Annotated in this window: 48 protein-coding genes, 1 pseudogene and 1 riboswitch; of the genes and pseudogenes, 26 read left to right on the top strand and 23 right to left on the bottom strand. The window is 53.1% G+C overall.

The window, feature by feature from the left end; genetic code table 11:
- Positions 1-91: 91 nt before the first annotated feature.
- Positions 92-265 carry a hypothetical protein gene (locus Q31b_RS28665; protein WP_197172224.1) on the bottom strand — a complete coding sequence of 58 codons (174 nt, stop codon included), beginning with the start codon at positions 263-265 and terminating at the stop codon, positions 92-94.
- Between Q31b_RS28665 and Q31b_RS24120 the strand changes: the two genes are divergently transcribed.
- Complete coding sequence (locus Q31b_RS24120; protein ID WP_146602222.1) at positions 264-1,763, top strand: hypothetical protein; 1,500 nt, start codon at positions 264-266, stop codon at positions 1,761-1,763. The two genes, Q31b_RS28665 and Q31b_RS24120, sit on opposite strands and share 2 nt — an antisense overlap.
- A gap of 284 nt (positions 1,764-2,047) precedes the next feature.
- Entirely contained in the window at positions 2,048-3,340 is a 1,293-nt protein-coding gene (locus Q31b_RS24115) for a nucleotide sugar dehydrogenase (protein WP_146602221.1), read from the top strand.
- A 202-nt stretch (positions 3,341-3,542) separates the two neighbouring features.
- Here the strand turns inward: Q31b_RS24115 and Q31b_RS24110 are convergent, their stop codons facing one another.
- Complete coding sequence (locus tag Q31b_RS24110; protein WP_146602220.1) at positions 3,543-3,914, bottom strand: hypothetical protein; 372 nt, start codon at positions 3,912-3,914, stop codon at positions 3,543-3,545.
- Positions 3,915-4,034: 120 nt separating this feature from the next.
- Here Q31b_RS24110 and hpt point away from each other — a divergent pair, with 120 nt between their 5' ends.
- The 3 genes from hpt to Q31b_RS24095 are packed head-to-tail and all read left to right on the top strand — an operon-like array spanning position 4,035 to position 7,032.
- Positions 4,035-4,583, top strand: coding sequence for a hypoxanthine phosphoribosyltransferase (gene hpt, locus Q31b_RS24105; protein ID WP_146602219.1), 549 nt, complete (start codon positions 4,035-4,037; stop codon positions 4,581-4,583).
- The gene (locus tag Q31b_RS24100) at positions 4,580-5,923 is read left to right on the top strand and encodes a glycosyltransferase family 4 protein (RefSeq protein WP_146602218.1); all 1,344 of its coding nucleotides are present in this window, start codon (positions 4,580-4,582) and stop codon (positions 5,921-5,923) included. Before hpt ends, Q31b_RS24100 begins: the two co-directional genes overlap by 4 nt.
- Positions 5,920-7,032: a glycosyltransferase family 4 protein gene (locus tag Q31b_RS24095; protein WP_146602217.1), complete on the top strand. Its 1,113-nt coding sequence runs from the start codon at positions 5,920-5,922 to the stop codon at positions 7,030-7,032. The genes Q31b_RS24100 and Q31b_RS24095 overlap by 4 nt, the downstream gene beginning before the upstream one ends.
- Positions 7,033-7,047: 15 nt before the next feature.
- On the opposite strand, the gene thiO is transcribed toward Q31b_RS24095, so the two are convergent.
- Together thiO and Q31b_RS24085 are read right to left on the bottom strand one after the other, a co-directional pair.
- Entirely contained in the window at positions 7,048-8,211 is a 1,164-nt protein-coding gene (gene thiO / locus Q31b_RS24090) for a glycine oxidase ThiO (RefSeq protein WP_146602216.1), read from the bottom strand.
- Positions 8,212-8,269: 58 nt separating this feature from the next.
- Positions 8,270-8,998: a TIGR04282 family arsenosugar biosynthesis glycosyltransferase gene (locus Q31b_RS24085; protein ID WP_146602215.1), complete on the bottom strand. Its 729-nt coding sequence runs from the start codon at positions 8,996-8,998 to the stop codon at positions 8,270-8,272.
- Positions 8,999-9,172: 174 nt separating this feature from the next.
- On the opposite strand from Q31b_RS24085, the gene Q31b_RS24080 reads away from it, so the two are divergent.
- The 8 genes from Q31b_RS24080 (at position 9,173) to Q31b_RS24045 (ending at position 20,692) form a co-directional block, all read left to right on the top strand.
- On the top strand, positions 9,173-10,783 hold the full coding sequence (locus Q31b_RS24080; RefSeq protein ID WP_146602214.1) for a serine/threonine protein kinase: 1,611 nt from the start codon (positions 9,173-9,175) through the stop codon (positions 10,781-10,783).
- Between the two features lie 120 nt (positions 10,784-10,903).
- Positions 10,904-12,130: a 1-acyl-sn-glycerol-3-phosphate acyltransferase gene (locus Q31b_RS24075; RefSeq protein WP_146602213.1), complete on the top strand. Its 1,227-nt coding sequence runs from the start codon at positions 10,904-10,906 to the stop codon at positions 12,128-12,130.
- A gap of 120 nt (positions 12,131-12,250) precedes the next feature.
- The gene (locus Q31b_RS24070; RefSeq protein WP_231617817.1) at positions 12,251-13,249 is read left to right on the top strand and encodes a DUF1559 domain-containing protein; all 999 of its coding nucleotides are present in this window, start codon (positions 12,251-12,253) and stop codon (positions 13,247-13,249) included.
- A gap of 67 nt (positions 13,250-13,316) precedes the next feature.
- The gene (locus tag Q31b_RS24065) at positions 13,317-13,700 is read left to right on the top strand and encodes a BlaI/MecI/CopY family transcriptional regulator (RefSeq protein ID WP_146602212.1); all 384 of its coding nucleotides are present in this window, start codon (positions 13,317-13,319) and stop codon (positions 13,698-13,700) included.
- The gene (locus Q31b_RS24060) at positions 13,700-14,794 is read left to right on the top strand and encodes a M56 family metallopeptidase (protein WP_146602211.1); all 1,095 of its coding nucleotides are present in this window, start codon (positions 13,700-13,702) and stop codon (positions 14,792-14,794) included. Before Q31b_RS24065 ends, Q31b_RS24060 begins: the two co-directional genes overlap by 1 nt.
- A gap of 244 nt (positions 14,795-15,038) precedes the next feature.
- Positions 15,039-17,534 carry a glycosyltransferase gene (locus Q31b_RS24055; RefSeq protein ID WP_146602210.1) on the top strand — a complete coding sequence of 832 codons (2,496 nt, stop codon included), beginning with the start codon at positions 15,039-15,041 and terminating at the stop codon, positions 17,532-17,534.
- Positions 17,531-18,940, top strand: coding sequence for an LptF/LptG family permease (locus Q31b_RS24050; RefSeq protein ID WP_146602209.1), 1,410 nt, complete (start codon positions 17,531-17,533; stop codon positions 18,938-18,940). Before Q31b_RS24055 ends, Q31b_RS24050 begins: the two co-directional genes overlap by 4 nt.
- 6 nt (positions 18,941-18,946) lie before the next feature.
- On the top strand, positions 18,947-20,692 hold the full coding sequence (locus Q31b_RS24045; RefSeq protein WP_146602208.1) for an ArnT family glycosyltransferase: 1,746 nt from the start codon (positions 18,947-18,949) through the stop codon (positions 20,690-20,692).
- Between the two features lie 336 nt (positions 20,693-21,028).
- Here Q31b_RS24045 and Q31b_RS24040 read toward each other — a convergent pair whose 3' ends face one another.
- Entirely contained in the window at positions 21,029-21,265 is a 237-nt protein-coding gene (locus tag Q31b_RS24040; RefSeq protein ID WP_197172218.1) for a hypothetical protein, read from the bottom strand.
- 155 nt (positions 21,266-21,420) lie between these two features.
- Here Q31b_RS24040 and Q31b_RS24035 point away from each other — a divergent pair, with 155 nt between their 5' ends.
- Entirely contained in the window at positions 21,421-22,869 is a 1,449-nt protein-coding gene (locus tag Q31b_RS24035; RefSeq protein ID WP_146602206.1) for an IS1380 family transposase, read from the top strand.
- Between the two features lie 141 nt (positions 22,870-23,010).
- On the opposite strand, the gene tnpA is transcribed toward Q31b_RS24035, so the two are convergent.
- From tnpA to Q31b_RS24015, 5 genes and pseudogenes are all read right to left on the bottom strand, one after another.
- The gene (gene tnpA, locus Q31b_RS24030; protein WP_146602205.1) at positions 23,011-23,400 is read right to left on the bottom strand and encodes an IS66 family insertion sequence element accessory protein TnpA; all 390 of its coding nucleotides are present in this window, start codon (positions 23,398-23,400) and stop codon (positions 23,011-23,013) included.
- Positions 23,401-23,484: 84 nt separating this feature from the next.
- Complete coding sequence (locus Q31b_RS29175) at positions 23,485-24,075, bottom strand: RNase H family protein (protein ID WP_231617816.1); 591 nt, start codon at positions 24,073-24,075, stop codon at positions 23,485-23,487.
- Positions 24,076-24,411: 336 nt separating this feature from the next.
- Positions 24,412-25,098: pseudogene (locus tag Q31b_RS29750) on the bottom strand (reverse transcriptase domain-containing protein); the annotation flags it as partial.
- Between the two features lie 319 nt (positions 25,099-25,417).
- Positions 25,418-26,980, bottom strand: a complete 1,563-nt coding sequence (locus Q31b_RS24020; RefSeq protein WP_146602203.1) for a hypothetical protein — start codon at positions 26,978-26,980, stop codon at positions 25,418-25,420.
- 137 nt (positions 26,981-27,117) lie between these two features.
- Positions 27,118-27,966, bottom strand: coding sequence for a ParB/RepB/Spo0J family partition protein (locus Q31b_RS24015; RefSeq protein WP_146602202.1), 849 nt, complete (start codon positions 27,964-27,966; stop codon positions 27,118-27,120).
- Positions 27,967-28,046: 80 nt separating this feature from the next.
- On the opposite strand from Q31b_RS24015, the gene Q31b_RS24010 reads away from it, so the two are divergent.
- From Q31b_RS24010 to Q31b_RS23985, 6 genes are all read left to right on the top strand, one after another.
- Positions 28,047-28,673, top strand: a complete 627-nt coding sequence (locus tag Q31b_RS24010; protein WP_146602201.1) for a helix-turn-helix transcriptional regulator — start codon at positions 28,047-28,049, stop codon at positions 28,671-28,673.
- A gap of 205 nt (positions 28,674-28,878) precedes the next feature.
- The gene (locus Q31b_RS24005) at positions 28,879-29,148 is read left to right on the top strand and encodes a hypothetical protein (RefSeq protein ID WP_146602200.1); all 270 of its coding nucleotides are present in this window, start codon (positions 28,879-28,881) and stop codon (positions 29,146-29,148) included.
- Positions 29,149-29,219: 71 nt separating this feature from the next.
- Positions 29,220-29,840 (top strand): hypothetical protein, encoded by a 621-nt coding sequence (locus tag Q31b_RS24000; protein ID WP_146602199.1) that lies wholly within the window; start codon positions 29,220-29,222, stop codon positions 29,838-29,840.
- A 523-nt stretch (positions 29,841-30,363) separates the two neighbouring features.
- Positions 30,364-30,798, top strand: a complete 435-nt coding sequence (locus Q31b_RS23995; protein WP_146602198.1) for a hypothetical protein — start codon at positions 30,364-30,366, stop codon at positions 30,796-30,798.
- A gap of 366 nt (positions 30,799-31,164) precedes the next feature.
- Positions 31,165-31,293, top strand: a riboswitch (SAM-I-IV-variant riboswitch).
- A 40-nt stretch (positions 31,294-31,333) separates the two neighbouring features.
- Positions 31,334-31,945 (top strand): hypothetical protein, encoded by a 612-nt coding sequence (locus Q31b_RS23990; RefSeq protein WP_146602197.1) that lies wholly within the window; start codon positions 31,334-31,336, stop codon positions 31,943-31,945.
- A gap of 84 nt (positions 31,946-32,029) precedes the next feature.
- Positions 32,030-32,236, top strand: a complete 207-nt coding sequence (locus tag Q31b_RS23985; RefSeq protein ID WP_146602196.1) for a topoisomerase DNA-binding C4 zinc finger domain-containing protein — start codon at positions 32,030-32,032, stop codon at positions 32,234-32,236.
- A gap of 28 nt (positions 32,237-32,264) precedes the next feature.
- Here Q31b_RS23985 and Q31b_RS23980 read toward each other — a convergent pair whose 3' ends face one another.
- Genes Q31b_RS23980 through Q31b_RS23935 form a run of 10 tightly spaced genes read right to left on the bottom strand, consistent with a single transcriptional unit; the run spans position 32,265 to position 49,790 of the window.
- A complete protein-coding gene (locus Q31b_RS23980; RefSeq protein WP_231617814.1) occupies positions 32,265-34,340 on the bottom strand; it encodes a 3'-5' exonuclease in 2,076 nt (691 codons plus the stop codon).
- Positions 34,340-36,202: a hypothetical protein gene (locus Q31b_RS23975; protein ID WP_146602195.1), complete on the bottom strand. Its 1,863-nt coding sequence runs from the start codon at positions 36,200-36,202 to the stop codon at positions 34,340-34,342. Before Q31b_RS23975 ends, Q31b_RS23980 begins: the two co-directional genes overlap by 1 nt.
- The gene (locus Q31b_RS23970; RefSeq protein WP_146602194.1) at positions 36,195-36,707 is read right to left on the bottom strand and encodes an ABC-three component system middle component 2; all 513 of its coding nucleotides are present in this window, start codon (positions 36,705-36,707) and stop codon (positions 36,195-36,197) included. Before Q31b_RS23970 ends, Q31b_RS23975 begins: the two co-directional genes overlap by 8 nt.
- A complete protein-coding gene (locus Q31b_RS23965) occupies positions 36,704-37,795 on the bottom strand; it encodes an ABC-three component system protein (RefSeq protein ID WP_197172214.1) in 1,092 nt (363 codons plus the stop codon). The genes Q31b_RS23970 and Q31b_RS23965 overlap by 4 nt, the downstream gene beginning before the upstream one ends.
- Complete coding sequence (locus Q31b_RS29170) at positions 37,792-38,001, bottom strand: hypothetical protein (protein WP_146602193.1); 210 nt, start codon at positions 37,999-38,001, stop codon at positions 37,792-37,794. The genes Q31b_RS23965 and Q31b_RS29170 overlap by 4 nt, the downstream gene beginning before the upstream one ends.
- 18 nt (positions 38,002-38,019) lie before the next feature.
- Entirely contained in the window at positions 38,020-40,176 is a 2,157-nt protein-coding gene (locus Q31b_RS23955; RefSeq protein WP_146602192.1) for an ATP-binding protein, read from the bottom strand.
- Positions 40,173-41,633, bottom strand: a complete 1,461-nt coding sequence (locus Q31b_RS23950) for an SIR2 family protein (protein ID WP_146602191.1) — start codon at positions 41,631-41,633, stop codon at positions 40,173-40,175. The genes Q31b_RS23955 and Q31b_RS23950 overlap by 4 nt, the downstream gene beginning before the upstream one ends.
- The gene (locus Q31b_RS23945; RefSeq protein WP_146602190.1) at positions 41,630-44,707 is read right to left on the bottom strand and encodes a site-specific DNA-methyltransferase; all 3,078 of its coding nucleotides are present in this window, start codon (positions 44,705-44,707) and stop codon (positions 41,630-41,632) included. The genes Q31b_RS23950 and Q31b_RS23945 overlap by 4 nt, the downstream gene beginning before the upstream one ends.
- Before the next feature lie 33 nt (positions 44,708-44,740).
- On the bottom strand, positions 44,741-46,657 hold the full coding sequence (locus Q31b_RS23940) for a DUF262 domain-containing protein (protein WP_197172211.1): 1,917 nt from the start codon (positions 46,655-46,657) through the stop codon (positions 44,741-44,743).
- Positions 46,647-49,790, bottom strand: a complete 3,144-nt coding sequence (locus Q31b_RS23935) for a BPTD_3080 family restriction endonuclease (RefSeq protein ID WP_146602188.1) — start codon at positions 49,788-49,790, stop codon at positions 46,647-46,649. The genes Q31b_RS23940 and Q31b_RS23935 overlap by 11 nt, the downstream gene beginning before the upstream one ends.
- Positions 49,791-49,881: 91 nt before the next feature.
- On the opposite strand from Q31b_RS23935, the gene Q31b_RS23930 reads away from it, so the two are divergent.
- Positions 49,882-50,256, top strand: coding sequence for a helix-turn-helix domain-containing protein (locus Q31b_RS23930; RefSeq protein ID WP_231617813.1), 375 nt, complete (start codon positions 49,882-49,884; stop codon positions 50,254-50,256).
- An 89-nt stretch (positions 50,257-50,345) separates the two neighbouring features.
- Here Q31b_RS23930 and Q31b_RS23925 read toward each other — a convergent pair whose 3' ends face one another.
- Positions 50,346-50,657 carry a hypothetical protein gene (locus tag Q31b_RS23925; protein ID WP_146602187.1) on the bottom strand — a complete coding sequence of 104 codons (312 nt, stop codon included), beginning with the start codon at positions 50,655-50,657 and terminating at the stop codon, positions 50,346-50,348.
- Positions 50,658-50,799: 142 nt separating this feature from the next.
- Between Q31b_RS23925 and Q31b_RS29165 the strand changes: the two genes are divergently transcribed.
- Positions 50,800-52,017: a class I SAM-dependent methyltransferase gene (locus Q31b_RS29165; RefSeq protein ID WP_231617812.1), complete on the top strand. Its 1,218-nt coding sequence runs from the start codon at positions 50,800-50,802 to the stop codon at positions 52,015-52,017.
- 95 nt (positions 52,018-52,112) lie between these two features.
- Here Q31b_RS29165 and Q31b_RS23915 read toward each other — a convergent pair whose 3' ends face one another.
- Both Q31b_RS23915 and Q31b_RS23910 read right to left on the bottom strand, forming a co-directional pair.
- The gene (locus tag Q31b_RS23915) at positions 52,113-53,153 is read right to left on the bottom strand and encodes a tetratricopeptide repeat protein (RefSeq protein WP_146602186.1); all 1,041 of its coding nucleotides are present in this window, start codon (positions 53,151-53,153) and stop codon (positions 52,113-52,115) included.
- Positions 53,154-53,676: 523 nt separating this feature from the next.
- A complete protein-coding gene (locus Q31b_RS23910) occupies positions 53,677-54,246 on the bottom strand; it encodes a protein-tyrosine phosphatase family protein (protein WP_231617811.1) in 570 nt (189 codons plus the stop codon).
- A 384-nt stretch (positions 54,247-54,630) separates the two neighbouring features.
- On the opposite strand from Q31b_RS23910, the gene Q31b_RS23905 reads away from it, so the two are divergent.
- From Q31b_RS23905 to Q31b_RS23890, 4 genes are all read left to right on the top strand, one after another.
- Entirely contained in the window at positions 54,631-54,840 is a 210-nt protein-coding gene (locus Q31b_RS23905; RefSeq protein ID WP_146602185.1) for a hypothetical protein, read from the top strand.
- A 325-nt stretch (positions 54,841-55,165) separates the two neighbouring features.
- Positions 55,166-55,558: a hypothetical protein gene (locus Q31b_RS23900; RefSeq protein ID WP_146602184.1), complete on the top strand. Its 393-nt coding sequence runs from the start codon at positions 55,166-55,168 to the stop codon at positions 55,556-55,558.
- 202 nt (positions 55,559-55,760) lie between these two features.
- On the top strand, positions 55,761-56,435 hold the full coding sequence (locus tag Q31b_RS23895; protein WP_146602183.1) for a hypothetical protein: 675 nt from the start codon (positions 55,761-55,763) through the stop codon (positions 56,433-56,435).
- A 780-nt stretch (positions 56,436-57,215) separates the two neighbouring features.
- Entirely contained in the window at positions 57,216-57,437 is a 222-nt protein-coding gene (locus Q31b_RS23890) for a hypothetical protein (RefSeq protein WP_146602182.1), read from the top strand.
- Positions 57,438-57,671 lie beyond the last annotated feature (234 nt).

Raw genomic sequence — 57,671 nt, 5'->3', positions numbered from 1 at the left:
CCGCGTCTCGCCGAGACGCGATATGCTCAGTAGCCGCGTCTCGCCGAGACGCGATATGCTCAGTAGCCGCGTCTCTCCGAGACGCGATAGTTCAGTAGCCGCGTCTCGCCGAGACGCGATAGTTCAGTAGCCGCGTCTCGCCGAGACGCGATAGTTCAGTAGCCGCGTCTCGCCGAGACGCGATATGCTCAGTAGCCGCGTCTCTCCGAGACGCGATATTTTGTGGCTCGGAGAGACACGACGACTCCATCAACGAAATCAGCATGAATATTCAATCTTTTCTCGAACATCACGGCATCGTTCGCAACCCGTTTGCCGAAGAGGATGCTCAGACCGACCAGGTCTTCAAAGAGCATTGTATTCGCAATGCCTATCATCCGATTTGGGATAAAGTCTACGGCGATCCAACGGAACCATCGACCTCAATCATTTTTGGTCCGAAAGGCTCCGGTAAAACCGCGATGCGTTTGCAAATCGATCGTCATCTCACCAGGTACAACGACGAGAATCCAGGCAAACGGGTATTTGTCATTCGCTACGATGACTTCAATCCGTTCCTAGATCATTTTAGTGGACGGCTGAGTCGGCGAGTCGCCAAGAAACCGGAAAAAGTGCTCGATGCATGGCGATTGTGGGATCATGTCGACTCCATCTTGTGCATTGGCGTGACCGATTTGGTTGACCGGATTTTGAAGGGAAACTCGGATTCCAAGAAACAAACGCTTGACGACGCCTCGATCCGTACGCTCGATCGCACATCGTCGCGGGACCTACTTTTACTCGCCGCCTGTTACGATCAATCGACCGATTCGACTTTTCAAGATCGCTGGGACTCGCTACGTAAGCATTTGCAATACACGAACTGGCAGACCAAGATTCCGTTTTATGGCGCGATTGCTTGGTCGCTGTTAAGCGTGATTTTTGTCTTGTGGATGTTTACCCGGCCGGTCGCCGAAGGGGCCACCCGTTCACTAGCAACGCTTTGGCTACTACCGATCTTGCTTCTCATCGGTTGGGCTCCGCACTTGATCCGCATGTTCAAATGCCAAACCGCCGCGTTAGGGATTCATAAGCATATGCGAGTTGGTAAACGTGAAACCAACTCCGTACGGAAATTACTTGAAGCGATCCCACCCGGAGAGTTAGCGAGTCAACCATTGCCGCGATTCGATCGGACGGACGACCGATACGAATTGCTTAACAAATTTCAAGGCATCTTGAACCATCTTGGCTACACCGGGATCATCGTTTTGATGGACCGAGTGGATGAGCCGCATATGACGGGCGGCAAACCTGAGCGGATGCAAAAGTTCGTTTGGCCTCTGTTGGATAACAAACTACTCAAACATCCCGGCATGGGTTTCAAGATGATGCTGCCGCAGGAGCTACATCGAGAAGTGGAACGGGAAACGAGAGAGTTTCATGAGCGTGCGCGTTTGGACAAACAGAATGTCATTCCGGCGTTTCAGTGGACGGGAGAGGCGCTCTACGATGTGGCACGATCCCGTATGATTGCCTGTTCGCAAGAAGGCAAGTCGCCGGAGCCCAAAGACCTTTTTGAAGACGACTTGAGCTACCAACGAATGCTGGCAGCGTTTCAATCGCTGCGCGTCCCACGGCATCTATTTCGCTTCCTTTACCGAGTGTTGGTTGACCATTGCAATCGGCACACCGATTCGCAACCCGACTATCAGATCAAATCGGAAACGTTCGAAACGGTGTTAGCGGTCTACGGACGAGACAACGATCCAACGTTCCAATAGGTTTATCGATGCTGCATCGGTTTGTTGGTTAGCTTCATCGCGTGGGTCCCCCCCACGCGCTCTGCATTTGGCATCACGCCGTCTGACAGGGCGTGCGATTGAACGAGTTCGCCTGAAACCATATCCGGTTAATCAGCAGAATCGTTAGCTTCGTTTTCGTGGCTCATTGATTCGCCACCGATCGAACTTCGTCGTGTTGCAATGGAAGCGAGTGGAAATCAGACTACCCTTCAATCGCTATCCTGCATATTCCTCTTCATCCTATCGTCCGGTTTGGCTTTCTCATGACACAATCGCTGCTTGGCATCGTTGGCCTTGGCTACGTTGGTTTACCCCTTGGACTTCAATTCGCTCGCTGCGGAACGGATGTCCTAGGCTTAGACATCGATCCTGCGAAAACGGACGCAATCAACGCGGGTAAGTCGTATATCCATCACATCACGGCGGAGTCCATTGAGGAGCAGGTCTCGGCGGGTCGTTTGTCAGCTTCAACCGATTTTTCCCGTGTTGCCGAGTGTGGCGCGGTCCTGATCTGTGTGCCAAGCCCACTAGGCAAGAACCGCGAACCCGATATTTCTTACATTCTAGAGACTGGTAAAGCGATCGCGCCGTACCTAAAAACAGGTACCTTGGTCGTTCTGGAATCAACCACCTATCCCGGGACGACGGACGAAGACTTACGAGCGGTTCTCGAAAGCGGATCGGGCATGAAGGCGGGCAAGGATTTTCATCTGGCGTTTTCTCCTGAGCGTGAAGATCCCGGTAACCCCGATAGCCAAGTGGCGATTATCCCCAAAGTGGTTGGCGGGCTCACGCCGGCTTGCAGCGAAAAAGCGCAAGAGTGGTACGGCAGGGCGATCAAGAAAATTGTGCCTGTCAGTAGTTGTCGGGCGGCGGAAGCGACCAAGCTCCTCGAGAATATCTTTCGAAGCGTTAACATTGCGCTCGTCAATGAACTGAAGGTCGTTTACGACGCGATGGGAATTGACGTCTGGGAAGTCATCGAAGCGGCCAAAACGAAACCGTTCGGCTACATGGCGTTTTATCCTGGCCCTGGTCTCGGTGGTCATTGCATTCCAATCGACCCGTTCTATTTGACCTGGAAGGCACGTGAGTTTGGCCAAGCGACGCGGTTTATCGAATTGGCGGGCGAGATCAATACGTCGATGCCCCAGCACGTTGTGCGAAAAACAGGTGATGCACTCAATGGAGTGAAGAAGCCGATCAACGGTAGCAAAATCCTGCTTGTCGGTCTTGCTTACAAAGCCAACGTGGACGATGACCGCGAATCACCAACTTATGTTTTGATGGATGCGTTAAAGGCTGCCGGTGCTGACGTGGCTTATTACGACCCGTACGTCCCAGTGATTCGACCGAGCCGCGAACATGGCCATTGGGCTGGGAAAAAAAGTGTTGCATGGGACCAGGCTACCGTAGCCGGTTTCGATGCGGCGATCATCTCGACCGCTCACGCCAATGTTGACCATCAACAACTCGTCGATTGGTCACAACTTGTCATCGACACACGAAACGTGACCGCGAAGTTAGAACGTACCCAAAACGTAACCAAAGCCTAGGTGGATGTGTCGGACGCGAGTGCTCAAGATTCGGGTTTGGTACAGTAGCCATCCGAAACCTTTTTGTCCCACCGTTACCGATCGTCCGATTTAGAATTCATGCAACTTATCCGTTTCGCTGAAGAACCTAAGCAGCTCTCTGAAGCGAAGCTTAGGGAGGTCGAACGCCTCCACACCAAGCTTTTGGGCGCCCCCGCTTCGATTAAGCGGCTCGGCGGTGCGTTTGTTGTTGTTCTTCCTCGGGCTGTTGTTGAGGAATGGTCAAGATCCTTTCTCGCCCGGTTTCTGGTTTGACGACTTGGTTTTCTGCACTTGCCGTGATTTCTGTACCGCTAAAAACCCGCTGAAGTTTGCCATCGTCGGCGTAGATTTTCAGCTCATCTTCTTCCATAAACCACACAGCACGAAATCCATTGGCTTGGAAACAGCGACCGCAGAAGAAACCGTCGCGGATCAACATCGATTCAGACACTATTCCCGAATCGCCATTTTCCTGCAATGATCTACCGGAAACGCCTGCGATCCAGCGGCTGAGGTGGTTGCGAACGACTGCCAAACGTTGAGAATTTGTCATACGATAAAAAATTGGCAACAAGGGAAAGAATCGTGTCGTTCTTTCATCGGCATTTTATAATTCTGATAACCGCGATTTTCGAATCAGCTGGCAACCCAAACCTAAACCCCCTAGATTACAATGCGTGTTCTTCTTGATGAGACCGAGTTAAATGACGGCGTCCACCGTTTGGCGGATGAAATTGACCAGTTCTATGGTAGCCGTCATCCACTTACGGTAATCGCTGTGATGACAGGAAGCTTAGTGCTGTTTGCTGATTTGATCCGCCGTTTGTCGATGCCACAGCGAGTAGGAGTGGTTCAGGCATCGAGCTACCGGGGCGGCACGGTTTCGGGGGAATTACACGTTGATTCGCAAATGATGATTGACGTTGCTGGAAAAGATGTGTTACTAGTCGATGATATCTTCGATACTGGCAGGACACTCGACCGATTGAAAACGATGATGTTTGAGGAATGTGGTGCTTCAAGCATCAAGACGGCGGTCTTGCTTCACAAGCAGCGAGCTCATTGCGTCGAATTGCGACCCGATTTTGTCGCTTTTGAGATTCCCGATGAATTCGTCGTTGGTTACGGCTTGGACTATTTAGACATGTATCGGAATTTACCCTATTTGGCGGTCCTCGAACCCGATGAGATTGCAGCAACCGCAGCGGAACAACAACGGTGAATCATACGGGGCGAATTCTATTGGTCGGCCGTCACTTTTGGCCATTGGCATGTTTTGATTCCTCAGGCTTTTTGGTTCAATTGGCAACCGACTTGCATCGCGCAGAGGATCGGTCCGGACATCGTGTTGAAGTCCTTACGCCACGCTATTCGGCTTCGTGTCCTGAGCGATTTGTTTACCGCGAGATGGTGGTGCATCGACCGGCAATGGCTCCGCGAAGTGATTGGTCGATGGGCCGCTATGTCCGTCATCTGACAACCTGGCTAAAAACGAATATCCAATCGTTCGATATCGTGGTTTGCGATTCGATTCGTGAAGAGGCACTGGCCGTCGTCGAAGCGGCTGCTGGTTCCGCTGCGAAAATCGTCTTAATCAGCTCTCAATATGGGAGCCAAAGTGACCCTGCTTGGTGGCAGTCTTCACGACTGGCGCGGCGATGTGCGGGAGCGGCAAACCTGGCTCATTGTGTCGTCGTGAAGGACGCCCAAAGCGAACGGTTGCTGTTGGGCAAAGGGATCGCCGCCGAGAAAATCCAGCGAATTCCAATCGGATTCACTGGATCGATCGGGTTGCCCAATGAGTTGACTTTGGGGATTTTAGATGAGGCGGACGATCGGAAACCGAGCGGCGAGAAGACCATCGCCCGGCGGCGACTTGGAAATATCAACACTGATTTACGAACGATGCCTGACACGCCCGTCGTCGTATGTTGTGGTAGGTTTCAGCGAGATTCAGGAATGGATTTGCTCGCTCGTTCCGCACGGCTTTTGATTGCTCGATATCCCGATTTGAGGATTTGGTTTATTGGTGATGGCCCGAATCGCCATTCAATGCACGATTTTGTTCGAGGGGATGGGGTTCGTAACTCGATCTCGATGCCCGGATCGTTTAATGATTTATCGGACGTGTACACGGCGGCGGATGTGTACGTTCAAGCCGATGAGGATGGACTGGACTCGTTTCTTCCCACAGCGGTTTCGGCAGCGCTTCCGATCGTCGCAATCGACACACCAGCGGTGCGTTCGGTGTTGGGGATGAATCGATCCGCCATTGGAAACGCTTCGATCGGGAATGAAAAGATTGGGAATGGACCCAACCTTGCACGCCTGTTTTCTGGCGCGACGACGAAGTCGTTACGAGCGGGCCTTCGTGAAATTCTTGACGATTTACCAGCGGGGCGAGCGAAAGCGATCGAGCTAAAACGGCACTTGCTCCGTACTCGGCCTCAAAGTCAAGTTATCGAAAGCTACCTCGATTTGTTTCAGCGACTGAAACGTTCTTCGGATTCGCCAAAACGGTCAAATCGCTCTTCCAATTCCTCCATCGAGGCAGCTTCATGATGGTTCGAGTGGCTCTTGTCATACCAACGATGGATCGGGGTGGTGCGGAGAAACAACTATGCTTATTGGCAAACCATTTGCCGCGTGATTCGTTTGATGTCCACGTCGTCCTATTGACGCGTGACGGTCCGCGAAGCGAATGGCTGCGGGCTGCGGGAATTCCGGTGACGCTGATTGGTAAACGCTTCAAAGCCGACCCAAGTGCCCTGTTCCGGTTGCGCCGAAAACTCAAGTCGCTTCGCCCTGATATCGTTCATACCTGGTTGTTCGCCGCAAATAGTTTTGGCCGCGCGGCAGCACGGATGGCGAACGTACCAACCATTATCGGCAGCGAACGATGCGTTGACCCCTGGAAAACGGAGGCGCATTTTATGATTGATCGTCAGTTGGCCAAATGCTCCAGCGCGATAACAAGCAATAGCAACGGGGTGGTTGATTTTTATGCATCGCATGGAATTTCAAGGACTCTGTTTCATGTGATCCCAAATGGGATCATGCCACGTGGCGGCACCGACATTGATCGTGACGAAGCATGTCGCCGTTTGGGTGTCGACCCAAAACGCCGTTTGATCTTGGCGGTAGGCCGTTTGTGGCCGCAAAAACGCTATCGTGATTTGATTTGGGCTGCCGAATTATTGGCGACCGCTCGCGAGGATACGTCGCTAGTGATTGTGGGTGATGGGCCTCAGCGTGGTGAATTATTGCGTTTTCGTGATTCGGTGACGACTCCCGATCGAGTTCGATTCTGCGGTTTGCGCCACGATGTTGCCGAGCTATTGCCACACGCGGACGCATTTTGGATCGGGAGCGATTATGAAGGACAAAGCAATGCGGTAATCGAAGCGATGCAGGCCGGAGTTCCTGTGATTGCATCCGATATCCCTGGCAATCGCGATTTGGTTGTCCCAAATCAAACGGGTTGTTTTTTTGCGGTGGGGGATACAGCGGATTTAGCACGCCAGACAAACCAATTGTTTGACGATCCTTCCCGAAGGGCACAATTCAAAGAGAGTGCCATAAAACGCATTCGTGATCAATTTTCAGTGGAGTCAATGGTGCATCGTCACGCCGAGTTGTACGAACGGATGAAAGAGCGTAGCGGGTCTTGATAAGGCCCCTCGTCGTCAGGATGAACCAACACGGAAGGCATCTAGATTAAGTGGCGGCTTTTTGCCTAATACGATATCCGCCATACACACGGCCGTCGCGGGCGACAAATGAATTCCGCTACGGTAATGGCCGGCTGCGACGAAGAGGTTTGAGGCTTTGGGGTGTCGACCGATCATAGGGAACCCATCAAACGTAAGTGGTCGGAGCCCTGCACAATCTTCGACAATGGTTGCGGCTTCCAATTCTGGAATGATCGAGATCGCAAATTGCTTCAGCGATTCGATCATCGGTTTGGTCGTGCGACAATCGAAACCGGTTTCCTCTTCGCACGAACCGACCAACAAATGCCCATCGTCGCGGGAAAGCAGATAACGATTTCCGATGTTGACAATCGATCGAAGAAGCGGTTGATCGGTTTTGAATACCAAAATCTGGCCGCGGATCGGAATCAGCGCTTCGGAGAGTCCCAGCGATTCACAAACCAACCCTGTCCAACTTCCGCCGCACAAGACGACGGACGCGGATTCAATCCAGCCGGACTCGGTGCAAACGGCGGTCGAATCCGCACTGAATCGCAAGTCTGTCACGTTGGTTTGCTCGATGATCTCAACGCCAGTTTGCTGGCACGCTTGATGAAGAGCCTGGAGGTACGCGGGGGTACAAACCTGGTACTCATCGGGCACCCACCATGCCGAAACATTTGAGAGTTTTGAAAGCCACCGGGCGATTGCCGGTTCCGCAGCCACCAATTGGTCGATTGAAATGTGGTCGCATTCAATTTGCATGTCATTCCAAAAATGGACCATGCCCGCCATGACAGCCTTCTCGCCCGCCGTGTTGCCAAGGTAGAAACCGCCACAGCGACGTAGTCCGATATCCATTCCGGTCGTTTCGGACAATTCGTTCGCCCACTTTGGAAACAGCATATGACTGTATCCACGTAGTCGATCGATCGCATCCGTTGCCGTTTCTAAATTCGCGGGTGGCAAAATTCCGGCCGCAACGCGTGACGTTGAATCGCCAATGCGATTGCGTTCGATAAGTCGGACTTGCTTGCCACGACGTCTCAATTCCCAAGCGATTGACATACCGATCGCTCCACCACCGACGACGGTAACCAGAGGGCTGTCGGGGCTCATCGTCGAACGTTGGTTGGAATCAGTTTTTTTAGTAGACATAACAGATTTAATTTGGTGGAGTGAACATCGTCATCTTTCGCGACGCGAGCGGCCGAGATCATTCAATCAGTATGCGATCGATGGAATTAGCAAGCTTGGCAAGTCGATCGTTTGATTTTCGAGCGGATTTGAGATGAGACCGTAAACGATTCAGTTCAATTACCGTATCAACATCCTCTCGTTCACAAAGCAGATGGCAGGTCAAACGACCCGTCTGAATACGTTTTCGAGTCGTTTCGAGCACGTGGCTTGATCCCCAAGGCATCTCTCTAAATAGACGATCGTAGGAATCACGCCAAGGTGCCGCCAGACCGATTAGATAGTAACCACCGTCGACAGCCGGCCCCAGAACGACATCATGCTCGGCCAAACGATCGGTGGCTTCGCGAACGGTGGAAGGGTCAATCAGTGGACAATCGGCCCCGATCAGAACCAGCGGAGCGGAATCGGCGAGATTGGTGAATTGGGTTTGAAAAAGATTGGACATCCGTGAGCCTAAATCGCCAATGCCCTGATCGACTAAATGCCATTTATTGTTAGGGACGTGAGTTTTCAAGGCATTGGCAAAATGGGATTGCTGTGACAGCGGTGTGATCGCAAGCAGGTGACGGTCAGCGGCATCGTTTAGTGTTTGACAGAGAAAAAGCGTGAAAATTCGATGTAGATGAGCTGCCGCGGCCATCCCAATCGAACTTCCAAGTCGAGTTTTGACGTCCCCAGCATTCCAGTATTTCGCCATGATCGCGATTGTCGCATATCCGTTTTTTCGGTTCGAACGGTTTTGCATCTTTACATCCGATCAGCTAAAACTAGGCTCATGGTGTGCTAGACGTTAGCGTATGAAGAGTTTTTCGTTACGATACACACCGGCAAGCCGTTAATGGTATATGCTTTATGCAAATCGTCCATCCCGTTTTAGGCTGTCACACCCCCCCTGTGCCACGCTCTACCTACTTTCTAAATGCCTAAAATCACCTCGCAACGATTCCTCGAAATGGTCGAGAAAAGCGGTCTTGTGAGTAAAGCGAAATCCGATCGCTTGATCATGAAGGTCCGCGCGAAGCTAGACGGGGGGTTGCCCGAAGATGCTCGTAAGTTGGCAATGGTGTTCAAAAAGCAAGGCCTTTTGACGCAGTGGCATCTCGATAAGTTACTGGCTGGAAAATACAAAGGTTTTTTCCTTGGCCGCTACAAGTTGCTCGGGCACATCGGCACCGGCGGAATGAGCAGTGTCTACGTTGGCGAACACGTTGGATTGCACGACAAACGGGCTTTAAAAGTACTGCCCAAAAAACGAGTTCACGATTCGACTTATTTAGCCCGGTTCCAATTGGAAGCGCAGGCGATTGCTTCGCTGAATCATCCCAATATTGTCACGGCCTACGACATCGACAACGAAGGGGACGTTCACTTTATTGTCATGGAATATGTTGACGGCCTCGATTTACATCAACTCGTGAAACGTGATGGGCCGCTCGATTTTTCAACGGCTGCCGACCTGATTGCTCAAGCGGCACGAGGGCTTGAGCATGCTCATTCGCGTGGCGTGATCCACCGCGACGTCAAGCCAGCCAACCTATTGATTGATGAAAGCGGCCGGGTGCGGCTACTCGACATGGGATTGGCACTCGTTTTGGCTGGCGAAGAAGACTCACTAACGGTCGCCAACAACGAAAACGTGCTGGGCACCGCTGACTACCTAGCACCCGAACAGGCGCTCAACAGTCATACGGTCGATCATCGTGTCGACATCTACGGACTCGGATGCACGTTCTATTATCTGCTTACCGGGCGTCCGCCGTTTAGTGAGGGTACGTTGGCCCAAAGGATTGCGAAACATCAAACCGAAATGCCTACCTCGATTCGCACCTTGCGTCCTGATTGCGCAGGCGAGCTAGAAGGCATTTGCGTCAAGATGATACAAAAAGACCCTGTGTATCGTTATCAAACGGCAAAGGATATCGCGGAAGTCCTGGAGAGATTTGTTGCTCGGGTGCCACGTGGCGCGAACTTGGTCGCTGGTTTGGGAGAAACGCCCTCGTACGACGAATCGGCAAGTTCTTCGTCACTAGGCTTGGACGATAGTTCGAAATCCACGAACCCGGCAGGAGAATCTTCAGGTTCGATCTCGAGTGCTCGCTCCGCATTGCTCCACGGTGATGGGATCAGCAGCAGTGATAGTGGGCGAATGGTCAACGTGCGACCGCGTCCCGATTTATTGGATGGTAGCTTTATTGATATTCAAGCCGAGTCTGGGTATCGTCCAAGTTCAAGCATCCGATCCTCCTCATCCCGAGCGAGCGATGCATCGAAAGTAGATGAATCGTCCAAGTTCACACAATCGCCGTCTACCCTTGGCCGGTCCGGGCGTTCGGGCGTCCACCTCGGCGATGAATCAGACATCTATGGGCATCCCGACGAGCGAAGCGGTCGAGGCAGCAAATCGGGAAATCGGTCGGGCCGCTACCGAAAACAAAATGGGGTCGACCCCTTGCTACTCGGTGCGGTAGCATTTGCGCTGTTCATCATCGCCATCGCCATCGGTTTTTACTTGGCGCGTCTGACTTCCTAGGCTTTGTCCGAACCGGAGGGCTCCCCCTCCAAGTAAACCCCAAATGACCAAAACGAATGGCCTGCAAAGGGTCAGCCCCCTTTTGACAAAGCCTCGTCGCCACGAAGAGAGTTCCCAGCCTTGACTGTCATTCTTGATCGGCCCTACCAATTTATCCCGCCAAACCGCAACGACCTATGGCCAGCGTTCATCCAAAAATTTCGCATCTTCGATTATTATTTGCGAAAGAAAGAGGGGGTGGTCAGCTATGATTGCCGCAACATCGAGCGGTTGAAACAATCAATTGCATCGGGTGCTGGCGTCTTGTTGGCTCCAAATCATTGCCGTTATGCCGATCCATTGGTACTGGGGTGGTGCTCTCGACATTCCGGACGTCATGTTTACGCCATGGCGTCATGGCACCTGTTTAACAATGGGTGGTTTGATGCGTTTGCCATTAACCGAATGGGCGGTTTTAGCATTTTTCGTGAAGGCTCCGATCGACAAGCACTCGAAACGGCCATCGAAATACTTGTCGAAGCCCATCGGGCCTTGATCCTCTTTCCCGAAGGCACTACCAATCGAACCAACGATGCACTGAAGCCGCTGCTTGAAGGTGTCACCTTTATTGCTCGTACGGCATCGCGCCGCCGACACAAAAAAGATGGTGGCAAAACCGTCGTTCATCCGGTCGCAATCAAATACCTCAGCGTTGACAAAATTGATGATTGGGCCAATGCTCAGCTTAGCCAAATCGAATCGCAATTGGGCTGGCAGAAACCGGTGAGCCTACCACTGTTGGGGCGAACCCTTCGTGTTGTCGAAGCACTGCTAGCATTGCGAGAAGTCGAGTACTTCGGCAAGTCGCGCACCGGGCCTTTGCCGGCAAGACGAGACGAATTGATTGAACATTTGCTCTCAAGCACTGAACAGCGGATGAAGTTGGAGAATGCCGTATCGGACGCCAATGAATCAAACGTTCGCGCTCGAGTGCGAGTTATCCGAAGCGAAGTCCACACGCGATGGTTCTCGAGGAATCCAAACGACCAAGAGAAACGAGCGCTAAGAGGGGATTTGGCTGCCGCCGATTTGGCTCAGGAATTATTCTCGTACCCCGATAATTACTTGCAGGAGGAAACCGTTACCGACATGCGACTTGTCGAGACGATCCAGAGGATGCAGGAAACCCTGTTTGGAAAAGCGGATTCGAGTATCCCGCTGCATGCGGTGATCGAAGTCGATGAATCGATCAATGTTCCCGCTGAAAAAGCTCCGCGCGGAGTCGAAGACCCCATTTTGACATCGATCCGCGAATCGTTAACCGCTTTGTTGGAAAATCTCTCCGGCGAAGCCCGCCCGGTTGCCTAGCCCGGATGATTCATGGGCTTGCAAATTGTTTTGCCAACGTCTACGCCTTCAAGCGTTTACGTTCATTGCTCGAAAAACAGTCTGCGAATCATCCGGGCTAGGGGATAAGAAAACGGGGTTGTGAAACAACTAAAGGTTTCGTATTATTGTCTTTTCAACCCGCAAGGACGTGGACAATCGACGATGCACCAACCACCTACCCGCTGGCACCTCGACGCTTCCCCGTTTGCTCCGCAAGCTGGCTTCACCGTGCTTGAATTGTTGGTTACCGTATCGATAATTGGCGTGCTTGCCGGCCTTTTGCTTCCGGGGCTCGGGTCTGCACGCGAATCGGCTCGGCGAGTTCAATGCACCAGCCATCTGCGCGAGATTGGGCTGGCTTTACACAACCATCACGACGCCAACGGGACTTTGCCGGTCGGATGGAAGTTCGATCCCAGTATCCAGTCAGCATACGGTTGGGCCGTGCCATTGCTTCCGTATCTGGAGCAGCCCGCGTTGTTCAGCCGCATGGATTGTCAACAACGCGTTGGCGCTCCCGTTCACGACGCCGTCCGCGCGACTCCGTTGCCGATCATGCTTTGCCCGTCAGATATCACCGAGCCAACCTTCGTGTTATACGAAGAGGATGGGGATAAAGAGGATGACGAGAAAGAAGGCAATGACTTTTCGGCTGCCATGTTGCACGTGTTAGAGCCTTCGATAACGTCACCTTTGGTTCGCTTACCCACCGCCAACTACGTCGGGATGTTTGGAACGATGGAAGCCGACGATTCGGTTCCCGCCCCGCTCGGGGACGGTGCATTTCTTGAAAACAGGCCGGTTCGATTTCGCGATTTCGCTCGCGGACTTTCCAACACGATCATCGTTGGCGAACGCATGATGGCGCAAGTGCCCTCGACTTGGTTGGGTGTTGATTTGGCCGGTGAAGACGCTGCGGCGCGTTTGGTCGGATCGGCTCTCGAAGGTATCAACAACCCGCTGGCGGATGAGTGTGATTATTCGAGCCGTCATCCCAGTGGTGCGAACTTCTTGTGGGGTGATGGGCACGTATCGTTTGTCACCGAAGACGTTGACTTGCCTTTGTATCACCAATGGGCGAAGTTGCGTGACCGGTGATTTGCTCGCCCCTCTCTCGCAGCATTCCATTTCTAAATCCATAAATTCATTACGATATATTTCCAAAATGTCACGAACCGAAAAACTCGTTGAGTTGACCAAGTGTGAAGCGGAAGTCATGGACATTGTCTGGGACAAGGCCAGCGTGACCGTTAGTGATGTTGTCGAAGCAATCGACCGTGATCTGGCGTATACGACCGTGCTGACGACGATGAAAATCTTGGAAGACAAAAAGATCGTTCGCCGCGGGCCCAAGATCGGCCGAGCGTTCACTTACATAGCCATGGTGTCGCGAGAGCAGGTTCGCGAGGGCATGATCAAATCGTTGGCCAACCAATTGTTCGGTGGTTCGACGCGGTCGTTAGTGCTCAGCCTGCTGCAATCCAATTCGGTTTCTGCTGACGATATCGCTGCAGTGAAGCAAGCGGCTGACCAGTTGGGAGATTCGTAGTGGATTCCCGGCTTGTGTTTGAAGTTGGTTGCGCATTGTGCTTGCAAATCACGGTTGTGATCTTGGCCACGTTTCTGTTGCAGCGATGGGTCGCGGACGCCAGATCACAGTGCCGGTTGTGGACGATCTGTTTCGTTGGTGTGATTGTCCTGGTCGCCACCGCATTTCTATTGCCACATCGTCGACTGTTGCATTTCCCTGGTGGCTTTTCTCGCGAAACCATGTTAGGCGTCGTCGTTTGGCAAACCCGATTTTCGATTGTCCTGGCTAGCGTTTGGATGATTGGTGCCACTCGTTCGATTTTGCGTCGCGTGATTTTATGCTTCGAGGTGTTGCGGTTCTTGAAAATGCACTGTGAGCCCATTGATGCAGTGGAGTTGCTGGCACGAGCTAACGTAACGTCGCATGACGACGACAAACTTTCAATTCTAACGAGCGATAAAATCCAGGGGCCGTTCTGTTGGCAGTTGCACCAACCGGTGATCGTCTTGCCGAGTTTTCTGCTCAGCGATGATGAACTCACGTTGCGACACGTTCTGTTACACGAGATCGAGCACTTACGAACGCAGCACCCGATGCAACATTTCCTGCAGGGCGTTTGTTCGACGCTGTTCTGGTTTCATCCGTTGGTCTGGATGGCTGCTGATAGAGCCGAACTGACACGAGAGTACCTATGTGATGAGGTGGCAGCGAAGACCGCCGGTAAGTTCAGCGCCTATTTGCGGACGCTAGCCAAAGTTGCCGAGCGTTGCAGTGGCGTATCGTGTACCAACGCACCGGAGGGGACATTGGCATTCGGCAATCAGCCCAGTGCCTTGATCCGTCGCAGTAACCGATTGGTCAAATTGGCCGAGAGTGAAAAGCCACAATCGCGATGGCGACCGATCGCGGCAATGGCTGGCCTATTGCTTTGCACGGCGATCATGCAGCAAATTTGGTTGCCGACCAACGCAATGGCGTCACAGCGAAGTGATTGGTCGCCATGGCCGACATGGACAGCCGGGGTATTGCATCAAGCAAACCTGCATGTTCGCGATTTTGAAATGTTCGAAGACGGCGTGCACATGCATGAACTGCTGTACGAGGATATCTAAGCCGGACACGCTGTGAAGCTTTCTTCTTTCGTTCTACGGCGTGGCGATTGGGACCACGAGCGCAAACGGCCCACCGCGATGGGCCTCGCCCGCGCGGAAAAATGATAACCGGACCGATGAAGGCGAGCGGCAATTCGCATCGAATTACTAACTACTTAAAAGTTGGGGTTGCGGCAATGCCGTCACCCATCGTACTTTTCGCATCGGCTGAATTACTAAGACCATCGTAGAAAAGGGTGCAAGGATGCACGACAACGATCAAAACCAAAAGTCAATCTCACTGATCTTACCAGCTTGGAACGAAGCCGAGGTGATTGCCACGGCCGTCGCGGAAGCGGACGCTGCACTCTCACAACTCACCGTTGACTATGAAATTATCGTGGTCGACGATGGGAGCACGGATGACACAGGAAGTATTGTTCGCAAGTTGGCGATGGCGAATGATCACGTGCGGTTGGTAGAGCATTCGCCCAACCAGGGCTACGGCGCTGCAATCCGATCGGGATTTGCGTCGGCCGACAGCGACTTGGTCGTGTTTACAGATGCGGATTGCCAGTTCGATTTGACAGAACTCGATCGGTTCGTGCTGTTGTCGAATCGCTACGACATCGTTTGTGGTTATCGCATCGACCGCAAGGACACACCGCTACGTTGTTTGTACTCGAAGGTCTACAACTTACTGGTTCGGTTAACGCTAGGAACGGGTGTTCGCGACGTTGATTGCGCGTTGAAATTGTTTCACCGCGATGTGGCCAAGAGGATTCAGATTGCCGGCAATGGTTTTCTGGTAAGCTCCGAGATGTTGGTTCAGGCTCGGCGAATCGGTTGCAGTGTCTGTGAAGTCGGCGTGTCGCATCGACCGCGAATGTTGGGCGAGAGCACCGTGTCGGTACAGCACATCCCGAAGGTCCTCACGTCGCTGACTCGATATTGGTGGAACGAGATTCAGTTCCCAGCGGTTGTGGCGCCACGCCCCGTAGACAATTGGGTGAAGAGTGTCGCCATCTCGGCCGACGAGGCGGAGGATCGAAAGTCCTGGCGACTTCCTATGCTGCAAATTGGACTACTTCTGATTGCTGCGGTCTTCATGCTGACGAATCTCAGTTACCCTCTCATTGACCGCGACGAAACGCGGTACGCCGAAATCCCCAGAGAGATGATTGCAACGGGCAATTGGATTTTGCCTCAGTTGAATTTCCATACCTATTACGACAAGCCGCCGCTGGTGTATTGGTTGTGTGCGATCAGCTTTAAATTGTTCGGCATCAGTGAAGCATCGGCGAGATTGGTTCCGTCGCTAGCAGCACTGGCGACTCTCGCTTGCACAATGTTCTTTGGTTCACGGATATTTGGGCGGCGAGTTGGTCTGTTCGCCGGAGTGGTGTTGTTCTTGTCGGTCGGCTTTGCGTTTACGAGTCGGTACCTATTGCTCGACGGCGTTTTGACGCTGTTCGTTTCCCTGTCATTGTTCACTGCCTATGAAGCGATCCGCGTGAACCCTTCTTCTCGAAGCGTTCCGAGCGGCAGGGGGAAATTAGTGCTCGGCTGGTGGATCGCGTCGTCCGTTTTCATCGGTTTGGCGTTGCTAACGAAAGGTCCGATTGCAATCGCGCTTTGGCTGCCGCCGGTGTTTGCGTTTGCCTGGCTATCGGAAGCAGACGCGAAACCGCGGTGGTGGCACTATGGTTTACTCGGTGCTGTCGCGGCAATGATTGCCATGCCGTGGTTCATCCTCGCCCATCAGCAAGATCCGACTTTCTTATGCCAATTCTTCTACAAACATCATTTCGCACGTTTCGCCGGAGAGTTTCATCCAAAGCCGATCTGGTTCTTTGTTCCGGTCCTGCTGATTGCCGGCCATCCTTGGTCGTTCTTGACAATACCCTACGCCAAGTTTTTAGTTGGACGTGGTGAAACGACTCGAGCCAGACGTCCACCGGCGTTGGGATTTATGTTGCTGTACAGTCTTTGGTGCTTTGCGTTCTTTTCGATCTCCGCTTGCAAGTTGCCAACCTATTTGTTGCCTGCCGCACCACCTTTGGCGCTGATGCTCGGACACTACCTGAATGAAATTCTACAAGACTCGGGCAACCCGACCGAATTCTTCTTCGCTCGGTTGTGGTCTGCACGAACGGCGACCGCCACCACTTGTGTCGCAGGAGTCTCGTTCGTCTTGTTCGTCGTCGTTTGGACCGGAGATTCCAACTTTGCGTTGTTCGGGTGGGCAACCATTTGGGCGATGTGGTTGATGGTTTCATTGCTGCCAATGGCCGACCGTCATCAAGCCAAGATTGCATGGGCTTCTTCGACCGGAGCAGCTTTCCTTTTCACCGTGATGGTGATGCACCAAATGGTGCCTGCGTATAGTCGCTCGCAAACGCTGTTTGGCGAAACCTCGCCTTTGGGCGATCAGTTGGCGGTTGCGAAGTCTTTGCCGATTGCAACCATCGACCATGAATTTTCCGAAGTGCCATTCTATTTGGAAAGGCGAGATATCCCGAACTTTTTGAATGTGAATGACACGGGTGTAGCCGACTTCGTTTCGCAGGCAGGAATGTCGATCTTGATCGTCGATGACCTCATCGGGCCGAACGATCTAGCCGATCAGTTGCCTAAGACTGCAAAACTGACCAAAATTGGGCACCGCGGATCGGCGCTGATCTACCAAGCAACCAACACAGCAAGCCCGCCGCAAATGGCCTTGGTGCCCGATGGCCAAGCCCAAGGAGCCCAGCGATGATGTGGTTGATTCGATGGTTCTTTGCAGTGCGACCTTTGTTCCGCTGCTCGGATGAATGCAACCCTCGTGATTCGCTGCTCATTCAGCAGATGGCAGGACGATTGGAGGCAAGAGATAAGGTCCGTCGTCAAGCTTCAATCCAGTGTACAAACGCCCGTCGGGCGTGGCATAAGGATGGGAGAGTGGAGACGAAAGGGGTTGGCCAGATCAGCATATTGGGGACGATCCCGCTTCGGATCACTCGCGACCTCATCACCCTATTTTGTGTGTCGTTGTTTGTCATCACGACGTTGGTGATGTTCGTCGGTGTAGCACGTGAGGCGATCAATCAAGGACTCGGGCCAGTGGGCGTGATGCAGCTGATACCGTTTTCTCTTCCCAATGCTCTCTCGTTAGCGGTTCCCGGTACAGCTTTGTTCAGTGTTTGCAGCGTTTATGGTCGTATGTCAGCAGACAACGAATTGGTTGCGATGCAGTCGGTGGGGATCTCGTTGTTGCCGGCGATGGTTCCCGCCATCGTGTTGACCGCCATCATAAGCATCGCGACCGTGGGGCTGATTAACGTTGCGTTTACTTGGGGATTCCATGGGGTTCAGCGTGTTGCCTTATCATCGGTCGAGAAAATCGCTTACAACAAACTCCGCCGTGATCATAACTTTCAGCACGACTGCTTTTCCATCTCGGTTCGCGATGTCCAAGGACGTGATTTGGTTGAACCGAAAATCAAAATCCTGCGAACGGGGGCCGAACCAGTCCATATCACCGCCCGCACCGCACAACTGACCTATCGTCCTGACGACGAAAGCCTGCAAGTAAGTATTACCAGCGGGAAAGCAGACATCGGTGGTGTGGCGTCGTTCCATTTCCCAGACACGTTTGTGCAAACCATTCCACTGGGGTTGGAATCGAGTCACAACTTGCTGACCGCACATCCCTCTCATATGTCCATGCGAGATTTGCCAAAGGCGTCGCTGCGCCAATCCGACGACGTGCGGTGCCGAGAGAACGAAATCGCCGTCCGCGTTGGCTTCAGTCTGCTGTCCTCCCACCTCGACGAAATCAGCGATTCCGATGCGATTGCACGTGACGCTGGTGTCGAGCAAAGCCGAAAACGTGTGCATCGTCTCGATACGGAAATGAATCGGCGTTGGGCCAGCGGATTCACTTGTCTGGCAATGTCGATGATTGGCATTCCACTGGCGATCCGCATGAAAACGTCCGACACCATGACGACGTTTGGCCTCGTCTTTCTTCCAACGGTGCTGATCTATTACCCAATCTTCGCTTTGACGTTGGACATGGCGAAGGGCGGCCAATTGTTCCCACAAGGTGTTTGGATCGCCAATTTACTGTTTATCGTCGTCAGTATCATGATGATGCGCCGACTTGTTTATCAACCCGCGTGACTTCTTATGTATGTACCTTACAAATCGAAATTGCGGCGAGTATGGAGAGAGCACTTTCCCGCCCGAACTCAGCACGCAGCTTCCGTCGCTTCGAGCTGGTCCCGACAGCAACGGCTCGTTGCCTGGGCAACGTTGATACTAACTGCCTGCGTGGTGTTGATGCCAAACTTGGCATACCCGTTGATCGAACCTGATGAGACACGGTACGCACAGATTGCGATTGAGATGAATGAAGCTCGTGATTGGGTTACGCCGACGCTTGACGGGCGAGCATATCTGGATAAGCCTCCTTTGATGTATTGGTTGACGGCATTGTCGTTCCAGATGTTCGGTACGAACGAAACGGCAGCGAGACTGCCGTCGATGTTAGCGGCCCTCGCGACGATAAGCCTGACGTTCGGTTGGGGCAGTCGTATTGTCGGACGTCGTTCGGCTTGGCTGGGCGCAATGTCGTTATCGCTATGTGGCGGATTTATGCTAGCGGGTCGGTTTCTCATTTTGGATTCGCTGCTGGCGTTCCTTACGACCACTTGTTTGCTTTCCGGCTACATCGCCGTGCGAGGCAAAGACCATCGCCCGGGTTGGTGGATGGTCTCGGGGGTAGCTTGCGCTTTGGGGGTGCTAACCAAAGGCCCTTTGGCATTCGTGTTGTGTGCGCCGCCTTTCGTGGTGAGCGGTTGGCTGCGAGCCGATCACAGTCGCACTCGGGTCTTGCACTGGGTCGCGTTTGTCATGCCGATGGTCGCAGTGTGCGTTCCGTGGTACGTCGCAGTGGCGAAATTCAATCCCCAGTTCCTGGACTATTTCTTCTGGGAACATAACTACCAACGTTTCATGCAGGGATCAAACCACGAACAACCGTTTTGGTTCTATGTGCCAGTGGTATTCGCGGCGATGTTCCCAGCCTCGTTGTTGTTACCGTCGGTCGGCGTGTTTTTAGTCAGTTCGAGCAATCGGAAACGCTCGCTAAGGTCAAAGGATCTCGGCTTTCTCGTTTGCGCCGCGTTCTGGATGTTGGCCTTCTTTTCGGCAGCCCGTTGCAAATTGCCAACGTACATTTTGCCCGCATTACCATTTCTTTGTCTGACGATGGGCGTCATGCTAGATCAGACCGTATTTCGAGCCGGGTCCGTCGATCGGATCACGAACTATTTAAAGCCATTCCCGCAGCGAGCAACGCTGATTCTGTTGGCCTCTTGTGCGGCGGTAACGGGCGTCAATATCTTCCTCAACGACAGTGTTTTCCTTGTCGATGTGCTCGCGTCGATCGTTTGCGTTGCATCATGCATTTTTGTCGTCATCCATTGGAATCGCGACATCGCTTTCGGTCGCTTGGCTTGGGCCGGTACCACAGCGGTTGCGGTCGGAGTGTTGATGCTCGTGTCGACGGTTTTGCTACCAACGATTTCAAACGAACGATCGGTTTTTGTCGAAACACAGCGAGTAGCGGGCACCCATCCGAAGGCGGTGATTGTATTCTTTGGCGAAAACTCGCACGGCGCGAGGTTTCATTTGTCGACACAGCAAACGTTAGCCTTTCCGATCGAGTGCGAAGAAGAATTCGTTGGCTTCGCGGCAGAACAAGACGATTTTATTCTGGTCACTGACGACGCTCGGATCGAACGGACTCGCCAGAAGCTTGAAGCAACACATCGGTTGACCGCCTCGCCGCGACACCAACACGTCTATCAAGCGACACGAGTTATCCGAACCGCTGGATCGGTCGCTTGTGCGGAAAAGGTGAGTCGTTAACTCGTTTCATGCGGCTGGCGGAGCGAAGCGACACCAGTTTCAAACGGGTGCCGAGTACACACCGATCCCGAAGGCGACAAAATGGGGCGCTCCGTTTGCAGCTGTTAATCTGAACGTTCGCGAAGCCGTCGATTACGACGGTGCGACGACGGTGCAAGCGGGATGGTCTTTCCATCGTCCAAAGTCAGGACGACGCCTCCGATTCGGCGGTCACATCGGTAAGGACTCGTTACCTCGTCCACGCCCCAAAACGAGACCTTGACGCACCACGAATGGTTCGGTTGCCATCCATTCCGGTGACACGCGCCACCGGCAGCGGATGTTTCGGGCTCCGGGCTAGGGTGAAACTTGACTTACCAATTGATCTCGGCCAACGCTGGTCTTGCCGATCGCTGCCAGTCGTTTCATTGCAACGTCCCGCATTCCCCAGGAAGTATCGACGCTCGCAACACTGTCCGCATTGCCAACCGCATCGACCAACGCGACCAAGGAATGGCCGGTTCCAAATCCGATCTCCAAAACCGACTCGCCCTGATTCAATGCAAGTGATTCCGGATCACGCTCGCGAGCCACGCACTCTCTCCCGTCCGCGATCAGATCCCATGCATGACTGATTCGGTCATAAAACCCCTAGCCCGGATTATTCACGAGACACCAAACAAAAAGGGCCTTTCTTGCGTCTAAGTGTTTAACAACAAAGCACTTTCGACAAACAAGGAAGACCCTTCATGAGTTTACAGTCTGCGCAGCAATTTGTCTTGGGCTTTTGGGACAATAAACCGATCGAATTTGAGCAAGTCGAGGAGAATCTATCCTCCGATGGCGGACTGATCGCCTTCTATCAGCTCGATCAAAAACTCGGTTGGACAAAATCCCTGGCGAACCTCATCTCCGACCCGCGATCCGACCCCACTCACACCGCTCTGTCGATCGTTCGTCAACGCATCTTCGGGATCATCGCGGGATACGAAGATCAGAACGACCACGACTCCTTGCGAAGCGATCCTGTCTTCAAACTTATCGCCGAACAATCACCCGACGGCGACGACTTGGCCAGCCAACCGACGATCTCACGATTGGAAAACTCGGTCACTGCAGGCGATCTCCTCAAAATGGAAGACTGGTTCATCGATCGTTTTGTGGAGTCCTTCACCGAAGAGCCTAACGAGCTCACGCTGGATATCGATACGTTTGATGATCCTGCTCACGGTAATCAACAACTCGTCCTCTTTCACGGTTTCTACAACCAGTACCAGTATCAAGTCCGTGCGATCACGTGTGCCGAGAACGACATGATCGTGTTGCCAAGTTTGCTGTTCGGCTCGGCTCACGCCAGCTTGGGAGCTGCCGACGATCTGGCCCGAGTCATTGAAAAGATTCGCCAGCGATTCCCGCATGTGACCATTCACGTTCGTGCCGATTCAGGGTTCGCGGTCCCTGAAATGTATGACACATTGGAACGGCTCGATGGCGTTCTCTACAGCATCGGCTATCAGATGAATGCACGCGTCAAACGCGAAAGTAGCGAGCTTTTGCAGCAAAGTGTGGCCGCGTTCGAATCCTCCGGCGAGTCTCAACGGAACTTCCTCTTGCTTGATTACCGAGCGAAAGGTTGGCCGCGATCTCGCAGCATCGTGGTCAAGTGCGAGGTTCAATCCCAAGGGACTAACCGCCGCGCTGTGGTTACCAATCGCCCGGGTGTGAGTGTTTGTCCGGGCGGCGTTTATGACGAGTACGCCGATCGTGGCGAGAGCGAAAATCGTAACAAGGAACTCAAGTGTGAATTGTGTTGTGATCGCCTCAGTGACCATCGTTACATGGCCAATCTGTTCCGCGTGATGATGCACAGCGTTGCGGCGAACTTGCTGGTGCGAATTCGGCAGATTGTCGAGAGAGTGCCTGAGATTGATGAGTTCGCCAATGCTGAGATTCCTTTAGAAGCTCAGTCGCCTGGGGTCAAGCGTCGTCATCACACTCGCCGCCGTCGCCGCGACCCTTTGGGAGAGGGTCACGCTTGCACGTGGCGGACTCACGTGATCAAGGTCGCGTGCCGAGTGATCGTCCGCACGCGGCGAGTCCGCGTGCAATTCTCATCGAGTTGGCCGTGGGCCAATCATCTGGGGCGTGTTGCGGATCTGCTATCGGGCTACGCTCGGCCCGACCTCAACAGTGCCTAAATCTGCCAGAGGCGAGACGAAATTCTGAATGGGGGTAAGGGGGCGGTCCGCGCGGATCGAGCACCAAAGCACCTACCCCAGCGAATCTCACCCAAATTCTTTCAAACGTTCTCAAATCAGAACGCTCGTGAATAATCCGGGCTAGTCAGCCTGCATTGTCGATCTGGCGGCAAGCCTCTCACTCGTGTTGCTCGAAACGTTCCCCGACCAGAGACAGACAATGGAACTAACGGCGGAGGGCCAACATCGGATACGAATGCTACCGGGCAGATCCACAGCCATCTTCACAGCCATCGCCGATTGCGGCTTTGGCGGTTCAGGCACGGCCAAAGAAACCGGAATGCATCTTGCTAACGATTTGGGTTGGTGATGCTCGATGTCAGAGCGGCTGCCGCAACGCTTCGCGCGCCAGTAATAGAAAGATACCTGCGAGACACCTACGTTGAGGCAGAACTGACGAACAGTGATGTCGAGGCGATCGAATCGAGCGAGCCGATCGTCCCAAGCTTGGGCGGCATTGGTTTGAGACATAGGATCTCCCGTTTGAGAAACGTGGCGAAACCCATCACCTTAACACTCGCGTCTACAATGGTTCTGGTGGCACCAACGTCCGGATTATGTTTCATTCGCCACCGCAATTTGCTCAGTATGAGACGATGCCATCTTGGCCCTATCGCAAACCGACTGGACGCGTCGATTGCCATGCTCCGCTTTGACGAATTGTACCCGTAGATTGACACGACGGAGTTGCCCGCCGATGCGTGTCCAAAGCCTCGCATTGGCTCGATGCCGAATTGACCGCCACCCGTGTCGGAGCCAGTCGCGAAGGTGGCGTGCCATTATGTCCTCGACCAGTTGGTCCGTCACAACCAGGGTCACGATAGCGCCGCCGGAACAATGTCGTAGGCCGCGGTCAATTGCCATCAAGTGCATTCGCTGTAGAGACGCCCGAGGATGCGAATCCGCCGCCTCTTGTAAAACGCGACCAGCGGGGGTCTGGAGCGAAAACGCCCAGCCCCCGACTTGGCCGCGATTGGAACAGTGACCGCCGCAGAACAGTTCCAGCTCGCGGTGCTGGTGTTGCCCTGGGCGATTCTGCTCCGGCCTTACTGAATCTTCGATTGACTGCTGTCCAATCGGTAATTGCTCAAAAAAAACATGTGAATCGGCGAAGCCATTCGCAAAACACTGATGCTGTCCTATCACGCTCCTAGGTCGTGTAATAGCTACATACCGTCTCGTACGGATCCAATGGTGACTATGGGCTATACTCCACCATTTTTGGATAGTTTGGATATTAGGGGTTTCATCGAATCCCATCATCCTCGCCTCCAGAGTGATCCGGTCATATGTAGGATTAACGTCTAATTGCTGGTAAGCTGCCCCCATCTGCCTAATCCATCCCTCGATTACCTGATTAGCTCGGATAGACGGTAAGTCTTTTTCCCAGCACTGATACAGGTTAGCTCTTAGTTTGGACCACGCTTTGGCAGCTATCCGTACGCTTAACCGTCCTGACACTTTCCTCACACTATAACCGAGCCATTCGGCACTCTTCCCGTGCTGCATGTTAATAGCAGTTTTTCCCGGGTCTCCCTTTAGCTGAAGACCTATATCCAGGAGTCTGTTTCTTAATTGCTTACAAAGGGTTGTTGCCTCTTGTTTATTTGTGGTTAGGATCAGAAGATCATCCACAAAGCTCAGTATTGGGGTTTCGCCATGGTGTTTATTCCACCATCGGTAAAGTGTGTGATCTAGGAATAGGTTTAGCATTTCGCCTGAAAGTGGGCTGCCTTGTCTTATTCCTATTCTACTCAAGACATTACCACGGATAACAGTTTCCATCAGCCGGCAGAGGGCGTCACACGGGATGCGTTTCCGTATGACGTCCATCAACCGGCCAATGGGAACATGGTCAAATGCACCACGGATGTCCTCGCACAGCCAGACCCATCTGTTTTGGTCGTGGCTCAAATGTTCGGCTACCGCTAGTGCCTCTTCCCTTGATCGTCCTGGGTAGCGAGACCCAAAACATAGATCGGAGTAGGTCGGACTTAGGTACGGCCGTATAGCTTGTAAGATCGCTCGCTCTACCACGCGGTCCTCAATATTTTGGATCCGCAGTTCGCGGAAATCCGTTGGGGCGTGCCCCGGGGGCGTGGTATCGGTAGCAATCTTCGGGATGCGAACGCTGCGGGTCGGTCCGGGGCAGAAACTTTCAGACTTCATCGCGGCGGAGAGCACATTTGCAAGCTCCCACCGCGACTTGTCATCTAGGTCTTCACCCCTTACGCCGCTTGGTCCCGGAGCTTTGCCTGGGACGGCGCACTTATCGATTGCAATACGGATATTCTTAGCATCAACTGCCCGGGCCAGCAGTTTTTGAGCGAATGCGTTGCGTTCGCATTTGCTGCTCCGGGCGGCTTGGTTGGCTTCTACTTCATGACGGCGCAAGAAACCTTCGCGGTCCGTGTGACGGATCGCATAAGGATCATGGCGGGCATGAGCGCTGGCGGGGCTGATTGAGGCCGCCCGCCAGGCCGGCCGGTCATACATTGTTAGGTCTCCTTTGATTCGTTGATGCGGATTGCCGATTGCGTCGCGATCGCTTTCGGCGGGAATAAGATGAATTTGAGTTACGGATGCGAGCTCCTTGGGTGTCTTCCGTGTCTTGAGTACTCCATGCGTCGAGCGCCGTAAGCCGACTAAGGTTTGCCAACTCGAAACCGGCCTGCCTGTAACCCTCGAATCGCTGCCGACACTCGGCTGCGAGGATGTCGTTGCTTTCGTCCAAAAGGTCGATGATCGTGGTACGCGTTGCGCTGAACCGTGAGATTCGCAGTAAGGAAAGCGGTAGGCTGCCGCTTGCGACAATGATAAAATCAGCAGCGATTCGACCCTGGTGGGCTATCGCCGTGCTAGTTACGATGTCACGAGGGCTCAGCTCTGTATCAATGTCGTCGATTTCTTGATAAGCGTCAGAGATGGATCGAATCATCCATGCTGATGGTAGCATGCGTTTCAAGATCTCACCATGAGCCCTCGATTCCACCCAAATCTTGATCATCTGCCCTGCCACGCCTAGCGACGGGCCAAAATCCAAACCGTACTCGAGCAAACTCTCGGGATCACGTCGCGCAACGGCATCAGCCATCCTCGCAATCGCCAGGTTTCTATCCTCAAACCGATAGATTTCTTCCGTTCGTGTTCGGCGATTCTGCGAGATGATTCGCTGCGGCGCTCGATAAGACGCGGCATGCAGAATAGGCGGCAAGTTTTTCGCAGCAAGAGGTGGGTAGATGACCGGACCGGCAAGATGCTCGAAACGCATGAGGTTCGCTTTCGTTCTCGCTGTCTCGCCAGGGTTGGCGAACGCAAAAACCCGATGCCGATAGCAAACCGAAAGCTGCTCAAGGATCTCGTAGCGGTATGACTCAGCCGCATCCTCCAAAATGATAGCGTGCCAATCCTCCTGGTAGCAGTTTGCGAATGCACGGTGGGTGCCAACAACCACGCGAGTGGTGTCGCGCCATGCGGTTCCATGGACGGCCTTGGCTTGGCTACCAAACTCACTTATGCAATCCGCCCCCTCAGCCGCGTCTGCTTTCCTCGCCGTGATAACGAAGACCTTGGCACAACGAAAGAAACTACAAACCGCTGCAATCAGCTTCCAACGTCGGCGGCCACGCAGCACCTCAATAACCGATTCGGTGGGAAGACGGATTGCGTCCGCAAATCCGGAGGCAACGCCCTCTACGGTCTTTGCGTCCGATTCGGAAACCTTAAACCAACGCGGATCGAAATACCGTCGATCGACAATGCTCGCTGCGACGGCTCGATTTTGCAGTTCGCGATTCAGTCGCGGCACTAAGCCAGTAGGTATAAAAAACGTGCCGTGTTTTTGCCAACAAAGGCTGATTGGACGCATCTTAAACTGGATCGTGCCGACGTCAATTGCACTCGGCTCTATCGTTTCATAGACCAGCGTCTCGGAGGCGATAGCTTGTAACTGATCGCCGACCTTAGAAAAGGTTCCAAGGATCTCGATCGTATACGGAGCGGGCGAGGCCCCGTCGAAAAGCGCGAGGTAATGGCCTGATTGTGTCGACATAATATCTCGTGAGGACGGCAGTTAAAAACCGTCAGGGTTGTCGCTCGGACACCGTGTCCGGCTAAGTGTGGAAATGGTAAACAAAAACCGCCAAATTTGCTTTTGGCATTATCTGTTTTGAAACACAGTTTGCGGCGTTACGAACTCTCACATAGCGTCGCTTCGCCGTCGCGAACAGCAGTGCATGTTTGGATCATTCGATCAAGCGTTGCGACAATATCCAAATCCACGGCAGCTGTGCCTACGATTGAATCGATATCGTCGTCGAGCCAGTTCAGAAACCATGCCGCGGTGTCCAGAAATTCGTCGTACGGATTGACCTCGGTGTCCGTTTCGACGCCCACGGCGTGGCTTGTCGGTTTTTCATCGAGCGCGGATTTAATAAGTTTTTTCGGATGCACTCCAGTTAGTATTTTGGCCTCGATCGACTCTAAGGTTGCGCGATCTAATCGCTCGCATTTGAGGGCCAGGACCAAACCGACCTCGCCGCGGTCGACGCAGTCTTGCAACCAAGTCGGCAGCCTGAGCAGTTGGATATAGCGGTCGACGGTACGACCGCTCATTGAGCCACCGATCGATTTAGCAATGCGATCACGGAGTTGTGATGCCGTCGGACGACTGCGACAACCAAACATTTTCGCGCGTTCTATTTCTACAAGTTTTTGGATCGCTCGGGCTCGCGCGACGACACCCATCTGCCGTCGTTGGATATTGTTTAATAAGAATGCTTGATCACGTTCGTGCTCTGACGTGGGCTCAAAATAAACAGCATCGATCTCGTCGAATTTCAATTCGACACACGCCCGCAGCCGCTGATGTCCGTCGATCACCATAAAATCGCGAGTGACGAGGATGGGGGTTTGCAGTCCTCGCTGTTCAATATCATTTTTTAGCGAGGCGAATTCTTTCGGTTGCAAGTCTGATATAATACTGCCTTGCCACTGATGATGGGTAAGGTTCTCAATTCTTACTTTTTTCGATCGCATTTTTGGTTCCCGTTAATTTGTTTTTTCAAACCCTGTGCATGGGACATTGTTGACACCATGTCCCGAAAAGGCAAGCCCAGTTGTCCGAAAAAATTAGTACCGCTGATTTAGCTTCTGCAATTGGCGTCGATCGACGCACACTGACGCGATGGCGGCAGGCGGGGTTAATCCCGCCGCCGCAGCGTATCGCACTCGCAGGCAAGAAGGGACGCGTTGCTGTATGGGACCGGGCAATCGTCGCACTTTGCATTCGCTTGCAAGAGCTTTTCATGGACGGCAGGTCGGTCGCGGAAGTGAAGCAAAAGATCGACGCTGAGTTCACAAACAAGAAGCCAAAAAGCAAGTCGAAACCGGGATCCGATTCAAGCGGCGTAAAGCGTGAATTGCTTGCGGCGCGGAAGATCGTGCTTGCTGCCGTGCGAGCATTTCGGGATCGCAACGCGACGCCGACGGCATCTACACTGTTTCCAGAGGAGCTTGTGGATAAGGCTCACCGTCTGGCAGGCAACGGATATGATGTTGTTTTGGTATGGGACGGAACGAGTGCGACAGTGGCTTCCTCCACTGAGGTAACAGTCATGTTGACGCAGCAGAGCGGCGAAGCGAGTGCCGCCTTGCTCGTCGTCCCTTTGACCGATTGTTTTCCGAAGCACAACGTTCCATCGGGTCGAACGCGCGAACGAGGAACACGCCGTGTCGACATATGACGGGAAGATCAAATCGAATGCGCATTGTACTCGCGCGGTTATCTGGTTATACTTTTAGAGCCGATGTGAAGTCATCAGACATGTTTAGTATCCACGGTATTAATGATGGCGATGAGGTTGTAGTGAAGGCAGGCAGCACAGTGTAGCGTTAGCCGATATCCTCGGCTCTTATTGATTAAAACGCAGTGCTTTCAATGGATGCCTCATGATCGATTTTTTCAAAAAGACGTTCTGCTCACGCGAGTTGGTTAACATCGCGCGAGGTTCAACTGTAAGCCAAAACTCGCATGCGACTCCCGTGGGTCGCAATTCTTTAATCACGGCCAACCATTTGTTTGACGCATTGTCAATTGCGTCAATGGGGCCACCAATCGATCCCCTCGATGATTCGGTCGACGCTGACGCGATTGATGTTACGTTTTCTGTCATTCCTGGTTCGGATGTCGATGAATCACTCCCCATTATTTTTATTTGAATGCTTGCCGATCTCGAATATGTTATTCGAGCACCACTACTAAAATTACTTTTTTTAATTGGAGTTAGGTCATGGAAGACCATTACGTTGCGCCTCCTGCGGACCGCTCTACTGAGGTTAACGCACAAACGCACCTTAGCAGCGCGCAAGTGGGTGCGATTAGGGTCAAAGAGGGGGCTGGCGGCGCTTATCTTTATGCAATTGGCCGCGACATGTTTGGGGCAGCCGCAGACGCCCATAGTTTCGTTGCCATGCGAAATCAGTTACTCGCGGATGCGGGGCATCCCGAGGATCCGATGGCGGTGATGATGGTCGAGCAAGCAGCGATGGCTCACCATCGAGTTGGTCGTTTGTATGTCCTTGCAGCGACTGCGGATGTACCCGAAAAGATAGAAACTTATCAACGGATGATCGTAGCATTGCTTGGCGAGTTTCGGAGGCTTTGTTTGGCGATCAAAAAATATCGGGAACCAACTCCGGCGAAGCAGGTCACAGTCGTCGGCCAGCAAAATCTAGCAACCAATCAGCAGATCGCTTATGTCGAAGGCAGTGAGGGAACAGAAAAAAAGAACCATGACACCGAAGTAGGAAGTAAGCACCAGAAAGGAATCGGCTATGCCGAAGACAACTCAGCCTTTAACCAATCCGCGCCGAGTCGCAGCCGGGAAGCGCAACCGGTCGCTGCGCGGTGACTTAACCGACGAGGGCCGCGAACGGCTTCGTGCCGCAGCTCTGGCGAATCGCCCGTGGGAACAGTCAACAGGCCCGAGAACCGACCAGGGGAAGGCCGCCAGTGCGGCAAACGGCAAAATAAGGCAAAAGGGCTTAATGTCGGTGCGCGAGCGCAGGGCGGCGTTTGCGGACGTTGCAGACCTAATTGCCGCGATGCAAGAATCTCGCCGCCTCACCGAACCGTCGTCGAAGGTTCGCCCGAGTCCGTCTTGATCGGCTTGTGTAGGTTACTCGTATTCGGGCTATTAGCAAGTTCGGGGTATTAGCAGGACAGCGAAATATTTGACACTACTAACATTGCTCTCGATTCCGTGCGATTCCCGTCAGTGCCTACTATAGCAAGTTGTGTTTTTTGTTCACCGCAGCCTTTGCTGCAACGAATTTTTAATGCTCTATCGTTTACTCCCTGATTCGGCGTTCGGCGTCAAGCTAGTACGACGTTCAGGATTTAGATTGTTTTTTTCCGGTTTAGGAGTTTAGAAAATGTGGAATATCGAATTTTGTAGAGGTAGTTTCCAAATTACTAACGATCGAATTAGGTTCCCTCTTTCTGCTCTAGAGCTGCAGCAGCTTTTTTCTGCTCTCGGGTTATTGCTGGGAGAAATCAGTCCCAGGGACTACCTAAGGAGATTTTGCGAGTCGGAACCTGATACGGAGCCTGCGCAACAAGCAATGCTCGATATTCTTCACGAGTCTGAAGACACGCCCGGTGTTTTTATCCTACGCCTTTGGCGCAACGATCCAATGACTAAAAATCCGGTACGATTCGAGTATCGACTTTCCATGGACGACGCAAAAGACTTGCTAAGCATGCAAGATACGGTAATAGAAAAGTTTATAGAACGCGCGAACGACGACGATATGGACGATGACGATGAAGATGATGAGAATGATGCTTTTACAGACGATCAATTCTGAAGCTTCGATTATGTCACGACCGATCGAATAGGGTGGACGTAGCTCAGCTAAGGGTTTGCAAGCAGACTGGACGAGCAGCATCAGCTTTGCCGAAGAGGATGACGAGTCCGGCAAGGTACGACATTGCGTCGTTCCCGAAGCCTAATTTAGCAGCATGGAGCGACGCATTGTAGGTTCGCAGACGAATCTTCGAGCAACGTCGGACGTTATCCGCAACGTGATCCTTCCTGGCGACACAAACCAAAACACCCGCAGCAGAGCAATCAGTCGCGGGGATTTCTTTTATGAGATATCAATAAATATCGCGCCCTGAATTCTCATCGAATATCACTATCGTATAGGAGGAGAGTAGATGTCGCTCTCCGCTTATTTCATGAAGAGTAGGGCTGACGCCCTCGCCAACCTGCCCTGTCCGGGCAAGGTGGTCCCTGCGTCCAGGTCATTGCGATCTGCAACACAGGCATGTGGCCGAGCTTGGCAACAAAGCGGACCCACTTGCGTCAGTTCTTCTCACTAACTCTGTGGAGAGAATTTGATGACGAAGAAAACCCAAAAAGACAACACTGAGCACTGCTGTCCTCTCGGGGACCTGACCGCAGCGTTCGAGGAAGCTTCCAACTTCTACCGTCGACGAGAAGAAAATGACCCGACTTATCGTGAGACGACCGGCTGGGACGATCCGCAGGTATTGTCTTGCCGAAAGGTCATCAACACCGCTTGCAGTGACAAGCTAGTAAACGAGGTCTGCGTCAATGGCGTTTGTTGGCGGCGAGCTTCCGTGCCAAATCATAAATGGGTAGACGCTAACGCATCACCACCTCGGCACGGTGGTCAACGCTCGCACTACCACACGACGTTTGATCTTGATGGTCACTCGGTTCACGTCGATTACATCAAACAAAGCTCATCTGGCCCCGGTAGTGGCGTCCACGACACCCAGTTCTTTGTTGATGGTCAGTTCGTTTCGAGAGGCGGACACGCGTTTACCGTTCCTGCTCGTATTCCACGAGGCGAACCGGCCGCGATGCAATGGCGTGGCTACCTGTTGGTGTGTGAAAACAACATCGACCACTGGTCCACTCCACATCCGTCGTGGTTTACACTCTGGAAACAAGATAAGACCCAATATTCGGAGTCACGATCATGAACAAGAACAACGCGAACAAACCCACGCGATCCGAACTCGAAGCGAATTACGGTTTTGCCGACCAACTATCGAATTTATCCGACAATGCACTCATCGACCGATGCAACGCCGAAGTCGGCAATCGAGGTTGGCTATCCACGACCATTGCATGCTCGGTCAAACGAACCCGCTTGCCCCAAATGCAATCCCGCGAAAATCCAGCGAAAAGCAGCCAAAGGCAAACACTCCGACAAACGCTTCTGGGCCTGTAACAACTACCCCCAATGCCGCGAAATCATCGGCATCGACTGACGGAATCACGAGTTCGCTTCAGCCCATGTCAACAATTGAAGTCCTCAAGAAACTCCGATGCCGGATCGACGCCGGTAATCATCAGTTGATCGCGGGCTCGGGTGCAGGCGACGTAAAGCAAGTGGCGCTCGGTGTTGTAGATGTCTTCGAGGTCCGCATGATCACCGATTGCCCGAATACGTTCTTCCAGTGGGACGATGTCGTCATCGCAAGCCATCACGCAGACGCAGCGAAATTCGAGACCTTTCGCTCCGTGCATCGTCGCCAAACGAATGGCTCCCAAACCGTGACCGGAAATGTCCGATGCTTTTCGGACTGCGTCGCGAGCACGGGCCAATTGATCGATCGTGCGTCCAAAAATCGCGATTTCTGAAGGATCGACGTTCTCGTTGATCCGCGCGAGCAGCCAGTCTGCGACGTGATCGGATTCGGCGTTTTCATCATCGGCCATGTAAACCGATGGACGGGGGCCGTTGAACACGCTGATGGTCCCATCTCGATGTTCTTCGTTGCCATCAACATCCGTCAATGATCCGTCGAGCAACCTGTCTGCCATCCGCCGAATCTGGTGTGACGTTCGGTAGTTGATTCTTAGTGTCCGGCTTCGTCCGCGAACCTCGACGCCAAGAGAGGACCACGAGAACGGTGTACGAAATATTCGTTGTCCCAAATCGCCGGCAAAGAACAATTCACCAGAATGATTCTTAGTCAGGTTGGCCAGGAATCGCAATTGTGCCGGGCTAACGTCTTGGCACTCGTCGACGATCACGCTGTGAAACGGGCGATGCTCCGACTGACCCAAATCGGCGTACAACATTGCCGGCGTGCTTTGTCCCCTTGATCGAAGGGTGGCACGCAATTCTTCAAAGACGCCCCAAGCCTGCTCGCGTCCGGATTCACTTAAACGCGTTTTACGTCCTAGCCGCTTGAAATCCCGATAGTCCGACCACGATGCCAATTTCCAGCCGTCAACCACATCGTTCCATTCATCCAAGAGGAACCGCGGCGTAAGCGATACACCGTCGGATTTAGCGATGATCGCCTCAATCCGGTCAAGCAGTTTCTCGTCGTCAATGCAGTCGGCCGGCGTCCCATGTTGCATGGCGTGGAATTGTTTAGCGATTTCATCAAGCGAAGCCACCACCAGTTTCGGTTCGCCGTCCGGCTTTGGCAAAGTACGCGAGATCCGTTCGGAAGGTATCAGGTACCGCACCTTCTGCACCAAAGCCTTCGCCAAATCTTCGGAGAACGTTGTCAACAAAACGTGCATCGTCGCCGCTTTAAGGGGCGCCGACTTCAAGGCCGCCGCTGCGCGGTGAATCGCCACGATGGTCTTCCCTGTTCCGGCACTGCCTGACACGCGGGCCGGACCGTTGAAGCGTCGATCGACAAAGCCCTGTTGGGCCGGATGCAAAAAGACAATCCACTTTTCCCACGGGGCATCGAGCGCCGCCGCCAGTTCATCAGCATCGTCCAGAACGCGGAATCGCGTCAGTGCGTCCGGGTGGTTGAACGGATCATCATCGACATCGGCCACCGTCCGCGGTTCCGGTCGTCCCCCCGTCGCCAGAATCAACAACGCCTCGGCAGCTTCGCCGGGCAACCGGTCTGCGATTGTTAGCAAGCGGTCTTCGTCGGCGGCGAGGCAATCGTCGACCCATTGATCCGGTACACCATAAGTCAGCAAGTCCTCGCGGACCATACCTGCCAAGCATGGTGGTGATGGTTGCGGAGTCGCCTCCACGTATGTCGGCACCTCGATCTCGCGCACCGTCTCGCGAATCTCTACCAATTGCGCCGCGCCCGTTTTCGGATGTCGTTCCAGTTTCCGTTTTTCGGCCCACTGGTACGCCTTGTCATGGTGATCGACATAGCACAGCAGCAAGCTCGCGTCCGTCTTGTGAACAATCACACGGATATCACGGCCCGCACGGATTGACCAAAAATGATTGTCTTTGCAACGCTCGATGCGATGGAACTGCAATCCGGGATTGGCCGGATTCACCTGCAAGTCGAACGCGGTCGTCTTGACCGCTTTCTGTTCATCGCCGGTCAACCGCGTCAGGCTGTCGGTGAACGTGTCGGAGATTCGGAATTGCATCATTACTCCCCGCTATCTGCGGCATCGAGGTTTCTTGGAATGAAGCCGTACCGCCCATCCTCTGATTTTGTGAAGTGAATCATGTTGACAGTTTCTGATAGGTCGGTGGGTGGATCATCATTCTCGAATATGACGACTTGCCGATCGTCCGAACCGTTCGCTAGCTGGCTATAGAAGTTGGCTTTGACGTCAAGTGAGAATTCCAATTCCGTTTCATCGGGTTCACGGTAGACGACAAGCGGCGAGTCAAGGATGACGATCGAGGACGTGGGAAGCTTTCGATTAACGCAATAATTGTTCAGGGCGAACGAGAATGCTGCATGGGTAATGGCACGGATTCCCTTCCCGTCGACTCTTCGGGCACGGTCGCCAATGACGATATCTTGGCTGCTTTCACTGAACGCGACACGCCCGCGATCGGGAAGCTGCCACGCCTCCAGCAAACGTTCGACTTCCAAACAGAACGGAGCGGCGAGATCACTCGAAATTTTAGTGATGATTGGATCACCGCTAGTCTCTGCGGCCAGAATCGCCTTTGCTTCGAACTCGATCGCTTCAAGTTGCTCCAGACGATCGTAAAGACCAATCAATTCAGCAATACTTGTCTGTTGCTTGAGCAGTTGCTGGTACTGCTGAAGTGTATCCGCGACTTTCGGCTGATATTCACCGTGAAGCCGTTGCGTCACCTGCGTCAGCGACGTTTCAAGCAAGACTCGTTGAGACGCGAGATCGTCACTTTCGTTTCTCGTATCCCGAATGGTGTCTGTCAGATCCTTCTGTAGCCGATTTACCTTCGTGATTTCAGCAGCCGCAGCAACTGAAACCTCTTCCGGCGACACCGAGCCCTCTTTGTGATCTTCGCTATGGTATTCCGAGGGTGCTCCACAGATAGGACAACGCTCCTCACTCAATTCTTCGAGTCGATTGCCCACCTCGTTGATGGATTCAAGCCGCCTGCGATCCGATTCGTACTGCTCCGCAAGAAGCGAAAACCGAACCAAGAGTTGCTCGACGACCTCTTGCCGAGATTCGATTCGCTGCAATTCGGTCCAAGTCTGAAGACGTTCTGACTCAATGCCTGCCAAGTCTTGCTTCTGCGTCTCAAGGAACGCTGACAGCTCATTAATTGTTCTGGCCAAGCGATCTCGCTGCGAGCGAAGTTCGTCGGCGCTACCGCGACTATTGTACTGGGCAATTTGCACTTGAAGGTCAGATTTGATCTTCTCCAGGACTTCGCCTTTGCCACGATTCTCAGCACGGCTGACCTTCTCTTCTTTCTTTTCAATAACCGAGGAATCGTCGACGCCGGTTAGAAGAAGCCGGAAAATACTTTGACGAAGAGTGTGCTCTTGGTAATTTCCGGACCAAATCGGCGAATCGTTGCGAATGATTTGTTCTTCGCTGATGATCGTGAGATGGGAAATGTCCCGGAAACTGACGCTCCGTGTTTTGCCCTTACCATTGGTCGTTATTCGTTTGTTTCGCAGTCCGCACAGCTCGAGCAACAATGCTGAGATGTTGTCGTCGCGATCATCCGAGTGCGTGGCTTTGAGAACCCGTTCGTCTCCGATTTCCGACACTGTTCCCGTGTTGCCACACCGCAGGCTTCGTCGAATCGTCAGCGATTGGGGCTTCGACCTCGGTTGTATTCGAACGTGAAGTTCGTCATATCCGCGTGCTTCAGGGATTTCCTTGGGGGCATTCTTGCGGCCAAAGGCGTAGTCGATGCACTGGGAGATGTACGTCTTGCCGGTATTTGATGGGCCGGAAACGACGTTCAAGCCGTCTTGGAAATCGACCGCCGCTTCCGCTACGTCCGGACCGGTCAGCCAGACTCGTTCGATGTAGAAACCGTAGTCAGTCATCTGCAACCCCATTCCAAAGGACGGAGGCCATCTCAAACTCCGCGCCCCACTTGCCAAGGTTGGCGGCTACAAAGTCGTCAAGGTACTCGACAGACTTATCCCCGAACGTTTCGGCTACCCAGCTCGCTCGATTCCGCAGGGTGACTGAATAATCCGCTTCAATGACATCGAGAAACGATTCGGTGCGATCGCTCGCTGCGAAGAAAACACCGGTCTGACGATAGAGCTTTTCGATCAAGCCTCGGCTGTGGAAAAGCTGTATTCCAGCTTGCAAGGGCTCGCGGCGAACGAGCAACTCGCCGCTGCGGTACGGGGTCTGCGGATGCAGTCCTTCAGGGCCACCCGCAACGTCATCCGAGTGAACCATCAAATAGTCGAAGATAACGAGCTGCCGAAGCGAAAATTCATTCGGGAAAGCTTCGTTTAAAAAAACCAGTGTTCGAAAACCCAACTCGACAGGGCTATTGAATGGCGAAACGGTTGTTTCATTCGATCCGGTACTCACTTAACCCACCTCACCCGTTCGTCGTTCGCAAGTTGGTGGCAGATGCCTCCGCGATCACGTGTCTCCATCCGCGGAACCAGCGGATGCGACGTAATCTGAAGCACACGAGCCAACTTAATCACGGCTTTGACCCTAGCGAAACCATCACTGTGATCTGAATCAACCTCGTCCATAATCCCGTCAAAGTACTCCCGCTGAAGCTCTTCAAAAGAACCTGGCGGCAGCGTGTCACGTGAAAAACGCTTCAACGACTCAGCACTGTAAAACTCGTGACGCGAGCGATCGAAATGAGCCCGCAACTCCGCAAAGGATTTCAACTCATCAGCGTCATTCAGGACGCGAGACAGATTGCTTCCGTATGCATCGAGCAAGGCCCGCACGTACCTGACTTCGATGTCTGCGACCGCGGCGGGCGGAAGCATGTCAGTGGGGCGATTCGGCAAGCCACCGCCGAAACGGTAGACGTGGTACGGAGTCTTCCGATGCTGCTCGATGAGCCGCAACGGTGGAATCGCACTAAAAATGCCAAAATCAGCTTTGTCGAGAAACTTCAGCAATTGGCCTTTCAAAGGGATCGCCGTCGTCTCCGTGATTGCATTTTCGCAATAGGATGCCCAGTTCGCTTTCAGCTCATTCTTCAGCTTCTCTGGATCCTTCAGCAACTTCGCCAGTTTGTTGCCGGCTCCCTGTGATGCAACGAACACGTACTTTCGCGGATAAGTGAACTCACCGCGGCACGCGTAATAAATCAATTTTCCAAACTCGCACCAAATATCCGACGGCGTGATGGCGGACTTGTAGTGCTTGCATTGAAAATTTTCCCAGACGGTTTCCGAGTCATCGACGCTCGCCACGACATCACGCCCCATGTCCCCCGCACCACCGGATCGGTTCACGCTGAAGTAATCGTCGCGAAACGAGTCCGCCCACTCCAAGACAAACTCCTCCCAATCGTCCGGGCTGAACAACCGGATGAGTTTGATTGGCGGCACGAGAATTCCGGTGCCCACATTTTCAGGGGTGACGTTTTCTGGCTGCTTCGGTCGTGGCAACGGAGCGAGTTCGTTGTTAGCGGGTTGAGTTGTCATCGTGCCCGAACTCCGATTCTCAATCCTAGACCACTTCGTATCAGCCGGATGACACTGTCTTTGTATCGCATAACGGTTTGAGGCTGCTGTTCCGGACTGGCAGAATTCACGTGCAAGATAAACACGGTTGCCTCAATCGTCTTTGGCTTGTGGGAAATCAGGCGGATGACGATGCCGGTGAAGGTAACGGAGATCCGAGATTGCATTGGATTCAAGCCAGTCAATTAAAAAGGTGCGTCGTCTGGATCGACCGATTGAGCGTCTTCGCCCGTACCATCGTCGGTAATTTTTTTGACCACGCCTTGCCAGTCATGAACTACGGAATCCCAATTTGCTGGACGGTCGACCGGTTCATTGCAGTCATCTTGCCCTGTCCAAACGTCCCAGAAGTCCGGGTCATCAGAGTGTGGTTGTTGCTCCTTCTTCAAATCGTCGATCCGTACCAAAAGCGGAAACTCCGTTGCCCATCCAAGGATGATCGCGTGCTGCGAAGGCAGTGACGGTAATTCGCGTAGCAAACCTCGGAGGTTGTCGGGAACAAGCTTCTTAACGAGCTCTTGGTCGCGGTCATTGCTGATGCGGTGCATAACGAAGGTATTGCACTGCGAAAGCACCGTCTGTGAGAGTTCAGATGGACGCTGAGACGAAAGGACCAGTCCAAGGCCAAACTTACGTCCCTCGCGTGCGATTCGCTCGAAGACTTGACAGCAGACCTTTGCCGCATCGTGATTGTCAACATCGTCCTTGTAGCGTTTGATGAAGGTGTGGGCTTCTTCCATCACCAAAACTGTCGGCAGTGCTTTCTTGTGGATCTTGCGGTAACGTTGAAGTGATTCAAAAATCATCCGGCTGCAAACCGCGATCACTACATGGACAATCTCCGTCGGAACCAAGGAAAGATCCAGAATCGAAATCGGGCTTTCATCCTCATTCTCGCTGCCGACATAGGTTTCGAGCCACTGCTGGAGTGTCGGCGAGTTATCTCCCTCGACAATTGAATTGCAGCGGGAATCGCTAAGGAAGGTTCGGATACGTGAAACGAGAAAGTCGACGAACTGACTGGCGTTCTCTTGCGCCGCGATTAGTTGAAGATGATCGGCAAGCTCAATCCCTTTGAAACGAATCGGCATGTCTTCGTCCGGTCCGTCTTCGTACAACAGGCCACCGAGGCAGTCCAGAGCGCCGTCCATAGCAGCAACGATTAATCGAACGTCATTCTCAGAAAATGGTTTGTAGTATTCAATCGTTTCTCCATCCTTCGGGAACGAGCTAAAACTCTTGTCGAGGGCCGACTTAATACATTTAGTGATCTCGGATAGAGGAACATCATCAAAGTCAATTGTTTTAGCCGACAGATCTTCACAAGCGGACTTCAGCCAAAAACCTGTTTTAGTGGGATCATCTCGGATTTCACCGGTGGAAAGCCTTCTCCTGACACCAATGGCTACGCTTGTAAGATAGCGACGCAGTCCAAGCTTTTTCTCCTCGTAAGTATCACCATCTGTGAGCCCGCGTCCTGCCTTCACATCCCGCAATGCACGACGAAGCATTGGACGTTGAGTTTTCGCTGTGGCTTGGGTGAACGAAGACCATTCCGCGCTGTTCCAAAACCAAAGCGGAACGTGCAGAGGATGCTCACTGTCGCCTGGGTCAAGTTTGAACACGCGGGCGGTGTTTTTCTCTTTCTCGTTGTGAAACGCTCTTGCGTACTCTCCATTCGGATCAAGGATTACAAAGCGAGCATTCGGCCTTCCAGTTGTTCCGTTGCTTTCTCGCTCTCGTTTGGCGGCTTCGAGCGACCATCGAATCAATCCGGCGACGGTGCATGACTTACCGCTTCCCGTATTTCCAAGCACCGCAAGGTGTCGCCCGAACAAACGGTCTGGGTCGATGCTAACCTCTGCGTTTTCCGCTAGCGGACTCACTCCGATGCGTACACGACGATTTTCACCCGACTCGACTATCGAGCGAAGTTGTTCAGTCGTTGGCAATACGACAGCTGATCCGACCGTGGGAAGGAGCCCGGCACCACGACGAAACGAATAACTCGTATCGGTCTGGCGCAGTGTTCCAAGTGGATTTAGGCAAAGTTTCCGCAGGGGGTATGGCAGGTCGATCACGCCAAAGTCTTTGACACCACGCCGTTTTGGAAATGATGAACGCTCGATCGTTAGCCATTCAATTTGCCCTACCACGAAACCGTCGTCGATCGGAACCAGCACGTATCCGTTGATCCGCGGAAACGGTCTCGCACCGCCCGTGTTTAAAGCAACGGAATCGGGTGCTTCGATGTCGAGCAGAACTCGAATTTCGTCAGGAGAGACAAAGTCGACAGCTCCAATTCGCAGGCTTTCAGCGAGCGAGAAGGGTGTTTCACTCATAGCCCCTCCAAATCAAGTTCGGTGTCGCCTGGCTTCGGCTCTGCAACTTGCGATGGTGCGGGTTCGACTTTAGTGGCTTCGGCTGACCGTGTACCGAACCGAGCCTTCAGGAGTTCCGCCATACGGAACGTAGCTCGGTCAATCGCAGGTTTCGGCAGATAGGAATCGACCAACGTTCCAAACTCGCCGATGTGGTCGCCCAACAAGAGCGTCACCTGCGCGTGCCGCCCGAGTTCTTCGTACATGTTCATAATGCGATCCAACGGGTCGTTGTACGATATCACCACTAAGTGAGTCGAAGGAACTGTAAGCATGTCCTTGATCACGCGATTCAAATGGTCATCGCCAAAGCCGTAACCGAAAGTCACAAGCGTATGGTTGGGTCGGCACAACGAAGCAGCGAAGTCGCGGAACAACTCCGTGTAGGGATAGAAGGTGGTTTCTCGATCTTTTGCGGCATTTGGAAAGATCATCAACTGCGAAGCATCTGTGCCAATCTCAGCAAACGCGGACGAGACAAGCTGCATGCTTTTGCCACCAAAAGGCAAGCCAATACGCCGAATGTTCCGTTCAATATCAAGCCAGTCGAGTGATCCGTGCAGTTTTGTGAACCGCGCGACCCCTTCGAGATATCGAGGTTCTCCGCGTATTCCAGGTGGATTGTAGTGAACATCAAGATCAAGACGCGAAGATCGAAACAAAGGAGATACAGAACCAACGAAACGATCCAGCAGGTGCATGCCAGCGGCATCAGCCCCAGCTTCAATCAAACGATCATAATTCGTAGTAAATATGTGGAGTCGATCCCGTGTGCCAGATCGTGAAGCAAAGGACATGAGAAAGCTCACGAGATAGCTAAACGCGTCTTCTCGCTTTTCTGGTACAGCGTTCGCGATCCCTTGTTCGCCCGTGTAGATGAAAGTCGAGAACATTATGAGCACGTCTTGGATGCACTCTCGCAACCTGATTGCCTTGCTGGTTGCTTCTGCATCGCCCAGGGCGGCGGCAATCTCGACCCCACGATGGTACTCGTTCGCAATTCTAAGTTGATCCTCGATGTTGCCCTCACTTCGGCCGCATGCATGTGCGGATCTCAATGCTTCGGCCTGGATAATCTCATCAAATTCTTCAAAATTTGCTTTTGCCATGCCGGGCACGCCACTTCCAGTCGCGCGCCGATGGACCGCATTGGTGAGACCGGAACCCAAAAGTAGAGAAAGGTGCTCAGACTGACAAAGTGATGTTAACCATGGCTCAATTCTTTCCCTCAGTTTCTTCTTTCCGAACAATTCACCTGGCCGCACCCAACTACAGCCACTGTCTGATACGAGTTTGAAACAGGGTGGCGACATGCCCTCTTCACACTCGGTTTGCTCAAATAGAACTGGGTGTATGTCGTCACGCGTTTTGAGGACATTCGTTTTTGCGGTGAGCTTCGGTTCTCCTTCTGTACTCATTCAAGTACCTCCTTCACGCGGAACACCTTCATCACTTCGTCGCCGAGGTGGTTGATGACTTTCACTGCGATGCGGCCGGATTTGGGTTGGGGGAAGGGGCGGGAGACATCGCTGTTGAGGCTGTCCCAGGCTTCTTTGTCGACTTCGGCTTTCAGGGTGGTCTTAAGGGACTTGTAGGGGTCGTTGGCGCCTAGGAAATAGGCTTGACGGACGAAGAACGATTCTTCGTTGTAGTCAGTGTCGACGAACCAGCACGCGATACCCTCGGCTCCGTCGCTGCGGACTTCGCCGGTGCTGGGTTGGAAGACGTCGACGCCGTTGATTTGAACTTCGATGTCGTCCATCTTCGCAGCTTTGGCTTTGCTGCGGCGGACAGTGATGTCCGGTTCGCCGAAGATCACGAATAGGTTGCCCTTGCCGGTGTTCTTCAGGTCGGCCGACATGTGCATGTCGGCGTTCATGCGGGCTTTCAAGACTTGGATGCGGCCCAGTTTGTTGAACTCGGTCGCGTGGGCTTCGTAATTGAAGCCGCAAGCAATCAGGACATCGAAATCGGCGTCGCCACATTCGCGGGCGGCGGCTTTCAAGTCGGGCTGGGAGATCGTGCCGAACTCGGGGCCGATGAAGATGCCGGCGCGTTGTTCTTTGCCGCTTTCGTCGTTGAACCGACCCTCGGCGGCGATGTACTGGCCGGGCCAAGGGACCAGGGAGGTGAAGTCGATCTTGTCCTCTTTGTGAGCCTGTTGGACGCCGGACTTTTTCAGGTTGTCTAGGATCATGGTAGCGAAGTCGGCGATCTCGGTGGTCTCGCCGCCGGTACGCGTGGCGGGTGCATCGAGCGGGTCGATCAGTTCGTCGTTTTCTCCAACCGATAGCGTGCGGTGGGGCGAGAGCGATTCGACGGTGAAGGGACCGGCGACGCGGACTTTGGTTTTGTCTTCATAGGGTTTGTCGTACAGATATTCAAAGTCCGCCTTGGCCGCGATCGAGGCGTCGATTTCTTTTTGGCGTTCGATGCGCAGCTTCCACCACTTCGCGTGCAGCTTCTTGGCTTCGTCAGGCCACGGGTCGCGAGGCTCCTCGGGCAGCGTGTCGAGTGTGAACGCGTCCTTGCCCTTCATGCCGACCAAGGCGTTGAGTTTCTTCAGGTCGGCGGAGACTTCGGCAGCGATAATCTCGCGGACTTTGTCGGCGTGCTGGGACAGCTCGACAGTATCGAGCACTTCGAGGGTCGAGGCCAGTCGTTTGCGATGGTCGATCAGTGATGCGTGCAGCGCGACCGCTTCATTCTCCCACCGCTGCCCTGCTTCGCGAGGAATTTGCCAATCTTCCCAAGACTCACCGAGCACCGCGTTGAGTTCTTCTCGAATCGGTTCGAGCTTGGTTTGAAAGGCATCGTAGATGACGTCGATTTCGGCGTTATGCGCAATCGAGCGGAGAGAAATGCGAGCATACCGTTCCATACTAAACCCAACCCGCAAGTCATTGGTCGGCTTCGTTATTTCTGAGGCACTGCTTCCAAGTTCTGCTTCTTTCTTCTTTCCCTCTTCACTGTCTTTCAAGAGATAGTAAGGATATCGAGCACCAATAATGCGGGAGCGCGCGAGTGCCAACGCAACGCGGCTAGTATCAATTGTGATCCAGCGTCTCCCCCATTGCTCAGCAACAAATCCGGTGGTTCCCGCTCCACATGTTGGATCGAGGACCAGATCGCCGGGATCAGTCACTTGTAAGATGCAACGCTCAATGAGCGTGGTCGACGTTTGCACTACATAAACTTTTGGATCGCTGCGTGACTTGATGCCTCCGCTAATGTCGTCCCAGATGTTGTCGAATCCTGTAAAAGGGAAATCGCCGAATCGCCGCTTGTAGGCCAAGCGGGTTCCTTCAATCGCAATGCGAGATGCTTTTTTTACACGGTTCATGCCGCTCACATTGGTTCGCCAACCGCCGGTAGTTGGCCGGAATTTCTTTCCCCTGAACGAAACGGGATACTGAGTTGAATCACCGCCCGAACGCGAAGTTAGACCCTGTTTGAAAAATGGGTTGCAGGTGCCCGCCTCGTAACCCTGCTGCGCTTCCACGATACTCTTGCGTGTCTCAACCATCTGCTCGTCACTGATCAGGTAACGAGTTGCGCCTGGCTCGCCGATGGTCAGCGGTTTGAACAGTGTTCTATACTTTAGGCTGGCTTTGTCTTTCGCATAGAAAAGTAAGTAAGTTGCTACTTCATCGAGGTGCTTGGCGCCCATGCCCACAGCTGACTTGTATGTGATAGTCGCAACACAGTTTTGTGAACCAAAAACTTCATCAAGCAAAACGCGGACATTGTGCACGTTTTTATCTCCGATTTGTAAAAAGATGCAGCCGGTTTCGCTCAATAGTTGGTGACTCGCAATCAATCGATCTCGTAGATAAGCAAGGTAACTGTGAATCCCGTCACTCCACGTATCGCGAAACGCCTTTACTTGCTCAGGCTCACGGGTGATGTGCTCTCGTTTTCCATCGGTGACACTGTTGTTTTCCGTAGACCACTGAAAGTTTGAGTTGAACTTGATGCCGTAGGGCGGGTCGAAATAGATGCACTGGACTTTACCTCGCAATCCTTCACGTTCGGCCAGTGACGCCATGACCTGCAAGCTATCGCCCAGGATCATGCGGTTGGTCCAGTTGGCGTCGTGCTGGTAGAACTCGGCACTGCGTGCCTCCTCGGGCAAGCCGTTGAAGTCGCCGAATAAGTCGAGCTGCTCCGCCTTGCCTTTCTCTTTCAAGGCATCGGTCCGACGCATCAGGTCGTCGATCAGAACCTTGGGGTGAACTTTTTCCTGGATGTACAGCGGCGGCGCGTTGGCGACCAGCGGTCCGGCGTCCTGTTCGTCTTTGCCCCGCCACACTAATTGCGGGTCCAAGTCCCGATTACGGCGCTCGTACGCGACGCGGATTGAATACTTGTCCTCGGTCTCCATCACCGACTGCTGTTCGGCGGTAGGAATGTTCGTCCGCCGGCTGTCGGCATGCCGCAGCGTCTCGACGGTTTTCTTGGTGGCTTTCTTCCGTGATGCTTTCTTGGCCATGCTTATCTTGTCGTAATCTTGTTGTTTTGTCAGTTAGGCTTCTTCGTCGAACGCGAACATGTCGATTAGCAGATCAACCATGCGATTGGTGCGTGCCTGAATCAAGTCGGCGTTCCAGGTGTGAGTCTCTGCGAGGCTGGTTGTCTGGCCATCGCAGTCAAACTGCAACGTGTTCAACGCCAATTTGTTCTTGTAACCGATCGCGATTTTCTGACCGGCAATCTTTTTCGCGCCCGCAAGAGCCTGCTTTTTAGCGAAAGAGGCTTTGGAAAGTCGCGAGTTGTAGCCGCTGAGGGTGAGGTTCCCGAGTCGATCGACGTATTCAAGATGAAGTTCCGCAGCGCGGTCGGCGTCTCCATCGGCGAGATCAGCGATCCATTCTTTGGAGAGGTTTTCGGTTTGCGGTAAGACGTGCTCGATGGTCCAGATGTATTTGTCTTTGTTGTTGCGGGACCACAGATCGGGTTTGTACTCACGATGGTGATGTTCTTCGTCGAGCTTGATTAGCAGGTAACGAGCCATCCCTACGTTCTCGTAGTAGATGTAACCGCCCAATTCCTCGCGAAAGGTATCGAGTGACGCGTACCGATCTTTGGCAAGCACTTGTCCTTGCAGGAACGCGTAGCTCAGCTTGCCGGTTTGCTCGATTTCTTTTTGACAGGCACCAATCGTGTCGACATGGGACTGGTCGAGCTGGGACGTGCCTGGCGTATCGGTGACATTCCGACGCACATAGAACTTTCGCAGGAGGTTGATCGCCCGAAGCAAAAAGTCATCTTCGACAAAGACGTCATCGTCAACGGTGAAAAGATAAAGCAGCAGTTGGTAGGCCGGTGCGGCGTTGATTCTTTGCAGATCCACTAGCGCGGATTGAATGTCGGTGTCTAGCTCGTAGTCTTCCGGCGAGATTAGCGAACCGTAGTGGCCCGCAGCGTCGCACAATCGGTCGAACACGGCCTGGGGGTTGCGGGAGATGACCTTTTCATAGATCGCGATGATCTTGGATTTGTTGGCCCGGTTTATCCCCGCGACTCGGATGTCGTCGTCCCAGTGATTTGCGTTGTAGAACTGACGCAGGAACCGCTCTTGCTCGTCGGTTTCTTCGATGTTGTCGACGATCTGCTGCCACTGGTCGAATGATTCATCCACACTGGTTTGGTGTTGCTTCTGCATCTCGGCCAGCATCTTGTTTTTGACGATGTCGATGGCCGACAGCGGAACGCCCCGATTGTTAAGCGTCTCGAAGAGCGTGAAGGCGTCGGCTTGTGATCCGACGGCGATGAAGACGAATTGCAATTGGTTTATCTTCGCGAACAACGACATGCACCCTCCGATATCGTTGGGAAGGTTCTCGCGAAAGAAGTTGAGTGCCCGAGAGATTCGGCGATTGCCAAATCGTGTCGGTATGGCCACGGAGCCGACGAGCCCAATTTGCCCCATGGCGTATCGGTAGTCTTCGTAATTGTCTTTCTGGGTCGATGGGTGAACCCGCAGATAACAGTGCTTCCCCCTTTCGAGCCATCCGCGATGATGGGGTTCGGTCAAGTCCTCTTCGGTCTTGACCTTGAGCACCAGCTTGTTGCGAAGACTAGCGAGACAATTCTCAAAGTCGCTTCGTTCTTCTTCGTCTTCAAAGTCTGTTGTGCCTCGCAGGGAAACCATCTTCTCGTAGAGAGCGAGCATATAAAGCGATAAGGTCGTCAGTCGTTGCTGTCCGTCGACAACCTCGAAGATTATTTGGCAGCCATTGATGTCGTCGTCGGAATCACGAACGACGATGATCGCTCCCATGAAGTATCCGGGATCGTTGTCGTCGATATCTTGAACTAGGATTTCCCAATTGCGTTTACCCCATGTGTATTCGCGTTGATACTTCGGGATGTGGTAATGCTCCCGGGCACCGTGGGTGCTATCGACGATCTTTGAGAACGTCAGGATGTTAGCTTTCAAGGTGGGATGCTCCCGCGGATCGGATTGAGGGTTCGGGTTGTGACCGGATGGCTTCGTCGACCATCTGATCGAATTGGGCGGCGACCTGTTGCTCGAAGTCAGATGCCATTTGGAACACTTCGGTGAATTCGGCAAAGGCCCACCGTCCGAACGAGCCAAGGTTGTTGACGCCGGGGATCCAGTAGGTCTTCATCGTGTTGGCTTTCTCTCGGGCATCTTCACCGCGATAGCCTTTGATCTCGACGACGAGGTTGAGCAGATCGGGCGTGCCGTCGGAAAGCGGATCTCTGCCGTCGTCGATTTGGACGATGAAGTCAGGCCGATACTTGCGTGCTTCATCCATGAACCGATACGGGACTTCCAAACCGAGACCGTGATTCTTGACATAGGCACGCACTGCGGGGTGTTTTTCAGCGATGCGGCAAAATTCGGCTTCCCAATCGCTGTCCAGCACGACCCAGTTGACGTGAGAGTGATTCACGCTGGTTTGGTAACGGTCGGCTTTGGAAGTGTTGAAGTTGACGAACCGTGAACTGCCCGATGGATTGTACGCGTCGAGCATCGCTTTGATTTGATTATCGCCTTGATGGGCGCGGACAATCGCCGCACTGATCTTTTCGCAAGCTTGGTCGGCCAGGGCTTGGTACATGAGCTGCGCCGGATACGTGCCGCCTTGAAATTCGGTGTAGCCTTTGAGCCATTGGCCGGCGATGCGTTTGAGCGGCATGAACAGGTCCATCCGCGGTGCTTCGCCAGGCTTCTTCCATTTGACCATGACCAGCCGTTCGGTCAGTTTGTAAAGCAGGCGGCTGTTGCGAAGTTCGTTGGTGTGGACGAGGTTCAATTCGGCCGGTTCGCCGATAATGCCACTGTTGAGTGTCTCGGTCGCGCCGACCATTTGTTGTGTCACGACCATGCGGTGGTCGTCGGTGAACTCGGCCTTGATGCGTTCGGTCGGTAGTTCGACGCGGTAGCCGCTGACGCGAGGGAATCGGATTTCGAGTTCGTCGCGTTCGGGACGGACGGCTTTGACCTGCACCGTTTCGCGTGGCTTTTGCGGTGGCGCGACGACGGGTTTGGCGTTGAAGTCGAACGGGATACCGAGCACGTCGGCGTACTCGACATCGAATTTGTTCTCGGCGTTGAGGTCGTAGGATTGGCGACGCAAGGCGCGGCCGATGACTTGTTCGCAAAGCAATTGAGTCGTGAAGCCGCGAACGCCCAGGACGTGCGTGACGGTGTTGGCGTCCCAGCCTTCGGTCAGCATCGACACAGACACGACGCAGCGGATGGATTCGCCAAGCCGGCCTTTTTTGCCGACGGTGTTCATGACTTCGCGCAGGATTTCTTCGTCACTGATGTTGTCGGCTTTCTGGCGGTCGCCGGTTCGCTGGACGATCTCTTTGCGAAATTGCTCGATGGCATCGCTATTGAATTTTCGAAAGTCGGCGTGTAACGCTTCGCCGGATTCGAGCTGGCCGCTGTCGATCAACAGGGTTCGCGGTTGCGGGTACGGCTCGTGGTTGTCGGGGTCGAAGTTGCGGAACAACGCGAGCTGGCCGGCGCGGGTGTGCGACGTGCCGTCTTCGTTTTGTATTTCATAGCCGCTGATGTAGTCGTAAACGAGCTTCGATGAAGAGGTGTTATTGCAAACGACGATGAAACAGGGCGGGACGTCGATGCTGGCTTCTTGCCAAAGCTTGAACGTCTTTTCGTAGTGCCCATAGAGAGCGTCGAGTGCAGTTTCGAGCGGCGTTGGAATCTTGCCGGGGTCGAGGTCAGACACTTTGCTGCGGCCGGACTTGGGCATGTCTTTGCGGATGTGTTCCCACAGGTTGCGGTACATCGGCATCTCGTCGTTACCGCCAGGCAGGTTATCCGCGATCGGAACGCGAGGCAGTTTGACGATGCCACATTCGATCGCGTCCATCAACGAGAAGTCGCTCATCGTCCAAGGGAACAGCGTTCCTTCGGCGTAACCGCTGCCGCGAAGAAAGAAAGGCGTCGCAGATAGATCCATGACGCGGCTGACGCCCATGGTTCGATTGACCGCTTCGATGCCATTGATCCACAACCGGGCGGCTTCATTGTTCTCTTTGGCTTCGTCTTTCTCTTCTTTTCCCGTTAGATCGGATTCTTCGGATTCGTCCGCCGGCTTTTCACGATAGCAGTGGTGGGCTTCGTCGTTGATGACCATGATGTTCCGCATACCCATCAGTTCAGGCATGACGCGTTTGATCATCTGACCTTCGGTCTCGGTCGTGTTCAATTCTGGCCCACGACCTTGAAGCAACGCTCGGCCTCCCGAGGACAGGTCCAGCGTATTGCGAAGCTTAAAGGCGTGGTAATTCGTGATAACGATACGAGCCTGCTCGAGGTCCGGCAGCATGTCGCCAGGAACTAGTTCGCGAGACTTGAAGTAGCTGTCGGGATCATTGGGTTGCAAGACTCGCAAACGATCCTTGATCGTCAGGCCAGGCGCAATGACAAGGAATCCACGGGTGAACCGACTGCTGGTTTTGCGGCGAACCCAATTTATCGTTTGCCATGCGATCAGCATCGCCATCACGGTGGTCTTGCCGGCACCGGTTGCCAGTTTGCAGGCCAGTCGGGAGAGGCCTGGGTTGGCCGCTTCATTGGCTGAATAGAGCGCATCGAGAAAGCGGTTACCAACTTTATTGTCGAGGTTCGGTGCGACCTCGGTCAGCCAAATCGCAACTTCAGCGGCTTCGACTTGGCAGAAAAAAGGCCGAATGCTGCTGAAGTGATTACCCCGCCAATGCAGCAGCAGGCGAGCCGTTTCAGGGGTGACTTTCCAGTTGGATGGATTGTCGATTTGACGCCACTTGTCGATCTCGCGACGGAGTTCGTTGATGACGGGATTTGGATCGTACTGTTGTTTTTCAGTCGACAGGCCTTCTTCGTCGGCGAAGATCATTTCGCTTTGCACGCCGGTCTTCGATTCTTTTTTGCCTCGACGTTTTTTCGGTTTAGGAATTGGCGTAATGAATGATGCAACGCGTCGCGAGGACGTGACCTGCTGCGTAGGCTGACCCGTTTCGTCAAGTTCCCAATGGGAGTTTGGGTACTCGTAAGGCGAATTCAGAATGGGATCGTCGAAAAACTTGGACACCCTTGCCCCCAGCAACGTTGCAGCTTGACCTAAAAGTCCCAACAGTATACGTTCAGTAGGAGAAGACCACAATCACCGGTCGGATCAGTTTGTGATCCGATCAAAGCATTTTGTTGGGGTGCAGCTGATGAACTTTGGCGATCACGTAAAAACGCTCCGAAACAATTGCCAACTAACGCAGGCTGAGCTTGCTCGGCGGCTCGATGTCAGCATGTCGTATATAAGCAAAGTGGAACGCGGCCGATTGCACTCCGGTGATTACCCCTCTGAAAAGTTCATCCACAAGCTGGCCGAGGAATTGGAAGCGGATGAAGATGAGCTTTTGATGTTGGCGGGTAAGGTACCTTTGTCCATTCGGCGACGCATTCGTGAGAGACCAGAGGTTTTTCAAATTATTGCGAAGATGAATGACAAGCAGATCGACAAGCTGATGGGCGACCTACCGAAGCCACCGAGCAAGGCTTGACGAATTAGGGCACCGAAGATGGATTAAGAAGCTATCGCCGCGGTGGATAATCGCACCTGCCAGATAAGCAATACGATCGTTCACCGCCATTACGTCTTTTTGGGGCCACGACCTGAGTGCCAACGGAGTAGATTAGGTGTTCGTTCAAGATTTTGGTCCGTTAGCCACGTTTGCTTGGGCCAATTTGAGTTGTTTGAGATAGTCAAAAATACGTTGATTCGGCTCCAAGCCCGACCAATATCGCCACTGCCTTTGAGTGTAACGACGGGAAAGGATGCAGCGGTTTGGTCTGGCGTTAGGGTGGACATCACAGACTTCGGATCAAACGTGAAGTCGCCAAGTTGAGCCGCGAAGTGGCCAAGTTCGTCGGTTTTAAAAAGTCGCTCGGGTCGCCATGCCATTTCGTTTTCCTCACAATGATCGTGGATCAACAGGCATTCTACCAAATCGACGAACCGCTAGGCCGGTCGAATCCAGCGAACGTTTGTCGTAGAATCGGGTTCGTATTGACAACGGTCTGTTTTGGCAACCAGCAGGAACTGAATGATGGACGATGAAGCGTATGATGCTTCACAACCAGAGGTGACGCTTTATTCCGACGGTAAGGGGAGGTGGCTGAAGCTTGTGGGGGGCGTCCAATGCTCAGAGAAGATTCTCTTTAATCATCGCTGCCAAGGTGTCGTCGGCCACCAGGGTGATCATTGGTGCTTCGGGCCAGATGGTTCGTATCAATTCAACCCCCACGATTCCGATCCTCGTCGCAAACACATCGGTTTTGGGACCATTCCGCCGGGGAATTCGGAGTATCGAACACCGCTGGAAATGAGTCGCTATCGTTTTCTGAATTTCCATGAGGACACGGAGATCACAGACGCGGAAGAAATCGCACGGCTGGAACGTGGCGATTTCAAGCCTGAAGAAGGCTTCGACCGTCCTTGCACGGAAGAAGAAATGGAGCAGCTTCGTCAGCTCGGACGTCTGGAATCCGATAAAAATTTCTTGCGTTTCGAGCGATCCGCGGAACTCAAGTACAGGGTGAAGGACTTTTCAGCGAAGTCGAGCACGGACGTTATTACCGCGCGTTTCGATGGCGACGTCGAACGCTTCAGCAACTTGGAAACCGGCCAGTCCGCGACGATCGACGCTCCCCTTTCAATGCAATTGATCACCGAAGCCGCGGTCCGACTGACGCCGAATATTGAGCGGGTGTTAGACATCGGTTGTGGAGCCGGCAACAACATGCTGAAACTTCGGCATGTCTACGGAAAACCGTTTGCCAGCGACCTTCTCGACCTGAGCGTCCCAATGCTCGCGCGGGCCAGGCAGCGGGTGAACGAGGCCGGGATTGAGGCGGTCACGACTTGGCATTCTGATCTCCGCGATGCCGAGCTACCGAAGGAAAGCTACGACGTCGTGCTCGCCGCTGCGGTGCTGCATCACATGCGTGACGACGAGGATTGGCGAGCCGCGTTTGAAAAGATCATCTCGGTGTTGCGTCCCGGCGGATCGTTCTGGATCACCGATCTGGTTGTTCAAGAAACCATGCCCGTCCACGAATTGATGGGGTCGCGCTACGGCGATTATCTTGAGGGACTCGGCGGCGTCGATTACCGCCAAAAAGTCTTTGAATACATCGACCGCGAGGATTCGCCGCGACCAATGACGTACCAGCTCGACTTGCTTCGCCGCGTTGGATTCGCCCACGTCGAACTGCTGCACAAAAACAGTTGCTTCGCTGCCTTCGGGGCTTGGAAGGAGTAGGACCATGGCGAACCGAACGTCGCTTTACTCATCCGAACCTGCCTGGGGCGAGTCACACTTGCTTTACGTCGCATGCACCCAACCGGTTTGCCTTGCTATTGGTTATCCATATCCAACAGCAAGTCTTCTTTGACTGCGACAAGCGAGTCATCTTCCGGTGCAAGCCGAATTGCTTGATCAATATCATCTAGTGCCCCTTTTTTGTCGTTCAGCCCTCGTTTCGCTGCGCTTCGCACTCGCCAAGCCAGCGGGTTTTCTTGATCCATTTCAAGTGAACGGTTGCAGGTTTGAACGGCTTCCTCATAACGATTGTTCATAACGAATGAGTATGCATGCATCGCGTGTACAATAGCCATCTCTGGTGCAATGTCCAGAAGGTTTTCTGCAACTTCTAGCAGTTCGGCTTTTCTCCCGAGGGCATCGTAAATATAAAAGAGTCGGTCCCATCCTTCGATGCTCTGGGAATCGAGCCGGACCACTTCGCGAAACAATTCTTCGGCCCCCTCGTAGTTCTCCTCTTGGATAAGCAGCTCGCCACGAACGATGAATGCGTCTGGTTCTTCTGGTGCCAAATCTTCCAACCGCGACGCTGCGATCACGACGGCGCCGCGATGATTACCCGTTTCCTGATATTCCTGAAACAGGTCGATGTAGCAGAGAACCGGATCGGGTTCGCCGTCCATCGCCTCAGCGATTTCACTTGCTACGGGGTTCGAATCAACATCCACCTCGTACGACTCGGCTTCAAGAATCTGCCGTTGAAACGACTCAGGCATCTTAAACAGATTTAGTTTCCCCTTCAGCGGCAGTGGCTCTTTCAGCAAGCGACCGTTGCCCATCCTCCAACAATAGGGACCGAAGGCGAATGGATCGTCTTCGTGCTCAGGGCCATAGGATGCGATGTCTACGATGTCAGCAAGTCCGATGATGGCACCGTATGGAAACCAGTTGCGATCCACCAATTCGAGTTCGCACTCCCGAATCATCTCATTAACGTTTTGAGGACTTGTTGATGCATGAATAGCAATCGTCCCGCGGCGGTCCGTTGTCCAAGTGCGATTCTCAATCGTCTTGAGATTTGCGCAAATTGCCCAAGCATAAGGTTGCCGGATGGATAGTCCGCGTAGTTCAAACATGGATATACTCTCTTTTTAAAAAATGTCACTTCGGAAATCACCATGGCGATGCAAATTCTCTTAGCTACCTCTCCGATTTACAGACCGTGACGAACTCACCGATGATCCGAACGTCATCGGCATTTCTTCGGTGATTTGGATTGGCTGGTAATCGCTGTTGAGTGGTTGTAGCTCGATCGTGTTGTGTTGCCAGCCGTCATCGTTCATCTATTGGTGGAGTGATAACGTTTGACGGTGTAGCATCCGCCGTCTTCGGGATCGGTGTTCGTATTGGCTTGACTAGCAGTCAACCAGGAAGTGTTAGTTTTTAAATGGCCGCAAGCCGGATCGAGTACTGATTGTCGACGTCGAATTGACGTGTGGGGGGGGAACAAAAACGAAACTACCATCCTCGGCAACGGGAGCGTTCTAATTGTCAAACGCTTGATCGATTCCAATTCTTACGAGTATCGCTTTGATAACATGGTTCCTTACTTGAGCTGACTCCATTAATCCTCTGATGTTATACTCGATTTGGCCTTGCCTAACCCAACCAGGACAAAACGAAGGCCGCTTGATCAGCATTTTCGGGTGCTTTCCAACTCGCTCGTTCCACGTCGGCTTGCCGCAGTTGGGTTAATCGCTCGAGAACGTTTTCAGTAGAGATTAGCCGATGACGTAGCAGCCAACAACAGACCGCCGTACCGGTGCGTCCCATTCCTCCGAAGCAGTGGATATAGACGGGGCGATCGGCAGCGAGAGATAGGTCGATTGCGTCGAGGATACACCGCATACGGTCGATAGACGTTGTTCCGCCATCCGGGATCGGAAAACGCAGGTGAGCAATTTGCTCGCTACGATCGCTTGCAAGCCTTCGCAGTTCATTGTCGTAGCGAACGAACGGCTTTCCGAAATTGTTGGTTTCGTTTTCTTCTTGCAAGTTGATGAACGTCCGCATGCCGGCGTTGAAGAGCGACGCGATCCGCTGCCTATGGTCAGCTGGATCTGGCCGACCGGGGTACGCCCCAGCGAGTAAAACATCGTCAATAACCCAATAGGTGCGATTGCAAGGCGTCGGTTTTTCTGGATGAACAAAGTTGGTTGGGATGTGCAAGCGAGTTCTCCATGGAAAACGGATATGATACCAACGTTTAGTCAACCTGGCATTGTAGGAAATAAAAGTGAGTCGGTTCGAAAAGCTTACTGAAATCGACAAAGAGTCGCCTTAGCGGGTTAGCATAGAACGAAACACTGGCTTTCAAGCCTTCTCCAAGGTAGCTGGTTGCAATCGGATCTTTAAGCAACTCGCCACACCAACTAGCTATCAACTTGTCGCAGCGGCATTTTGTCACAGCGACTTTGGTTGTTCTGCAATATGTCTCTCTCTATATTCGGGGGTATTCACTACCCAAATAGAAAAGACGTTCAATGAGCGAGTTCTTTATCAAAAGCGCATTGCCTCAGCGGATCGGATACCGAAAGATAATGGTTGCCTCAAGTGAAAGATACCAGAATCGTAGGTGCCGCCATGGAAATGCATGCAAAAGCAGAGCTGATTGACTTAATTCGAACGCGATACTACGGCGCCCGAAAAAAGGACAAGTCTCGAATACTTGATGAGTTGGTCGCGATTACCGGGCACCAACGCAAGTACGCATTACGGCTGTTCGCTCACCGAGAAGCTTCGTCTCTGTCGATTGCGAAGTAGTGGGCCGAAAAATATACGACTGCGCGGTTAAAGAAGTGCTTGTTACGCTTTGGGAATCCTCGGATCGATTATGCGGAAAGCGTCTCAAAGCGATTCTGCCAGAGTTAATCAAACCGGTGGAATCACATGGCCACATGGATCTTGACGAATCCCTGAGAACACGGGTGCTGTCGGCAAGTTCCGCGACCATCGACCGACTCCTCCGACCGATACGTGAGAAGGCAACTGGAAAAAAACAAATTCGACCCAAGAAAAAGATCCGTGCGGCAATCGCGGTTAAGACTTTTTCTGAATGGGATGACGTCGCTCCAGGGAACCTACAGGATTGTGTTGTGATCGCCTCAGTGACCATCGTTACATGGCCAATCTGTTCCGCGTGATGATGCACAGCGTTGCGGCGAACTTGCTGGTGCGAATTCGGCAGATTGTCGAGATAGTGCCTGAGATTGATCAGTTCGCCAATGCTGAGATTCCTTTGGAAGCTCAGTCGCCTGGGGGCAAGCGTCGTCATCACACTCGCCGCCGTCGCCGCGACCCTCTGGGAGAAGGTCACGCTTGCACGTGGCGGACTCACGTGATCAAGGTCGCGTGCCGAGTGATCGTCCGCACGCGGCGAGTCCGCGTGCAATTCTCATCGAGTTGGCCGTGGGCCAATCATCTCAAGCGTGTTGCGGATCTGCTATCGGGCTACGCTCGGCCCGACCTCAACAGTGCCTAAATCTGCCAGAGGCGAGACGAAATTCTGAATGGGGGAAAGGGGGCGTTCCGCGCTGATCGGGCACCAAAGCACCTACCCCTGCGAATCTCACCCAAATTTTTTCCAGACGATCCCAAATCTAAATGTTTGTGAATAATCCGGGCTAAGGGACCTCGTTATTAGAGCCCTTAGGCAGGATAGCCATGGTAACCCAGTGTCATGTATGTTCGTGGTTCCAAAAACCCTCAACTCAGAGACTTATTCGATGTGCACACAAGATTTTCGCGGTGAGATGCTTCCGCAATGGGAGACGTTACTTCGCAAACTTTTTCCAATCGCTTTACCAAATAGCGTCAGTTGGAATCGTCTGGACGATATATTTGCCATTCTGCAAGAATTGGTAACTACCGCAGACATATGTCATATGCTTCTTCCATCGAGTGGCGGCATTGATATTGATAGAGTGGCCCGTTCCCCCGATTCTAGATGTATTGACATTATCGACCACGGCCATATCCACACAATGGTGCCCAAGTTGTTGACGTGCGAAATTTTTAAAGACAGCCTGGAACATTCCTATTTCCGCCTCGAGTGCAGCAGCCTCGCACCGGAGGGAGACACCGAATCACCGAACATTAAAGATGAAGAGCTGGTGCGGCTGCGCGACGGCACATACACTAGTCGAATTGGTTGGGACGATGGAGTGACGTACGATGAACACGGATACGAGATTGAGTTGCCGAAAGGTGCCAAACTCGCGACGAGGTACATGGGCGGGATCTTCGTCTTCGTTTGTAAGGCATCGAAGTTTGGACAATCTGGTGAAGCGTACGACGGACTTCAAAACACTATGTCAGCGGCCGAGTTCCGAGACCACATTCGGCTGCACTGGATCTGACGGTGATGACCGCTGCCCCCGAATTTGAGTATCGCCGTAGCGAGGTGAGCGTTGTACAGCCGCGAGAATATTCCCTGACTGTTAAAAGAAGCCGAGAGTCGCTTATTGAATGGGACGCGGGGCGTGCCGAACAACTTTCGCAAGCCGGACTGACTCGGATGATTCCGTTGGCCACTGTAACTAACGTGGAACTACGCTGCATTGAACAGCTGTGTTTCGGGGACGATACCCGACCGACTGATTCACCTGTTTTGTTCAGCGTCTTACTTATTTGCTCTTTTCGGCTCGAGGGGTCCTGCGAATGTGTCGTTGGCTGAGGCGAGAAGCTCTAATTCGCTTAGTGGAGGGTTGCATTTGGTTGTTGTTTACCGGATATGTTCGCGGCGGTGAACAATCCAATTTCTTAAAGCTGTTGATGCGTTAGAGCATGCGACACAACCTGCACGAGCGTATAAACAACTCACCAGAGACTGCCCCGGTATCTATGAACACACGTGCCTGGCCCTTTCTTAAACTAGTGTGGAGCGACACCACGAATCGATTGCGGGTATGGCGGTTTATCGACACCAACCGAACGGCGAGATTAAGTAGTTAGCAAGTCGCTACTGTGCCGATTTTGCTGTCTCGATCATCGCTCGCACTTGGTCCACAGATCGGTTTGCCCCGCCAAGGTGAATGTCGTGCCAGTGACGGTACGCTCGCTAGCGAGCTAGCCGGTTCGCGATCGTGAGCCGACCGTGGATCAGGTTCAGGAAAGTGGGCCGTGGAGCTTAATTGTCGATGGCGAAGCTGCTCGCGAATTGGCCTACGGCATGTACCAAACGTGTCAACGCGAAAAAGCGGGCCGAAGTTGACAAAAAGATGACAGCGTGCGTGCCGTACTTCGACGGCACTCACTTGTTCACGCCCAATAGCGACGTGCCCGACGACCAATCGTTGCGATTGGGATTTGAAAGAAATGAAATGGCACCGTTTCTCGCGTTTTTAGATCATCGATTCTAGACCGAGCCTAATGGCTGAGATCATCGATCGGTTAATTTGGAGTTATGCTTTTCTCGTAGCACTTCGCCGTCACTACTGCACCCTTGGTCGCGGTTCCACTGCATGCCTAGCCGCCAAGTAGTCCACCGACTGTTGCGTAGACACCGTAACCAGGCGGCGCAAACAATGCGGCGTTGACACCGACGAACGCACCCACCGCAATGCAAGTTGGCGCAGAATAGAATCGCCTATGCC

Source organism: Novipirellula aureliae, assembly GCF_007860185.1.
In the GTDB taxonomy this organism is placed as follows: domain Bacteria; phylum Planctomycetota; class Planctomycetia; order Pirellulales; family Pirellulaceae; genus Novipirellula_A; species Novipirellula_A aureliae.
The sequence above is the reverse complement of the archived record's forward strand: the minus strand, read 5'-3'. Positions and strand labels throughout refer to the sequence as shown.

Coding starts and splice junctions, on each gene's coding strand:
- Q31b_RS24120 (WP_146602222.1), top strand. CDS start 264: ATGAATATTCAATCTTTTCTCGAACATCACGGCATCGTTCGCAACCCG.
- Q31b_RS28665 (WP_197172224.1), bottom strand. CDS start 265: ATGCTGATTTCGTTGATGGAGTCGTCGTGTCTCTCCGAGCCACAAAAT.
- Q31b_RS24115 (WP_146602221.1), top strand. CDS start 2,048: ATGACACAATCGCTGCTTGGCATCGTTGGCCTTGGCTACGTTGGTTTA.
- Q31b_RS24110 (WP_146602220.1), bottom strand. CDS start 3,914: ATGACAAATTCTCAACGTTTGGCAGTCGTTCGCAACCACCTCAGCCGC.
- hpt (WP_146602219.1), top strand. CDS start 4,035: ATGCGTGTTCTTCTTGATGAGACCGAGTTAAATGACGGCGTCCACCGT.
- Q31b_RS24095 (WP_146602217.1), top strand. CDS start 5,920: ATGATGGTTCGAGTGGCTCTTGTCATACCAACGATGGATCGGGGTGGT.
- thiO (WP_146602216.1), bottom strand. CDS start 8,211: ATGTCTACTAAAAAAACTGATTCCAACCAACGTTCGACGATGAGCCCC.
- Q31b_RS24085 (WP_146602215.1), bottom strand. CDS start 8,998: ATGCAAAACCGTTCGAACCGAAAAAACGGATATGCGACAATCGCGATC.
- Q31b_RS24080 (WP_146602214.1), top strand. CDS start 9,173: ATGCCTAAAATCACCTCGCAACGATTCCTCGAAATGGTCGAGAAAAGC.
- Q31b_RS24065 (WP_146602212.1), top strand. CDS start 13,317: ATGTCACGAACCGAAAAACTCGTTGAGTTGACCAAGTGTGAAGCGGAA.
- Q31b_RS24055 (WP_146602210.1), top strand. CDS start 15,039: ATGCACGACAACGATCAAAACCAAAAGTCAATCTCACTGATCTTACCA.
- Q31b_RS24050 (WP_146602209.1), top strand. CDS start 17,531: ATGATGTGGTTGATTCGATGGTTCTTTGCAGTGCGACCTTTGTTCCGC.
- Q31b_RS24045 (WP_146602208.1), top strand. CDS start 18,947: ATGTATGTACCTTACAAATCGAAATTGCGGCGAGTATGGAGAGAGCAC.
- Q31b_RS24035 (WP_146602206.1), top strand. CDS start 21,421: ATGAGTTTACAGTCTGCGCAGCAATTTGTCTTGGGCTTTTGGGACAAT.
- tnpA (WP_146602205.1), bottom strand. CDS start 23,400: ATGTCTCAAACCAATGCCGCCCAAGCTTGGGACGATCGGCTCGCTCGA.
- Q31b_RS24020 (WP_146602203.1), bottom strand. CDS start 26,980: ATGTCGACACAATCAGGCCATTACCTCGCGCTTTTCGACGGGGCCTCG.
- Q31b_RS24015 (WP_146602202.1), bottom strand. CDS start 27,966: ATGCGATCGAAAAAAGTAAGAATTGAGAACCTTACCCATCATCAGTGG.
- Q31b_RS24005 (WP_146602200.1), top strand. CDS start 28,879: ATGATCGATTTTTTCAAAAAGACGTTCTGCTCACGCGAGTTGGTTAAC.
- Q31b_RS24000 (WP_146602199.1), top strand. CDS start 29,220: ATGGAAGACCATTACGTTGCGCCTCCTGCGGACCGCTCTACTGAGGTT.
- Q31b_RS23995 (WP_146602198.1), top strand. CDS start 30,364: ATGTGGAATATCGAATTTTGTAGAGGTAGTTTCCAAATTACTAACGAT.
- Q31b_RS23990 (WP_146602197.1), top strand. CDS start 31,334: ATGACGAAGAAAACCCAAAAAGACAACACTGAGCACTGCTGTCCTCTC.
- Q31b_RS23985 (WP_146602196.1), top strand. CDS start 32,030: ATGCACTCATCGACCGATGCAACGCCGAAGTCGGCAATCGAGGTTGGC.
- Q31b_RS23980 (WP_231617814.1), bottom strand. CDS start 34,340: ATGATGCAATTCCGAATCTCCGACACGTTCACCGACAGCCTGACGCGG.
- Q31b_RS23975 (WP_146602195.1), bottom strand. CDS start 36,202: ATGACTGACTACGGTTTCTACATCGAACGAGTCTGGCTGACCGGTCCG.
- Q31b_RS23965 (WP_197172214.1), bottom strand. CDS start 37,795: ATGACAACTCAACCCGCTAACAACGAACTCGCTCCGTTGCCACGACCG.
- Q31b_RS29170 (WP_146602193.1), bottom strand. CDS start 38,001: ATGCAATCTCGGATCTCCGTTACCTTCACCGGCATCGTCATCCGCCTG.
- Q31b_RS23955 (WP_146602192.1), bottom strand. CDS start 40,176: ATGAGTGAAACACCCTTCTCGCTCGCTGAAAGCCTGCGAATTGGAGCT.
- Q31b_RS23950 (WP_146602191.1), bottom strand. CDS start 41,633: ATGAGTACAGAAGGAGAACCGAAGCTCACCGCAAAAACGAATGTCCTC.
- Q31b_RS23945 (WP_146602190.1), bottom strand. CDS start 44,707: ATGGCCAAGAAAGCATCACGGAAGAAAGCCACCAAGAAAACCGTCGAG.
- Q31b_RS23925 (WP_146602187.1), bottom strand. CDS start 50,657: ATGGCATGGCGACCCGAGCGACTTTTTAAAACCGACGAACTTGGCCAC.
- Q31b_RS29165 (WP_231617812.1), top strand. CDS start 50,800: ATGATGGACGATGAAGCGTATGATGCTTCACAACCAGAGGTGACGCTT.
- Q31b_RS23915 (WP_146602186.1), bottom strand. CDS start 53,153: ATGTTTGAACTACGCGGACTATCCATCCGGCAACCTTATGCTTGGGCA.
- Q31b_RS23895 (WP_146602183.1), top strand. CDS start 55,761: ATGTTCGTGGTTCCAAAAACCCTCAACTCAGAGACTTATTCGATGTGC.
- Q31b_RS23890 (WP_146602182.1), top strand. CDS start 57,216: ATGGCGAAGCTGCTCGCGAATTGGCCTACGGCATGTACCAAACGTGTC.